This is a genomic window from Sphingomonas nostoxanthinifaciens (assembly GCF_019930585.1).
Taxonomy (GTDB): Bacteria; Pseudomonadota; Alphaproteobacteria; order Sphingomonadales; family Sphingomonadaceae; genus Sphingomonas_I; species Sphingomonas_I nostoxanthinifaciens.
In genome coordinates this window covers 796,267-852,026 of the sequence record NZ_CP082839.1, presented here as the reverse complement: position 1 = coordinate 852,026, position 55,760 = coordinate 796,267, and the positions used below count along the sequence as shown (strand labels likewise).

The following is a 55,760-nucleotide window of genomic DNA, read 5'->3' as shown; positions in this document are numbered from 1 at the left end:
GCGAAGGCGCGGCTGGCGATGATGAGTTGCCCCCACAGCTTCCGCCCTTCCCACCAGCGATCGTAGCAGGCGGTATTGCGGAAGCTCATGAAGATCGACAGCGACAGGCCGACGAGGGTGAACGGCATCGCCGACAGCCCGGTCATGAGGCCCGGGCGAACCCCCGCGACGACCACCGCCACGATCGAGGCGGCGACGATGAACAGCAAGGGTCGCAGGATGCGCGGCAGGATCGAGCCGCGCGTCGCGAACAGGACGTCGCGGAAGCTCGGGCGGTTGCGAACGATCACGCTGCCGGCACGCTCACGGCGATCAGAACGCCCCGATCATCTCGTGCAGCGCGCCGAGGCAGTCGGCACCCAGCAGCTTCGAGCGCTCGGCCGACCAGCCGAACTCCGGATCGGGCAGGTCGTCATTGTCCTTGAACGGCATCTCCAGCGTCATCGCCACCGCGCCGAAGCGCTCGGCGAGCTGGTTGGTCGACATGGTAAGGTTCGCCGCGCCGGGCCCGGCCACGCCATAGCCATGCTTCACCTGGAAATCGGGCGAGCGCCGCGCGAGCGTCTCGCGGAAGCGCGCGAACAATTGGCCCTGCCGGTCCGTCCAGCTCGGAATCCCCTCGAACCCGGCGATGAACACATAGGGGATCGCCTCGTCGCCGTGCACGTCCATCGCGAAATCGACGCCAGTCGCGTCCATCGCCGCGCGCACGCCCAGCACTTCGGGGCTGCGCTCGGGCGTCGGCGCATGCCATTCGCGGTTGAGGTTCACGCCCGCCGCATTGGTGCGCAGGTGCCCCCGGCGCGACCCGTCGGGATTCATGTTGGGCACGACGTGGAAGGTCGCCTCGCGCCGCAGCACGCGCGTGACCGGATCGGACAGGTCGGCCAGCCGCTCGAGCGCGCCCTCCATCCACCATTCGGCCATGCTCTCGCCGGGATGCTGGCGGGCATAGAGCCACACCTGCAGCTTGCCCTCGCCGAGCGTGAGGCAATCGATCTCCTGGCCGTCGAGCGACTGGCCGAGCGAGCGATAGGACACGCCCGGTTGCGCCGCCATGGTCGCGATCAGATCGTGATGGCGCTCCATCGAATAAGGCGCGAAATAAGCGAACCAGATGCTGTCGCTCTCCGGCCGGTGGCGGATGACGAGCACCTTGTCCTCATAGGCCGTGTCGGCCAGCCGCCAATCGTCGCGATCGGTCGACCAGCGTGTACGATAGCCGGGCCAGCCCAGCGGATAGGCCGAGGTGGCGGCGTTGGTGATGCGCAGTTCGACGTCGCGGTCGCGCGCACCCGTCAGGCGAAAATGAAACCATTGGTAGAAGTCGGACTGGTGATCCCTGACGATCTCAAGATCGAAGCGATCACCGTCCTGTGCAACCAGCCGGATATTGCCGCTGTCGAACGCGGCGGAGATATGGGACGTCATTTGACCGTGATAGTGTCCCCCGACACGCCCGGAAAGCCCTTGAACAGCGCCGCGGCGAGCCGCGTGACCGCCGCCGTCGGCTGGGCATCGGCCGAGGCGACCGGCGCCGCGGTTTCGGCGCGGCCTTCCCAGATCACCGTCGCGTCGGAGCGGCGCTTGATCTGCACGACCATCTTCGTGACGACGATCTCGTTGGTGCTGTGGCCCACCGGTACGGTGACGCCACCCCCGACCCCACCGCCGCGCCCATAGCTGCCGCCGCCGAGGCCGATCGACAGACCCGACCGACGCATCGCTTCACGCGTCCCGCGCTCGACCGAGATCACCGCCACCTGCTCCGACGCGCGCAGGCCCGGCGCCTCGGTGAAGCCAAGCTTCGCGAGTTCGCGCCCGACGATGTCGGCATAGGATTGGAATTCGACGCTGCCCTTGTCGGACGGCACCAGCGGCTCGACCGCGATCTGGCCGGTGGCGATCGGCGCGTTCAGGTGGAAGCGCGTGACGCGCGTTTCCGGCGAGCTCGCGCAACCCGCCAAAAGGGCCAGCCCCGCAATGCCGAGCGCAATCCTGATCCGACCCATCTTATTCTCCATCCTGTTGGTCGCGCTTAGCGGTTCGCAACGCTTCGACAAACGATCCGCGCGGTTTCGGTTTCCGTCAGGTGTCGTCGACGGCTTCGCGCGGCGCGGCATCGGGCGCGCAGGCGGTGCGTGGCCGCGTCTTGCGGGCGATCTTCGTGGCGGCGAATTCGGCGGCGACGAGCTTGCCGTCATGATCGGCATCCGCATCGGCGAAGCGCTTTGTGGTCTTGATCGCATATTCGTCGAAATCGAGCCGGCCATCACTGTTGGTGTCCAGCTTGGCGAACGCCTTGTGGCGCGCGGCGAGGAATTCGTCGCGGCTGACATTCCCGTCCTTGTCGTGATCGTAGCGCGAGAATCGTTTCTCCTCGCGCGTCTTCTCGCTGGCGGCGGGCGGCTCGGGCACGTCTTCGATATTTGCAGCGGCCGCCATATTGCCCAGCGCGGCCAGCCGCGCACGATGCGGGCCGGTGCCACCACCCCACAGCAGCACGCCGCCACCGACCAGCAGCACGCCCGCGAGCATCCCAACCAGATAGCGCCACATCCGCTTTCCCCGACCGAATCGGGCCGACGCTATCGCCCGGTGAGGCGCATGGCCAGCATCCGCGCGAGCCGCGCCGGCGAGCCCTGGCGGCGCGGTGCGTCGGTCGCCACGTCGCCCTGGGCGAGCACCGCCAGCGCGGCGAGCGGACGCAGCGCCTTGGGCCAGCGACCGGCGGGCAGCAGATCGAGCAGTGCGCGCGCCTGCCGCCGCGCCTCGTCACGCACCGCCGGCTCGGAATGGCGATGCGCCAGATCGGCAAGCGCCCAGCCCTGCCCGGCCGGCGCCACGCGCGGATCGTCCGATTCGAGCAGGCGGGCGGCACAGGCGAACAGCTTGGCGCCGCGCTCGCAACCGTGGCGGGCGATCGCTGCGGCGTCGGCTGGTCCGTCGAGCAACGCCGTCCAGCCATCCTCGATTTCGGCCAGGGTCGCGCCGCTCAAGCCGGCCGGAAGCAGAAGCGCCGCGATCGCCTGAAGCTGGGGTTCGGCGGGCGCCGGCGCGCGATCGAGCCGCTCCAGCGCCTCGCGCCACCAGGCGAGGCGCATCAGCCCGATCATCGCCTCGCTGGTGGTGCCGACGATCGTGCCCAGCCGCTCGTCGAGCTGGAACAAGGTCGCGAGCGCGGGGCGAGTGCGGGTGGGCGCATAGGCCACCGACAGCGCCCGTTCCGGATCGGCGAGGATGTCAGTCACTTTACGTCATCCCAGCGAACGCCGGGATCTCCCAAGGAGAAGCGCCTCGCGTACCGCACGAGATCCCAGCCTGCGCCGGGACGACGAGCGTGTGGGGCGGAGATCCGCCCCACATGGCTCAGCGATAGCAGACCTTCTTCGCGGCAGCGACGACATGCTCGGCCTTGATCAGCGCCATGCCTTCGAGGTTGGCGGCATAAGGCAGCGGCACGTCGACATTGGTGACGCGCAGCACCGGCGCGTCGAGATCGTCGAAGCCGTCTTCCATCGCGATCGCCGCAATCTCGGACGAGATCGAGCAGGTCGGCCAGCCTTCCTCGACCACCACCATGCGGTTGGTCTTGTTGAGGCTCGCGAGCACGGTCGCCTTGTCGAGCGGGCGCAAGGTGCGCAGGTCGATCACCTCGGCGTCGATGCCCTCTTCGGCCAGCTGCTTGGCGGCTTCCAGCGAGACGCCGACGCCGATCGAATAGCTGACCAGGGTCACGTCCCTGCCCGGCTTCACGACGCGCGCCTTGCCGATCGGCAGGACGTAATCGTCGAGCTTCGGCACGTCGAAGCTCTGGCCGTAGAGCAGCTCGTTCTCGAGGAACACGACCGGATCGTTCGAGCGGATCGCCGCCTTGAGCAGGCCCTTGGCATCCGCCGCCGAATAAGGCGCGATCACGATCAGGCCAGGCACGGCCGCATACCATGGCCCATAATTCTGGCTGTGCTGCGCGCCGACGCGGGCCGCGGCGCCGTTCGGCCCGCGGAACACGATCGGGCAGCGCATCTGGCCACCCGACATATAATTGGTCTTGGCGGCCGAGTTGATGATGTGGTCGATCGCCTGCATGGCGAAGTTGAACGTCATGAACTCGACGATCGGGCGCAGGCCGGCCATCGCCGCGCCGGTGCCGATGCCGGCAAAGCCATATTCGGTGATCGGCGTGTCGATGACGCGCTTCGGGCCGAACTCCTGCAGCAGGCCCTGCGTCACCTTATAGGCGCCCTGATATTCGGCGACCTCTTCACCCATCACGAAGATGCGGTCGTTGGTGCGCATCTCTTCCGCCATGGCGTCGCGCAGCGCGTCGCGCACGGTGGTGCGGACCAGCTCGGTGCCCTCGGGCACCTCGGGATCGTCGCGCGTGTCGGCGACGTCCGCGACGAGCGCGCGCGCGGCGGTCTCCATCCGCTTGGGCGCCGTTTCGGAGCGGCTCTCGCCCTCCGGCTCGGTCTTCTGGTCGGACGGCTGCTGGACCGGCTCCGCCTTGGGCGCGGGCGCGGCCGAGGCATCCTCGTCCTCGCCGAGGATCAGCGCGATCACCGCGCCGACCTTCACATTGTCGGTGCCCTCGGCGACGACGATCTTCGACACGGTGCCTTCGTCGACCGCCTCGAACTCCATCGTCGCCTTGTCGGTCTCGATCTCGGCCAGCACGTCGCCGGACTTGACCGTGTCGCCTTCCTTGACGAGCCATTTGGACAGGGTGCCTTCCTCCATCGTCGGGGAAAGCGCGGGCATTTTGAGTTCAATCGGCATCGTGTCTCGCGCTCAATAGGTGTCGACGAGGACGTCGGTGTAAAGCTCGGCGGCGTCAGGCTCGGGGCTCTCCTCCGCGAACGCGGCCGAGTCGGCCACGATCTTGCGGATATCCTTGTCGAGCGCCTTCAGCTGCTCCTCGCCGATGCCGCGCTCGGCGAGCACGCGGGCGAGATGATCGATCGGGTCCGACTTGTCGCGAACCGACTGCACTTCCTCGCGCGAGCGATACTTGGCCGGATCGGACATCGAGTGACCGCGATAGCGATAGGTCTTCAGCTCGAGCAACACCGGGCCCTTGCCGGCCTGCACCCATGCGAGCGCGGTCTCGGCCGCGCCGCGCACCGCCTGCACGTCCATGCCGTCGACCTGGATGCCGGGGATGCGGAAGCTTTCGCCGCGCTTGTAGAGCTGATCCTCGGACGAGGCGCGATTGACGCTGGTGCCCATCGCATATTGGTTGTTCTCGATCACGAAGATCACCGGCAGCTTCCACAGCTCCGCCATGTTGAAGCTTTCGTAGACCTGGCCCTGATTGGCCGCACCGTCGCCGAAATAGACGAGCGCGACGCCGCCATCCTCGGCATACTTATGCTTGAAGCCGAGGCCCGCGCCGATCGACACCTGCGCACCGACGATGCCATGGCCGCCGTAGAAGCCATGCTCGACCGAGAACATGTGCATCGAGCCACCCTTGCCGCGCGAAATGCCGGCGGCGCGGCCAGTAAGCTCGGCCATGATGACCTTGGGATCGATGCCGTAGGCCAGCATGTGGCCATGGTCGCGATAGCCGGTGACGACCGAATCACGCCCGACCGTGAGCGCCGACTGAAGGCCGACCGCGACCGCTTCCTGGCCAATGTAGAGGTGGCAGAAGCCGCCGATCAGGCCGAGTCCGTAAAGCTGCCCGGCCTTTTCCTCGAAGCGGCGGATGAGCAGCATCTGCCGGTAGAATTCGAGCAGTTCCTCGTTCGTGCCCTCGTAGTGGGCCGGTTCGGGCGGACGCTCGCGGTTGGGGGCGGCAAGGGGTGCCACCTCCGACTGCGGTTTCGCGGTTCGGGCTGCTCGGGCCAAGGCGTTCGCTCTCCTGCAGAAACGTGTTGCGCCCCTATAGGACCGAGTTCCGGCCGACCACAATGCATCTAACGCATACGCCATTGCATTGGACGCAACTCAGTTGCCGGGAAGGATTACCTCATCGGGCCGGATCTGCCCGGTCTGGCGGCGGATCAATTCGTCGGCATAATCGGGATCGACATGATGCGGATCGAGCAATCCGGCATGATGCGCGAGGCGATCACGCGTCGCCTGCAGCGACTGGAGCTGCGCCAGCCGCACGGCGCGCTGATGGCGATATCCGGCGAGCGACGTCAGCCCGTTCGGGCCGACGATGGCCGCGCCGGCGAAATAAGCGATCACGAACAGCGCGATCGCCGGCCCGATGGCGGACCGGATGAGTGAACGGGCCGGACGTTTCGACATGGTAAAAAGCGAATCACGAATCATCCCGTGATTCAAGCATTTTCCGGCCCATACAGGCTGGCGGGATCAGCACGGAGGTGCAATGATCGCACCAAATAGCGAAAGTCCTGCCGGTGAAAAAGCTCCTACTCGCCTGCGCCGCGTCGGTCCTACTGGGCGCAGCGCCGGTTCCGAAGGCGCCCTTCCCCGCCTTTCTCGATCGATTTCTCGAGGAGGACTTCAAGGTCGAGCCGACCTATGCCGTCTATCAGGGGCGGCACGACCATGACGGCGAACTGCCCGACTGGAGCGACGCGGGGCTGAAGAGCAAGGCCGCTTTCTATCGTGCGGCGATCGCGCAGGCGCAGGGCTTTACCGACAACCGACTGACGCGCGACCAGCGCTTCGAGCGCGATTACCTGATCGCGGTCGCGCGCGGGCGGCTGTTCTGGCTGGAGGATGCCGACCAGCCGCATCGCAACCCGTCTTATTATATCTCGATGCTCGATCCGAACGTCTATGTCGCGCGGCCCTACGCCGACGCGGCGACGCGGATGCGCGCGGTGACGGCGTTCGCACGGCATATTCCGGCCGCGGCGGCGCAGGTCCGCGCCAATCTGCGCATGCCGATGCCGCTGACCTTCATCAATTTCGGCAAAGCGGGCTTTCAGGGCCTCGCCGATTATTACGCCAAGGATGTTCCGGCAGCATTTGCCGGGGTTAAGGACGCCAAGCTGCAGGCCGATCTCGCCGCGGCGACCACCGCCGCGGCGACAGCGCTGCACGGGCTCGCCGAATGGCTGGAGCAGAATCGTGGCGCCGCGACGCAGGATTTCGCGCTCGGGCCCGAGCGGTTCCAGCGCATGCTCTACGCCACCGAGATGGTGGATACGCCGGTCGCCGAACTGGAAGCAGTTGGCCGCGCCGACCTCAAGCGCAACCAGGATGCCTTGAACGAAGCCTGCGCTGCTTATGCCCCCGGCGCCTCGATCACCGACTGCACCGCGAAGGCGAATGCGCACAAGGGCGAGGGCGGCCCGGTCGCGACCGCGCGCCGCCAGATCCCCGAGCTGCGCGCCTTCGTTCTGGCGAAGCAGCTCGTCACCATTCCCGGCACGGAGCAGGCGCTCGCCAACGAGGCGCCGCCGTTCATGCGGCAGAACACCGCCTATATCGATCCGCCCGGACCGTATGAGCATGGCCTGCCCTCGGTCTATTATATCTCGCCGCCGGATCCGGCATGGACGCCCGAGGTGCAGCGCGCCTCGACGCCGGGCGAAACCAACCTGCTGTTCGTCACGGTGCACGAGGTGATGCCGGGCCATTTCCTCCAGTTCCTGCACGCCAACCGCTCGCCGTCCTTCTTCAGCCGGGTGTTCGTCGGCAATGCCTTCGCCGAGGGCTGGGCGCATTATGCCGAGGAGATGATGTGGGAGGCCGGCCTGCGGAAGGGCGATCCCGAGGCGCATATCGGCCAGCTCGCCAACGCACTGCAGCGCGACTGCCGCTACCTCTCGGCGATCGGCCTGCACACGCAGGGCATGACGGTCGAGCAGTCACGCAAGATGTTCGTCGAGCAATGCTACCAGGCCGAGGGTACCGCGCGGCAGCAGGCGGCGCGCGGCACCTACGACCCGGCCTATCTCGTCTACACGATGGGCAAGTTGATGATCCGCCGGCTGCGCACCGACTGGACGGCGACGCATGGCGGCCGCGCAGGCTGGAAGGCGTTCCATGACGAATTGCTCGATCATGGCGGTCCGCCCATCCCGCTGGTGCGCGGATTGATGATGGACACCAAAAGCACCGCCGCCTTTTGACGGCCGAGCGGTCGGCGGCGCAGCGCGCGCCGCCGACCCTTGCGTCACGCGGCGGTGTGGATCGCCAGCTCGTTGCCCGACGGATCGCGGAAGTGGAAGCGCCGCCCACCGGGGAAGGCGAAGATCGGGTGCGTGATCGCACCACCGGCGGCGCTGACCGCCGCCAGCGCCGCTTCGAGATCGGCCACGCGGATCGCCGGCAGCGGTGCCGCCGTGCGCTCCGCGACATCGGCCTGCAGGCCGATGTCGACGTCGCCCGTCATCGTGCAGGCGTAAGTCGGCCCGAAGGCCGTGAGGCTCCAGCCGAATACGCTTTCATAGAATGCCGTCGTCGCGGCGATGTCGGTCGCCGGAAGCTCGATGAAATCGGTGCGCGCGGTCTGCATGGTCACACCTCAATAACGGCGGAGCAGCCCCGCCAGCTTGCCCTGGATGCGCACCTGCCCCGGCCGATAACGCTGCGGATCGTAGGCGCGGTTGGCCGGATCGAGCCGGATCATCTTGCCCTCGTGACGGAAATATTTGAGCGTCGCCTCGCTATCGTCGATCAGCGCCACCACGATCTCGCCGTCGCGCGCGGTTTCGCCGCGGCGGACCAAGGCATAATCACCGTCGAGGATGCCGGCCTCGACCATCGAATCGCCTGCCACCTCCAGCGCATAATGCTCGCCGGGTCCGAGCAGGGCCGCCGGCACGGAGAGCGTGCTGCGTCCCTCCAGCGCCTCGATCGGCATGCCGGCGGCGATCCGCCCGTGCAGCGGCAGTTCGAGCACGTCGTTCGCCGCAGGAAGCACCAGCTTGGGCGCAGACGCCGGGGGACGCGAGGGCTTCGGCGCGGCGGTCTTCACCGCGTCGGGCAGGCGTAGCACCTCCAGCGCGCGGGCGCGGTTGGGCAGGCGGCGGATGAAGCTGCGCTCCTCCAGCGCCGAGATCAGACGGTGGACGCCCGACTTCGACTTGAGATCCAATGCGTCCTTCATCTCCTCGAACGAGGGCGAGACGCCGGTCTCGCTCAACCGCTCATTGATGAAGCAAAGCAGCTCATGTTGCTTGCGCGTCAGCATGTGATCCGTCCCTACAGAACCTTTAAGGAACGTGTAGGGAACAACCACGCGCCTGTCAAGCGATGCGGAGGATATCCACAGGATCCCCCACAGCCGCCGGCCCGATACGACCCGGTCGCACGATCAGCGCATCGGCCTGCGCCAGCATCGCCAGCGCGGCACTGTCCTGACCGACCAGCGGATGCACCATGTCCCCGTCGATCCGCCCGCGCAGGAAATCGGTGCGTTCGCCAACCGCCGGCAGCCCGGCGGCGAGGCGCGCCCTTCCGAAGGCCGGCAACGGATCGGGACAGCCGGCGAGGTGCGCGACAAGCGGCAGCAGGAAGAGCTGCGCCGTGACGAACGCCGACACGGGATTGCCCGGCAGGCCGAGCACCACTGCGTCGCCGAGCCGCCCGGCGAGCACGGGCTTGCCTGGCCGCATCGCGACCCGCCAGAAATCAATCGTCGCGCCCGCCTCGATCAACGCCGGGCGCACGAGGTCATGGTCGCCGACCGAGGCGCCGCCGGTCGTCACAACGATGTCTGCGCAATCCGCCGCGGCGCGAAACGCTCCCACCAGCGAGCCCAGACGATCGGGCACGATGTCCCCGCTCGCGACGATGGTCACCGTGCCGGCCAGCATCGCCATGAGCATCGGGCCATTGGATGCAGGCAAACCATCCACGGCGCTGCCCGGTGCGACCAGTTCGTCGCCGGTCGAGAGGATGCATATGCGCGGGCGGCGGCGGACCGGCAGAGCGCCGTGCCCGCCGATCGCCGCGAGCGCGATCCGCGCCGGGCTCAGCCGCTCACCCTGCGTGATGAGCCGGTCGCCGCCGGCGAAATCCATTCCGCGTCGCCGCACATGCGCGCCCGGCCGGGCAGGCCCGTCGCCCGCGAGACGCAGCAAATCGCCGTCCCGCGCCGCTTCCTCCTGAACCAGCACGGTGTCCGCACCGGCCGGCATCGCCGCGCCGGTGAAGATGCGTGCGGCCTCGCCCGGCGCCAGCGCTCGATCGAGCGCACCGCCGGCCTTGCTCTCGCCGACAACCGTCAGCGTGCCCTGCAGGTCGGCGAAGCGCAGCGCATAGCCATCCATCGCCGACAGGTCCGCCGCGGGCTGCGTGCGCTGCGCGACCACGTCCGCCGCTGCCCAGCGGCCGGCCGCCTCGGCTAGCGACGCCTGTTCGATCGACAGCGGCGGTGCGAGCGCCAGCAGCCGCGCCTGCGCGTCGGCCGCCTGCAGCATCGTCACGGGCGCACCCAATCGCCCGATCGGCCACCCGCCTTGGCGGCCAAACCGATCGCGCCGATGGTCATCGCCCGATCGATCGCCTTGGCCATGTCGTAGAGCGTGAGCAGCGCGACCGAGACGGCCGTCAGTGCCTCCATCTCGACCCCGGTCTTGCCGTCGGTGACGACGGTGGCGGTGCAGTCGATCCCGCCCTCGACGAACGCAAGGTCGACACTGGCGGAACTGATCGGCAACGGATGGCACAGAGGCACCAATTCGGCGGTGCGCTTCGCCGCCATGATCCCCGCGATCCGTGCGACCGCAAGCGCATCGCCCTTGGCGAGCGTGCCGGCGCGGATCGCGTCGAGCGCCGCTCCGGTCATGGCGATATGGCCGGTGGCCACGGCGGTGCGCTTGGTGACGGCCTTGTCCGACACATCGACCATGTGCGCCGCGCCGGCATCGTCGAGATGGGTCAGCCGGGTCATGCGCCGGTCAGCAGCCGCCGCGTGGCCGCCTCCACGTCCGCCTGCCGCATCAGGCTCTCGCCGACGAGGAAGGCGCGCACGCCATGTGCCGCCATCGCATCGAGATCGGCCTTGTCCCCCAGCCCGCTCTCGGCGACGAACAGGCAGTCGGCCGGCGCATCCGCGACCAGTTCGTAGGTGCGCGCAAAATCGACGGTGAAGTCGCGCAGATCGCGATTGTTGGCGCCGATCAGCCGCGAGCGCAGGCGTAGCGCGCGCGCCAGCTCGGCACGATCATGAACCTCGACCAGCACGTCCATGCCGCGCTCGATCGCCGCCGCCTCGATCTCCGCCATCATTCCATCGTCCAGCGCGGCGACGATGATGAGGATGGCATCGGCGCCGAGCGCGCGCGCTTCCGCCACCTGCCACGGATCGACCATGAAATCCTTGCGCAAGCACGGCAGCCCGCAGGCCGCCCGCGCCGCGACCAGATACGCGTCGGCGCCCTGGAAATAGGGTTCGTCGGTAAGCACCGACAGGCAGGCCGCGCCGCCCGCTTCATAAGCGCGGGCATGCGCCGGGGGATCGAAATCGGCGCGGATCAAGCCCTTGGACGGCGAGGCCTTCTTGATCTCGGCGATCAGCGCATGGCCGGCGACCGCCTTGCGCTCCAGCGCGGCGCGAAAACCACGCGGCGCCGACACCTGCCCCGCCGCCGCGTCGAGGTCGCCGATCGAGCGGGCCGCCTTGGCGGCCGCGACATGCGCGCGCTTGGTTTCGAGGATCGCAGTCAACCGGTTGGACATGTCAGAAGGATATCCAGCAATCGAGCAGCGCGTTCGCAAGGCCCTTGTCGATCGCCTCGGCGGCCTCCTCGACGCCCTCCTCCAGCGTCGCCGCCGTACCAGCCACGATCAAAGCCGCGCCCGCATTCAGCAGCACCGCATCGCGATAGGCGCCCGGCGCACCCCGCAACAGCGCGCGCAGCGCCGCGGCATTGTAGCTCGCATCGCCGCCGCGGATCGCATCGAGCCCGTGGCGCGGCAGGCCGGCATCCTCGGGCGTGATCGCGCCGCCGATGCCGCACAGGCCGACAGGCACCGCGCGGCTGGGCCCCGCGATCGACAATTCGTCGAGGCTCTCCTCGCCCGACACGACCAACGCCGCCTCGCTGCCGAGCAGGTCGAGCGCCTCGGCCACGGTCGACAGATAATCGACACGCGCCACGCCGACGAGCTGCCGCGTCACCCGTGCCGGATTGGCGAGCGGACCGACGATGTTGAAGATGGTGCGCCGCCCGATCGCGCGGCGGATCGGCGCCAGCCGGCCAAGCGCCGGGTGATGCGTCTGCGCGAACAGGAAGGCGATGCCGAGATCGGCGAGGCTCGCCTCGGCCCGCGCCGCCGCGCGATCCAGATCGAGCCCGAGCGCCTCCAGCGTATCGGCCGCGCCCGCCTTGGACGAAGCGGCGCGATTGCCATGCTTGGCGACCGGCACGCCGCACGCCGCCACCACGATCGCGACCGCGGTCGAGATGTTGAGGCTGTGCGCGCCGTCGCCGCCGGTGCCGCATACGTCGATCGCGCCGACCGGAGCCTCGACCTCGATCATGCGCGCCCGCAGCGCACGCGCCGCGGCGGCGATCTCGACGCTGGTCTCGTCGCGCAGCGTCATCGCCGTCAGGAAGGCGGCGACATCATCGTCCGCGACCTTGCCGTCGAGGATGTCGGCGAACGCCTGCTCGGCGGTCGCATGCTCGAGCGGTTCGGCCGGATCGGGCAGCAGGGCGAGCGTGGTCATGCGCGCTGCGCCACCCGCACGCCGGCCGCCGTCAAGAAGTTGGCGAGCATCGCATGGCCATGCTCGGTCGCGATGCTCTCGGGATGGAACTGCACGCCGTGGATCGGGAGGTGCGCATGGCGGAAGCCCATGACGATATTGTCCTCGGTCCACGCATTGACCACCAAATCGGCCGGCGCACCCTCCACCACCAGCGAATGGTAGCGTGTCGCGGTGAAGGGGCTCGGCAGGCCCGCGAACAGTCCGGTGGCGTCGTGCAAAACGGGCGAGGTTTTGCCGTGCATCAGTGTCGCCGCTCGCACCACGCGCCCGCCGAAATGCTGGCCGATCGCCTGATGGCCGAGGCACACGCCGAGCAAAGGCCGCGCCTGATCGGCGCAGGCGGCGACAAGATCGAGGCTGATCCCCGCTTCGTTCGGCGTGCACGGGCCGGGCGAGATCAGGAACGCCTCCGCACCCGACGACAAAGCCTGCCCCACCCCGATCGCATCGTTGCGCGCGACCTCGACCTCCACCCCCAGATCCTGGAGATAGTGGACGAGGTTCCAGGTGAAGCTGTCATAATTGTCGATGACGAGGATCATGGCGCCGCCTTCCGGTTGGCCGCACCCGCCGCCAGCACGCCGAGGATCGTGCCCTTGATGTACGGCAGCGCGGCCAGCGTCACCGCCGCGACCAGCGGCAACAGGATCAGCAGCGCCAGCCAAAGCGGCAGCGCCATCAGCGCCGGGAATGCGATCAGCGGCCCGACGATCAGGTGGCCGACCAGCAGCACGGTGAAATAGGAGGCCGCATCGTCGACGCGATACTGGCCATTGTCGGCGCCGCAGACCGGGCAGATCGGGCGGACCTTGAGATAGCCGGCGAACAACGTCGGCGAATCGCAGGTGGGGCAGTGGCGGCGCAGCCCGCGCAGCATCGCAATCTTATATTCGCCGCTCATCCGATCGCCTTCCTACTGGCCGAAGCGCGGCTCGGCGGCGCGCGCGACAGCCTCGCGGGCAGCGGCGAAGAGAGCGCCGGCCTTGGCTTCGCATTCGCGCTGCTCGGCCGCGGGATCGCTGTCGGCGACGATGCCCGCGCCTGCCTGGACATGTAGGGTGTCGTCCTTGACCACGCCAGTTCGGAGCACGATGCAGCTGTCCATCGACCCGTCGGGCGAGAAATAGCCGACGCCGCCGGCATAGGCGCCGCGCGTCTCCCGCTCGAGCTCGGCGATCACCTGGCAGGCACGCACCTTCGGCGCGCCCGAGACGGTGCCGGCGGGAAAGCCCGCGAACAGCGCGTCGAGCGCATCCTTGCCCTGTCCCAGCCGCCCGACGACGTTCGAGACGATGTGCATGACGTGGCTATATTTCTCGATCGTATAGCTGTCGGTCACGCGCACGCTGCCCGGCGCCGCCACGCGGCCGACATCGTTGCGGCCGAGATCGAGCAGCATCAGATGCTCGGCACGTTCTTTAGGATCGGCAAGCAACGCATCGCGGTTGGCGGCATCCTCCTCGCCCGTGCGCCCACGCGGACGGGTGCCGGCGATGGGACGGATCGTCACCTCGCCGTCGCGCACGCGCACGAGGATTTCGGGGCTCGAACCGATCAGCGCGAAGCCCGGCAGATCGAGATGATAGAGGAAAGGCGACGGGTTGATCCGGCGCAGCGCGCGGTAGAGATCGAACGGCGGCAGCGGGAATGGCGCGGTGAAGCGCTGCGCCAGCACGACCTGAAAGATGTCGCCGGCGGCGATATAGTCCTTCGCGCGCGCAACCATTTCGCCGTAGCGGCCGGGGGCGAGCTGCGGCTCGGGCTGCGGCACGATCAGTCCGTCGGGTGTGGCCTGCATCGCCGGCGACGGTCCGGTCAGCCGGGCGGCGGCGGCCTCGATCCGCTCGATCGCGCGTGCCACCGCCGTCGCCGGTTCGGCGCCGTCCGGCCAGCATGGCGCGACCAGGAACAGGGCATCGGCCAGCCGGTCGAACACGAGGATCAAGGTCGGCCGCACGAACAGCATGTCGGGCAGACCCAGCGGATCGGCGGCGGGGCGATCCAGCCGCTCGACCAGCCCGATCGTCTCGTAGGAGAAATAGCCGACGAGGCAGGCGAGCGCCGGTGGTAGTCCGGCGGGCACCTCGGCGCGGCATTCCGCCACCAGCGCACGCATCGCCGCCAGCGTGTCCGCCTCAATCGCGATGAAGGCATCGCGATCGTCGAGCCAGCGGCGGTTGACCTCCGCCTGCTGCCCATGCGCGCGAAAGACGAGATCGGGGGCGAGGCCGAGCAGGCTGTAGCGCCCGCGCGTCGCGCCATCCTCGACCGATTCGAGCAGGAAGTCGCCGCGCCCCGGCTCGATCAGCTTCAGCGCGGCGGCGACCGGCGTCTCGGTATCGGCGAGCTGGCGGCGCCACACGAGCGCGGGCCGTCCGGCCGCCAGCGCCGCGCGCGCGGCGACGTCGTCCTGCGCGCCGTCGCTCACGCTCGGATCACTGCCCTTGCGGCGCGCGCCCGCGCAGCTGCGCGTCGAGCTGGCCGATCGCGGCGGGGTTGCGCGTGACCTTCACCTGCTGCCGCGCGGCGGCGGCGAACTGCTGGGCATATTCCTCGGACAGATTGCGCCCGAGCTCGCCGCGTGTCGCCGAGACGATCGGGGCCAGCATCGCCGGATCGCCCGGCACGATCCGGTCGAGATGCACGACATACCAGCTGCCGGCCGGCCCCGGCGCCAAATCGCTCTTGCCGGCGGTGAGGCGGAACAGCGTGCGCACCGGCGCGGGTACGTTCGGCCCGGCGCGCGACAGCTCGACCTGCGTCGTCGCGATCGTCTGCGGCGCGTGCAGCCCGGCCGCCGCCATTGCCGCCGCGAGCGGCTGGCCGCCCTGCACCTTGGCGAGGATCGCCTGTGCCTGGGCATACGCGCGATCGACCGCGCGCTTGGTGACGATGTCCTGCGCAACCCGCGCCTTCACCTCCGCCAGCGGCAGCGGTGCCGCCGGAACGACGCTCGCGACGCTCAGCAGCGCGAAGTGGGTGGGATCGATCGTCTCGAGCGTCGGCGCATCCTCGGCGGTTGCCTGCGCGGCCGGCTTCATCAGCGCGGTCAGCGTCGCATCGGGCTTGAACGCCGGATCGGTCGGCACGGTGCCGTTCGCCAGCACCGGCGGCGTGGTGATGACCGACAGCTTCTGCTTGGCGACGATATCGTTGAAATTGGCGCCGTCGGTCAGCTGATCCTGGATCGCCTGCATCCGCGTGCCGAGCGCATCCTCGCCCTTCTTCTTGGCGAGCGCCGCGACGATTTCGGGCTTGGCCTGGTCGAGCGTCTTGGCGGCGGTGCGCTTGATCGCGTCGACATGCGCGATGGTGAAGCCCAGCGCGGTCTTGATCGGCGCGGTCGTGCCATTGGCTGGCAACGCGAAGGCGGCATCCGCCACCGCCGGCGACGCGCTCTTGGCGAGCGCATCCTTGGCGAGGTCGCCGAGCGAAATGTCGGCGGCGGCAAAGCCCGCATCGGCCGCGGCCTTGGCGAAAGGCGTTCCACCCGAAACCTTGGCAGCGAACGCCTTGGCCTGCGCCTCGCCCGGCAGCACGACCTGCGACAAAGTGCGCGTCTCGCTCGCGGCATATTTGGCGGCGTCGGCCTTGTAAGCGGCGGCGATCTCGGCGTCGGTCGGGGCGGCCGCCGTCATCTGCTCGGGCCCGAGCAAGGCGTAGCGGACGACGCGCCGCTCGGGCAGCGAGTAGCGCGCGACATAGGATTTGTACCAGTTCGCCACTTCGGCGTCGGTCGGGGCGGCGATCCCGGCGGTGCTCGCCTCCACCGCGCCGACCGCGCCCTCGCGCCGGTCGATCAGCAGCATGGCATAGGGATTGAGCAGACCGGTCGGCGTCTGCACGCCGGTGGTGATCGGCACGACCAGCTGGCGGCGGATCAGATCGTCGCGAATGCCGTCGTGCAACGTCGCGAAGCTCATGCGGCGCTGGCCGAGCATCGCGTTCATCGCCTTCTGGTCGAACTGGCCGGTCGGCCCCTGGAAGGCCGGGATGGCGGCGATCTCGGCGCCGATCAGCCGCTCGTTCGCGGTGATGCCATGCTTCTGCGCCCACACACCGAGCACGGTCGCGCCGATATATTGCTCGACGATCGGCCCGATGCCGCCGATCGCGTCGAGGAACGCCGGCACGGTGAGGCCCGGCTGCTGCTGGCTGGCCTCGCGCCACGCGCCCTGCACGCGATCACCGACCTGCTGGACCGTCACCTGCGTTCCGCCGACCGTCGCCACCGCATTCGGGGCCGGGCCGCCGGTAAGGCTGCCGCCGGGCGTGCCGATGCCGGTCGCCAGGAAGGCGATGAGGATCAGGCCCAATATGGCCACCGCCACCCAGGAAGACAGGACACGGCGGAAGAAGGCGAGCATCGGCAACCTTGAGGCGAGAAATGAAGGCGTCGCCATAGAGCCGGTGCCCGCGCCGGGCAAGCAAGCGCGGGCGACGCTTGGCGCGGCCCGCGCCGCTTGCTACCGGCGACGCGATCCGGTGCGGCAGAAGGAAAGCAAATGAGCTTGAGGAAGCTGGTCGCAGGAAACTGGAAGATGAACGGCCTCCGCATCTCGCTGGGCGAACTCGCGCCGATCGGCCGCGCCGCCACTGCCGCCAAGCGGATCGACGTCGCGATCTGCCCACCCTTCACCCTCGTCGCGCAGGCCGCAGCCAATGCCGACGGCATCGCCATCGGCGGCCAGGACTGCCACTTCGCGACGACGGGTGCCTATACCGGCTACATTTCCGCCGACATGCTGACCGACGCCGGCGCAAGCCACGTCATCGTCGGCCATTCCGAGCGCCGCTCCGCGAATCACGAGACCGACGCCGACGTGCGTGCGAAGGCCGAGGCGGCGATGGAGGCGGGTCTGGTCGCGATCCTGTGCATCGGCGAGACCGACAAGCAGCGCGACGCGGGTCGCGCCGGGCTGGCGGTCGCGTCGCAGCTCGACGGCTCGCTGCCGCGCACCGCCACCGGTGACACGCTGATCATCGCCTACGAACCGCGCTGGGCGATCGGCACGGGCCGCACGCCGTCGTCGGGAGAGATTGGCGAGATGCACAAATTGATCCGCGCCAAGCTGATCGACATCCTCGGCACCGAGGGCGTGCGCGTGCGCATCCTCTATGGCGGCTCGGTGACGTCGCATAACGCCGCCGAATTCCTGTCGGTGCCCGACGTCGACGGCGCGCTGGTCGGCGGCGCGAGCCTGACCGCAGCGCAATTCGTGCCGATCATCGAGGCGGCTGAGAACGTATCGCAATAGTCGATTTCGCGTGACGCTTCTCCGGCTCGGGCGTTAGGCCCGCGCCCGAGTTCAGCCCACGCAGGAGATCAACATGGCGTTCGAACTTCCTCCCCTCCCCTTCGACAAGACCGCTCTCGATCCGCACATGTCGGCCGAGACGTTCGACTATCACTGGGGCAAGCATCACAAGGCCTATGTCGACAAGACCAACGGCTGGATCGACGAGAAGGGCCTCGCCGGCCTGTCGCTCCTGCAGGTGATCGACAAGGCGAAGACCGGTGGCGACAAGGGCCTGTTCAACAACAGCGCCCAGATCTGGAACCACAGCTTCTTCTGGCAGTGCCTGGCTCCGGCCGGCTCGACCAAGCCGTCGGGCAAGCTCGCCGCGCTGATCGAGAGCGGCTTCGGCAGCCAGGAAGCTTTGCTGAAGAAGTTCGCCGACGAAGCCGTCGGTCATTTCGCCAGCGGCTGGGCATGGCTGGTGCTGGAAGGCGACGCGCTCAAGGTGACGTCGTATCACGATGCCGACACGCCGGTGGCGCACGGCGCGGTGCCGCTCTTCACGCTCGACGTGTGGGAGCATGCTTATTACGTCGATTATCGCAACGCGCGGCCGAAGTTCGCTGAGACGGTCCTCGCCAACATCGTGAACTGGGATTTCATCGCCCAGAACCTCGATGGCGCGGGCGCATCGCGCGCCGACCAGCAGCAGTAAAAGGTGTCGGCCGCTCCGCTTTCGGGCGGAGTGGCCACCCCGATCAGCGCGCGGGCCGCTCCTCCCGAGGGGCCGCCGCATCGTCCTCCGCTACAGTATCGTCCCGTACCGTCTCGCTTTCCTGCGCGCGCGACTGCGCCTTGCGGCGGCGCAGATTGGTCCGCAAAGCCTCGGCCAGCCGGGCGGCGCGATCGGGATCTTCCTTGCTCATATGCTTCCTTGACCTCGGCGCCGGGCTTCTGCATAGGCGGCGCCTCCCCGCAAGGGGCCATGCTGGACATGCTGCCGTAGCTCAGTGGTAGAGCGCATCCTTGGTAAGGCTGAGGTCAAGGGTTCGATCCCCTTCGGCAGCACCATTCTCCCGCATGAACATAATGGCTTAGATCACCCCCCCGGGGGGAAACCTCTTATTACGTCGCGTAAGAGCGGCCAAACGTAATAACGGCGTCGACGTATCAACTCGTAGTGATTTTGGCGTAATTTGCGCTGTTGGAGGGGAATGCCTTCCCCTGCTGCCGCGCCAAAGTCGCGGCAGACCCCATCTGCGGATGGCTTCGCCCCCGCAACGCCCCCGAAGAGTGAGAGGAAAGCAGGGAATCCCGTGACGGGTAAAGGGCTGAGAGAGAGGCTCTCGGCGCCCGTCGTGGAGTATTCCCCATGGCCACGATCCTCACCCAATCCGACACATCCCGGCCGGTCTCGGCAGGCTACAAGGTCGATATCTCGCGCGGTCACCGCATCGGCCGCGTTTCCTCGGAATGGTTTTCCCGCCCGGACGACGAGCGGTTCCTGTCGCTGTCCTCGCTCCACGCCGCGGTCAAATCCCGCGCCGAGCGCGCCACGACACGGACCGTCGAGACGCGCGAGGTAAAGGTCGAGGCCAGCCGCGACGATGCCGAGCACCTGGCGCTGCTTGTGCGCGGCCGCGACGAGTCGGTCATGCCGACCCACTGGTCTTTCGGCCAGCTCAGCAGCCTCGTCGGTGCGCCGGCGGGCTATCTTCGCCAGCTCCCCGCGCCGCTTGCGGCCATCAACATGCAGCACGGGCTGCTCTCGCACCGCGCCGAATTGATGAAGACGCTTGAGACCGACGATGGCCGGATCGAGTTGCGCGCCGTCACCGGTCCCGATTACGGCCGGATCTGGGATCACGAACTGGTCGCTGCGGTCATGAAGATCGCGGGCGACGGCACCGGCGATACGCGCTGGAAAGTGCCTGGTCTGCTCGATTGGTCGACGATGACCCACAACCCGTTCGTTGAGGTGACCAAGGATACCACGACGCTCTACGCGAGCGATCGCGACGTTTTCCTGTTCCTGGTCGACGACGCGCATCCGATCGAGGCCGGCCGGCTGCCCAACGGCGATCCCGACCTGTTTTTCCGCGGCTTCTATGCGTGGAACAGCGAAGTGGGTTCGAAGACGCTCGGCATTGCCTCTTTCTATCTCCGAGCGGTCTGCATGAACCGCAACATCTGGGGCGCCGAAGGCTTCGAGGAGATCAGCATCCGCCACAGCAAATTCGCCGCCAATCGCTTCGCGCACGAGGCGGCGCCTGCGCTGGAGAATTTCGCGACCTCGTCTCCGGCGCCGTTCATGGCCGGCATCAAGGCCGCGCGCGAACGGTTGGTCGCGCGCACCGACGAGGATCGGCAGTCCTTCCTGCGCAAGCGCGGATTTTCGAAAGGCGACACCGACCGGATCATCACCACCGTGCTCGACGAGGAAGGCCATCCCCCGGCGTCGATCTTCGACTTCGTCCAGGGCATCACCGCGGTGGCGCGCGACAAGCCGCATCAGGACACGCGGCTCGAGCTTGAGGGCAAGGCCGCCAAGCTGCTCGCCGCCGTCTGATCGGGGAACCTCCACTTTCTATCGAAAGGAGCGGTCTCATGATCGTTCTGCCACCGATCGCCCGCTATGCGCTGCGGGCCAATCATATAAACCGCCGGGCGGCGGTCGAGCGCGAGATATCCGAGCCCGACCCGGCGCCGCTGATCAAGTTCTTCAATCCCCTTGGAGCCCAAACCTGGCTCGCCACTGAACTTGGCGATGATGGCGACGTGCTCTGGGGCTTGGCTGACCTTGGCTTTGGATGTCCGGAGATCGGCCCGTGGTCGCTGAGTGAACTATCCGCGATCCATCTGCCGTTCGGCATGGGCATCGAGATCGATGCCGCCTTCACGTCGGACGTGCCTCTCTCGGTCTGGGCAGCATGGTCCCACCGAACAGGCTCGATCCTCTGGACCGAAACCCTGTTCCGGCGATCACCACCCGGCGTGCCCTCGCAGGACTGACAGCCCATCTCTCGGGCGTCGGCGCGGCTCTCACCCTTTTAGAGGAGAGGGCCGCGCCGGCTTCATGACGGGTTGAGGGTCGAGAGAGAGTCTCCCGGCCGCCCGTCATGGAGAAGACCCATGACCAAGCATGTGAAGATCGTCCTCAGCGGTTCGCGGGACATTCCGTTCAACCAGCTGGTGCTGAGCCAGGCCAATGTCCGCCGCGTGAAGGCCGGCGTCTCGATCGACGCGCTCGCCGCCGACATCGCGCGCCGTGGCCTCCTGCAGAGCCTGACCGTCCGCGCCCAGCACGACGCGGAAGGCGCGGAGACCGGCCTGTTCGAGGTTCCGGCCGGCGGCCGGCGCTTTCGCGCGCTCGAAAAGCTCGTGAAGCAGCGCCGGATGGCGAAGACGCAAGGCGTTCCCTGCATCGTGCGCGACGATGACCAGATCTCGGCCGAAGAGGATTCGCTCGCCGAGAACGTCCATCGCGAAGCGCTGCATCCGCTCGACCAGTTCCGCGCGATGCGGCAGCTCGTGACGCAGGGCACCGACGTCGAGACCGTCGCCGCGACCTTCATGACGACGCCCGCCGTGGTGAAGCAGCGGCTGCGCCTCGCTTCCGTCTCTCCCAGGCTGCACGAGGTCTACGCCGAGGACGGCATGACGCTCGAGCAATTGATGGCCTTTTCGGTCTCCGAAGACCACGAGCGGCAGGAGCAGGTCTGGGAGTTGCTCCAGTCGAGCCACAACCGGCAGCCGTACATGATCCGCGCCAAGCTGACCGAGCAGTCCGTGCGCGCGACGGACAAAAGGGTCCGCTTCGTCGGCCTCGACACCTACGTCGCCGCCGGTGGCTACGTGCTGCGCGACCTGTTCGAAGATGATCAGGGCGGCTGGCTGCAGGATGTGGCGCTCCTCGACGCACAAGTCGACGAGAAGCTGAAGGCTGAGGGTGCCCGCATCGGCGAGGAAGGCTGGAAGTGGGTCGCGGTCGCGGTCGACTTTGCGTACGACTATGATGACGGCATGCGGGTCATCGACGGCGATCAGCCCGAAATGACCGAAGCCGACGAGGCGCAGCTCACGGCGCTTCGCGAGGAAGCCGAGGCGCTCGAAGCGGAATGGTCGAGTGTCGCCGACGTGCCCGACGAGATCGATGCCCGCGTCACCGCGATCGACGAGGAGATCAGCGCTATCGTCTCGCGTCCGCTGGTCTATCAGCCGGCTGAAATGGCCCGCGCCGGCGTGTTCGTCAGCGTCGACATCGACGGGTCGCTCTACATCGAGCGCGGCTATGTCCGGCCCGAAGACGAGCCCGTGGAGGAAGCGTCCGAGATCGGGGACGAGCAAGGTGCCGTTGCCGTCGATCGAGAGCAACAGGATGACGATGCCGATGCCGACACTGGCACGGCCATCGTCTCGGTCGGCGGCGCGCCAGGTGCCGATAACGGTGGCGACGAGGACGAGCAGGACGATCTGCTCCGTCCGCTGCCCGATCGCCTGGTCACCGAACTGACCACGCATCGTACGCTCGCACTGCGCAATGCGGTCGCCTGTCACCCGCAAGTCGCCTTCGCCGCCGTCTTGCACGCGCTCACGCTCGACACCTTCTACCACTATTCGAGCGCCGCAAGCTGCGTGGAGATTTTGGTCAGGGGCGGCAGCCTTGGCACCCATGCGCCGGGCATGAACGACAGCGCCTCGGCACGCGCGATCGATGCGCGACATGCAAGCTGGGCGGAGCGTTTGCCCGACCAGCCGCAGGAGCTGTGGGAGGTGCTGATCGCGCTCAGTGCCGAGGATCAGGCGGCGCTTTTCGCCCATTGCGCGTCGTTCGGCATCAACGCGGTCTGGGAACCGGCCAACCGCTACAACGAGGGCCGCGTCTCGGCGCGGACCGTCTCGGGCCGGATCGAGCATAGCAACGTGCTCGCCCGTGCCGCCGATCTCGACATGGTCGCGGCCGGCTGGACCGCCACGGTCGACAATTATCTCGGTCGGGTGACCAAGGCGCGCATCCTGAGCGCGGTCGACGAAGCGAAGGGCGCCGAGGTCGCCGCGCGCCTGACGGGCCTGAAGAAGCCCGACATGGCGAAGGAGGCCGAACGTGTGCTCGCCGACAGCGGCTGGCTTGCCGAGCCGCTGCGCACGCCTTCCGCCGAACCGGTCGAAGACCCGGCGGCGATCGACGGCGAACCGGCCGTGGAAGCCGAGGCGGCATCGGAGCATGATGGCGGTGAGAGCGAAGAGCCCTTCGCCATCGCGGCCGAATAGCGCCTCGCACTTTGGGGCCTGTCGCATCGGCAGGCCCCATTTTTTGTCTTGGGAAGACGCTCATGCCTGGCACCGCGTCCGATATTTCCCGGCAGCTCGCGCGCAATGCGGAAGCGGTTTGCCGTCACTATCTCGCTGCAGGCCGGCGTGAAGGCCGCTATTGGATCGCAGGCGATGTCCACGGATCCAAAGGTCGCAGCCTCTATGTTCGGTTGAAGGGTGGCGAAGATGGCAAGGGCGCCGCGGGCAAATGGACGGATGCCGCCACCGGCGATCACGGTGACTTGCTCGATCTGATCGGCTTCAATTGTGGGCACCGCCTGCTGACAGACACGCTCGACGAAGCCCGCCGCTTCCTGGCACTTCCGCGCGAAACGCCCGACTTCGATCCCAGCCAGCCCGCCGCCCCAGCAGGTTCGCGCAAGGCCGCGCAGCGTCTCTTCGCTGCATCACGCCCGATCGCCGGCACGCTTGCCGAGCGCTATCTCCGCACGCGCGCATATTGGATGTTCGAACCGAATGCTGGCTGCGTTTTCATCCACGCTGCTGGTATCGTCCATCCGAGGACGACGCTCCGGGCACGCCGGACGTCTTCCCGGCGCTGATCGCCGCCGTCACCGACGAGGATGGCTCCATCACCGGCTGCCACCGCACCTGGCTTGCACCCGACGGATCGGGCAAGGCGCCGATCGCAACGCCGCGCCGGGCCATGGGCGACCTTCTCGGCATGGGTGTGCGCTTCGGAAACGCGTCTCCGGTCATGCTCGCCGGTGAAGGACTCGAGACCATGCTGTCGCTGCGTAATGTCATTTCCGCACCGGCGATCGCGGGGTTGTCGGCACCGCATCTCGCCGCCGTCTTGTTTCCGGCCGATCTTCATCGCCTCTACGTCGCGCGCGATGACGATCCCGCGGGCACCGCCGCACTCGCAACGTTGACCGAACGGGCGACGCAAGCAGGGATCGACATCGTGCCGCTCGAACCACAGCTCGATGATTTCAACAGCGATCTTCGCGCCTTTGGCCGGGAACAACTGGCAGCGAGGTTGCACGCCCAGCTTCGGGCGGAGGATGCCGAGTGCCTGATGCGAGTCCGCTGATCCCAGCGCCGCCGACCGCGCCAAGGCAGCGATCGCCAAGCCTCCCTCGTATCGAGACGCCGCGCCAGGCCTTCCTTCAGAGGGCGACTGCGGCAGCCGGCCCGGGCCGGCAATGGCTACGCTGCGGCTATTTTCCGCCGGGGCTGACGCCCCTTTGCATCGCGAAACAAAATAGCCGCGCTCCGCCATCCTCCGCTGCGCTTCGGCCGCGCCCGAAGGCGCGGTGCAGGCCCGGTCCGCCCGCCGCCGGTCGTCGCCAGGAAGGCCGCGAGAGGCGCGGCTCGCAACGACGGAGGCTCACATGGCGACCGACAATTCCGACGCGGACGAACCGCAGCCCGGTTCCACCGCATATCTCCTTCAGGAGATGCAGCTCTATGGCCATCGGCCCTTCGAGGACGAACCCGACCATCGCCCGTTGCCCGATGCCCGCGTTGCCGGCGGCGCGATCGCCGACATCTTCGATGCCATTGTGTCCTCACTGACCGACACGCGGATCGAGCCCGACCTTGAGAACCTGACCTGGGGCATCGTCAACGTCTTCCACCGTGCGGGCGAGCGGATCGAACGCGAGCTCGACGACAACGAACAGGCGCAGAAGCGCCTCCAGCGCGAGCAAGACGGCAGCGAGGTGAAATCGGTCGAGCTGGAACGCCGGATCGCCGAAGGCATCACGATGCTGGAACGCCGTGACACCATGGAATTCCTGCGGGATGCCGCCGCCGACCAGTTCCGCACCCACATCCGCAAAGCGTGGCTCCCGCGCTCAGGGGCGATGGTCAACCGCAAGATGCTGACCTCGGCAGTGCTCGACAGCCGCAAGCAAATCGACAAGCGAGCTTATCAGGACGCCCGCGTTCTCAATCCCGACGGCGTGCGGATCGCCTTTACCGGCGGAGCCGACTTCAACGATCACCGGCTGATCTACGCGACGCTCGACAAGGTTCATGCGCAATTGCCTGACATGGTCCTCCTGCACGGCGCGACTCCAACCGGTGCCGAACGCATTGCCGCCTGCTGGGCACGTGATCGCAACGTTCCGCAGAAGCCCTACAAGCCCGATTGGGAGCGCCACAAGAAAGCCGCTCCCTTCAAGCGCAACGATGCGATGCTGGACGAGATGCCAAGAGGCGTCATCATCTTCCCCGGCACCGGCATTCAGGACAACCTCGCCGACAAGGCACGCAAGATGGGCATTCGCCTCTGGGATTTCCGCGAGCGATCCGGCTGATCGCCACGACCGGTGGTACCGTCGAGCGCTCTTAAACCATCGGCCGCGCTTAGGCTTCGCCGAGATAGGTGATCCCGCTGCTGCCGCTGCTCGTAGCTTCGATCTCTGTCATCCCGGCCGATTTCAGCATCTCCAGCCAGATTGCATTTGTGTCTTCGTAGCAATCGACGACGTTCGCAACCGTAAGCGATTTAACCCATTCTGATTCAAGAGGCTCGGGCCGGTCGGCGAAGCCGAAAGGCTTCACCACGATTTCTTCCGACGCGAGCGTTTCGGGTTTCCCATGCGCAAGGGTGTCGCGAAAGTCCTTCAGCCGCCCGATCACCGACCAAGGGCGGCTGCTTAAATCGGGAGCCAGACCGAGTTCGGCGAGAAGCCGCTTGAGCTTCTCCTTGGCCGGCGCGCGCTCGGCCCAGCCGTTCACCTTCGCAACGCCGAGATAGTTGACTCCGGCCTCTATCCAGAAGGCTGTCATGGTCAGCCCTGCCATCATCTCCAAGGCGATGCCGCCGCGATCGCCGGCGGCATCGCGTTCGGTGATTCGCTTCTTGAAGTAATGCGAAGCATTGGCCAGGTCGTTGTGAATGTTCTCGACCGCTTGCCGGTCGATTTTGAAGCGGATCATCCGCTCCGTTGCCTCTTCAGTCATGTCGGCATGTCCAAAGGGTCCGACAGCATGTAACTACCCCGCTCTATCTCGCGCTGGCTGAGGACCGGGTAGAAAAGAGGGGTTTGCAGACGGTCCCAGCTGCGCTGGGTCGCCGCTCCCACGACCACGTGATAGGATGGCATGCGATCGGCCGACCCGTCTGCGAACCAGTTGCAAAATAGACCGATATGAACGACGCAAACGTCACCATGTGTCTTCGTCGAATAGATTCGTAGCAGCATCTGGTGGACGTTACTGCGGTCGGGCCGCGCCCCTTCGAGCGGCGCGACCGCGTCGCTACCAATCAGCGCGTCGGCATCACCCTCACCGCGCAGGATGAGCGGCACTAGCCAAGGCGAAAAACCATCGAGCCCAAGATTGAGCACCGTGAAGCAGTGCGCGATCTTGGCTAGAAATCTTCGAAGCTCGGCCACGCAGGGCTTCACATCGACGTGGATCGCGTCGCCGCCAAGATCGCTAGGGGCGACTCCCTCGTTGGCAAGTAAACGCACGAGGACCGGCCTCTCGGGACCGACCAAGCCGCTGAGGATGCCGCAGGGCTCGAAAAATACGATCGGCGTGACGGCGGGATGCCGACCTACCGGTATCTCGATGTCCTCGACAACGCCCGCCTTTTCGACTTTGAGCGGCAGCGTATCTCGACGCTGCTTTTTCCGCCGGGTTGGGAAACCGTGTCGCATGCGGATGTTGCCGAACACCGTTCGAGCCATCACGCCTTCGAATTTAGCCGTTTCGGTTGCACACGCCAGGCAGCTCGCATCCACGAGTTGAATATTGCCATCGAGCGACAGCGGAATGATGTGCTCGTCCGTAAGGCCGTCGACCGCGCCGCAGTAATGCAGGCTCCCACGGGACCCATCTTGGAGTACATGAAATCACGGCCAACGATCATCCGCTGATGATAACGACCACAGCGACACGATCATAGCAACATGGTCATGGCGTTGCGTTTCTTCGGGCAATAACTGACCGCCCGCTGAGGCCTGTCGCAGCTTATCACTGTCAGGCCACTGGACCATTCCCCGCTCTTGGAGGCGCTAGTCCTTTCCGGACCCGCGACCTTGTTCGATCAACCCTCAAGGGGTCCGCTATGCTTTGCATGCGGCCGCTTGGGCCTTCGTCCCGGCGCGGTGATCGCGGTCGAGCGCCCGGATGTGTCGGCGCCTGTCGAGCGGGGAGTGGCCCCGCTTCCCAAACGACGGGAGCCGATCATGAGCCTCGAAACCGCGCAACGCTACGCCTGGAACCTCGCCTGCACGCTCAAGGTCATCATCATTCTGATCGAGACCGACGACGGATACGCCGCGATGGCCTCCGACGATTACGACGGCGATGCCGATCACGTGGTCCGGGAATATGATGTTTTCGCTCAGTAATCGACGGGCCGTCCGTCCGATCGAACCCCGCAGCGCTTTCGTTGCCGGGCAATCTCCGCTATATTCACGACGCGCTGTGGTGGCAGGTGGAAGCGCGTCGACCCCTTGTGAAAGGATCTGACGCCATGCCGATTTTGCTTCCTCTTTCCCTGGTCGGGTTCGGTTATCTGATCTACCAGCTCTTCGCGGGTGCTACATTGGCGCTCCCGATCGCGCTAGGCGTCGCCGCCGGCTTTGCCGCTCATCAGCTCGGTTGCTCAACCTTTGCTTCGTTTGTCATCGGTGTGATCGCCTTCATGGGCGTCATCGCGGCGAGCCGCGTGGTGGCGCTGAAGCTCACCAAGACCTATGCCCGCATCACGCTCGCTCTTCTGTTCGCGGTACCGGCGGCGCTCACCGGCTATTCCCTTGCACACGCCTTGGGCGTCGTGCTTGGCACCACCGGCATCGTCGCCGGCTTGGTGGCCGCCATGGCATGTGCCGCGATCGCCGCCGAGCGAATGCTGCGCCCGGCTATCTGAGCGCTAGCCAACAGGCTCCAAAATAAGCCCCGCCCGGTCGATCCGGGCGGGGCTTTTTCGTGCATCTCTAGTCATGGCCGGGAGGAGGCAAGCCGATCGGCTATGTCTCCGTCCCCGCCGTCGAGATTGGCGCCTGAGGCGGTTGTTCTGACCGCGGGCATTGCCCAGCCGCTCTACCTTCGTCGCGCTTGATGGACGGTTGATTCGCCGGACGTCGGCCTCTCTGGGAACGGCGTCGTCATTAGTGGGGATACGGGACAGGGCGACCGTCCTGTCTGTCAGCGTCTGTATCCGAAACCACGATCGCGACGTCGGAGGTCTGGAAGGGCTCCGTGAATAGCGCCACGTCTCCATTCGGCGGATCCAGGCCAGTGCCCAAACGGCCTCTCTTCAGGCTTTGATGACCGGGACCGGCTTCGCCTCTGCCGCTCATGGCCGCAACGGCTCTGGGTCACTTTTTTCCCCTGCCGGCTGTGCCGGCTTTCCTCGCGGGACAAAAAAGCGCCCCGCCGCCGTCTTCCGCTAACGCTTCAGGTCTGACGACTGCAGCCGCGGCAGTCCCGGTCATGTCCCAAGCCATCGAGACCGTGATGGGCACGGGCTCGTGCATCAAGACTGGAGACTTAACATGGCTACTATCGGCACCTTCAAGAAGACCGCCAACAACGAGTTCGTCGGCGACATCGTTACCCTCGGCGTTCAGGCCAAGGGCGTCCGCATCGTTCCCGACACCAACCGCGCAAACGACAACGCCCCTTCGCACCGGGTGATGGTCGGCCGGGCCGAGATCGGCGCCGCCTGGACCAAGCAGTCCAACGAAGGCCGCGATTATCTGGGCCTCAAGCTCGACGATCCGAGCTTCACCGCCCCGATCTACGCCAACCTCTTCGACGACGAGGACGGCGAGACCTTCAACCTGATCTGGTCGCGCCCCAGCCGCCGCAATGGCGACTGAGCTTAACGATCAAGCCCCGCCCGGATCGACCGGGCGGGGCTTTCGTTTGATCCATTTTGGCGTTAGTTATTAACCACTTGCGATAAGCGGCGGCTTATTCGGCGATAAGGGGCGGCCTCGTTGCGGACTGCGGCATTTCCCACATAGGTTATGGTCGCAGGGGGCATCGAGGAGTTTTACGATGCCAGGTTATCATCGCTTACGCTTACCCGCCGCCTATCAGGCCCTGACCGCATTGGATGCGCGCGGCTTCGCCTGGGAGTGGCTCCGGCGCAATCCCGAATTTCGAGGCATCTGGCACACGGCGAACGTGCCGGCACGACGCGCCAGCGCATCCGCCGAAGCGATCGTTCGCCGATCGGCGCGGGCACTAATCACGATCGCGCAGCATCCGCTGGCAAGGAGGTGGTCCCATTGGGGCGTTACCTTTCGCGCCCGATCCCGATACCGCAGCGATCGAGGTGCCCGCGGTCGCCTGGAGTCCGGAGCTTGATACCTCCGTCCTGACGATCGTCCGCCCGGCGCCTTGGGCGCGGCCGATTGGCGATCTGCGCTTCCTATTCGAGCGCTGGGGCGATCGCGTTCTTCGCATTGGATCTCCGGGCGGGACCTATCTTTTGATCCGCCGACATGGCGCGCCTGAGCTCTCGCTCTGGCTACCATCCGGACTCGCGCCGGCGAGGGGTGCCGGCTTCGGCATCTATCTTCATCCCGACACCAGCCACACGGCGCGGGTCCAGGCCGCCGCGACCTTCCGGCGCGCGATCGGCTACGGCCCGCCGCTTCGCGCTGCGCCGTTCGCCCATGCGCACCGACACGCCGCGATGCTCTGCGTCCACGATCTGTCGCAGGACGGCGCGTCGCTGCGCGACATCGCCGAGCAGCTGCTCGATCCCATGCCCCCGGATTGGCGAGCAAGCTCCGAACGATCGGATCTTCGCCGGCTGCTGGAGGCCGGAACGGAGATGATTGGACAAGGATATAGACGACTGTTGGGACCACGACCGTCATCATAGCCGGTCGCCCACCGGCAATGTGGTCGGATCTCACGCCCCCTCGTTCCGGCCACCACGGGCCTTCTTTCGTCGCCGATGATGACCGGGTTCGCGAGGCGCTTGGCAGCCGCCTCGCTCACCTCAGCAAGGAGCCCGGTCATGCCCGACATTATCAAGGATACACGCTATCTGCGCACGAAGGAGGCCGCCCATTATGTCGGCCTCTCGGCGCGCACCCTCGAAAAGCATCGCACCTATGGCACCGGTCCCGGCTACCGAAAGATCGGCGGTCGCGTCGTCTATACCCTCGAAGACCTGCGCGCCTGGGCCGACCGCGGCGCATGCGCCTCGACGTCCGATCCCAACAACGGTTCGGTGCTGCCCGCCGCTCGGCAGCCAAGCGATCCAGCGCCGGAGACGCACTGATGAAGCGCGCCCTCTCAGCTAACACCGGTGCCGCGCGGCAGGCTCGCTCGCATCGCCATCCGCTCCGCGTCGGCTTGCTCGCATGCGGCGGCGCCGCGCTCAGCCTGCTGCTCGCTCCGGCCATCCACCGCCCACAACTGCGGCTAATCTGGAACGCGTCGGCGAGCGTCCCGCTCGGCCTCTACCGCGTCGAGCCCGGTGCATCTCCGCGCGTCGGCGACCTGGTCGCGGTGCGACCGTCGCCGCAGCTCGGTCGGTTCATGGCCGCGCGGCGCTATGTCGAGGCCAATGCACTGCTGATCAAGCCCGTCGCGGCCGCAAGCGGCGCGACGATCTGCCGGACAGGTGACCGCGTCACGATCGATGCGCGGACCGTCGCCACCGCGCTGGCGCGCGATCGCTTCAGTCGTACGCTGCCGATCTGGTCGGGATGCGGGCGGCTGCGCGCAGATCAGCTGTTCCTGATCGCGCCGGCGCACGCGGACTCATTCGACAGCCGCTACTTTGGCCCGGTCGCCGAGCGCCGGGTTGTCGGCCGCGCCATTCCGGTCTGGACGTGGTCATGAGGGTGCCGTCGCCGATCTGGCTCGGCGCGTTCGCGCTGCTCACTCCCTCTATCCGGGCGAGCGCCCAACCAGCGCCGCCTGCAATGGGCAACGCCTGCGTCGCGCATGTACCCGAAGCCGCTAGTCGATCCGGACTTTCCGCCGACATCCTCCTGCGAGTGATGAGGGCCGAGTCGGGCGGAAACGCCCGTATCGTCTCCGTGAAGGGAGCAATGGGCTGCATGCAGATTATGCCGGCGACCTGGACCTACCTGACCGCGCGCTACAACCTCGGCACCGATCCGTTCGACGCACGCCGCAATATGATCGGTGGCGCCATGTATCTCGCCGAACTCGCGGCCCGCTATGGCATGGCCGGCGCGCTTGCCGCCTATAATGCGGGGCCAGGCCGATATGAGCGTTATGCCGCAGGCGCGGCGACGCTCCCGGCCGAAACGGTGGCTTACACTGCGCGCATCGGCGGCGGTACGCCGGCACGCGCGGCCCAGCCGGTCCAAGCCCGCTGGCAGGAGGCGAGCCTCTTCCTCGACCTCGCCGCACAGGGCGGCCCGGTCGATCCGAAGCCGCCCGCCGCGCGCCGCGTCAGCGCGCTTTTCCCGCTTTCAGGATCGCAACGCGACGGTGCCGCGAACCCTCCCGGCCCGTGATCGTTTTACGGGTGGGAGCGCGAGTGTGGATCGCCAAACCAATGTTTGGCGGCCCGCTCGAAATCGTCGTTAGGCGTTCCATCGCAAGCCCACGCCACGATCCCATCGGGCCGAACCAGCAGGGCGCCCACTTCCATATGCTCGTCGCTGCTCGCTTGAATATAGTCGATGCGCCCGTACCAGCGCGCCGCCAGCGCGCCCAGCGAAACACTCGCGCCAAAGTCGAGAAGCAACCCGCGCCCGCTTCGCAAACGCTCCGCGAGCCGGGTTCCTTCGCCCAGCTGAAAGTCCGGCGCGCTGCGACCGACAAGGGGGTGTCCGGCACCAAGATCATAGCGGAGCCCGACACCCAGCACGCGTTCGGCGAAGTAAGTTGCGCCGTCGCGTGTCCCGATCAGATCGCGGACGACCGCCGCCAGCGCACGCGAAGCGGAACTCGGACGCATGATCGCGACTTGCGCGCGGGACCAATCGAGGACTCGCGCGCCAATCGGATGCCGCTCGCTTGTGTAGCTGTCGAGCAGACCCTCCGGCGCAACGCCGCGGATCGTGGCGGCGAGTTTCCAGCCGAGGTTCATCGCATCGCCGAGCCCGAGGTTGAGCCCTCGGCCGCCGAGCGGCGAATGGATGTGCGCCGCGTCGCCCGCGAGAAGAACGCGGCCGCGCCGGTACTCGGTTGCCTGATAGGCGCGATCGGTCCAGGTCGCCGCGACGTGGAGGGATTTGACCGTCACGCTGGTGCCCGAGACCTTCCGCAGCACGGTTTCGATATGCTCGCGCGTCGGCTCGCTGCGATGCCGAGCGCCGCCATCGAAATCGACCATTGCGATCGTGCCGGGTGCCGTGAACGTATACATGCCGGTCGCGGTGTAATGGCGGCCGAGCTTGAGGTCGGACGTATCGATCAATTCTGCCTCGACCGAATATCCGGTGAACTCGGGATCGGTGCCGACGAAGCTGAACCCCGCCGCTTTGCGGACAATGCTCCGCCCGCCATCGCACCCCACCAGCCAGCGCGCGTCGCACGTTCCCTCGCTGGTGTAGACGCGCACGCCTTCGTTGCAGGCGTCGAGGGTTTCGACGCCGCAGCCGCGCCGGATCTCCGCGCCGAGCTTTTCCGCACGTTGTGCGAGCACGGCCTCGATACTGGCCATGTCCACCGCGAGACTCCCCACCGCACCCGGCAAGCGATAAGACCAGCGCGCGGTGTCGATCTGATCGTGGAAGAACTGGATGCCGGCAAAATGGCCGGCGGGGCGTCGCTGCTGCTGCATCCAGTGAGAAGCGGCGCGCGTGTCTTTGCTCGCTGCGTAGGCTTCGAGTTCGGTCAGGAGATCGCGACGGTCGAGGCTTTCTATGGTCGGCACCGTAAGCCCGCGCAGGCCAAACGGCAGTCCTTTCAGCGGAGAATAAGGATCGCGTTTCCGCTCAAGCACCAGCACCGAAGCACCGCCAAGCCTGAGCTCGCGAGCGTGGAACAATCCGACCGGACCGGCGCCGGCGATGATGACGTCATAGAAGGTGTTGAGAGGCTGCATATCTGGCTCCATTGTCGATGTTCGACCGGAGCGTTTCCCGAACCCGAGGACCGCACGGACGAACATCGTGGCGGTCCAAAAGGACGTCCGATGTTCGTCGTGGGGATCTCAAGCACGAAGCCAAAGACCAGAGCTTCCGTTACCAGAAGGACTTGGGCTCACCAGACCAAGTCTGCCTTTTCCGACACAGTTTATGTAACGTCACGGAGTTGGTTTCGCAACGGACGGCGGCTTAGCCTTGCCCACCTGCGATCGAGCTGCAGCGGCCTGCTCGGCTTCGGTCGCGAACGTGCGGACGCCCCGTCGCCGGTACAGCAGTTTGAGTTGCGAACCGTTCTCGCCCCCGAGCCGCTGAGCAAGGTCAAGAAAAGCGCCGTAGAGCAACGCGCGATCATCGTCAGTGATGTCGACGAGGCCAGCTTTCTGGACGAGGCCGCCGAGCTCGATCAGATGCCGCGTGCGTTCGCGTCTTGCGACCACCCAGGCCCTCGTATCCGCTCTCGCCTTTGCTGCCTCAAGCCGGTTCCGCGCCTGCCGATCCCGCTTTGCCGCCCGTGCCAGCGCCAGCAGCGCCGCGCGACGATCGCCGGCTTGTTTCCCGAAAGAACTGCGCGCCGCGCGCGCTCCACCTCGTAATGATCGCTTTGTCCGTCTCCGCCACCACTGCCAGCAGCGCACCGGCAAGCAAATCGGGATCGAGTGCATCGGCACCTGTCGCCTCGATCAACTCGCCGAATTGCTGGACCTTGCGCTGTTTCAGCAGCTTGGCCCGGTCGTTGAGCGCCTTCAGTTCGGCGTCGAAATCTCGTACCTTTCGCATCGTGCATCTCCATTTGGCTGGCCGATGCAGGCGAATTGGGCCGTCCGATCCCCGGTTCAACGGCTGAAATCTCTCAGGCGTGCTCTAGCGCATGAGAGCGCGCTTATACGTCGTACCGACGTCGCGAGATCAGGCGTAGATGGGTTGCCGTCATGGCGATCTATCACTTCTCGGCAAAGGTCATGGGACGCGGCACCGGCCGCAGCGCAATAGCGTCCGCCGCCTATCGCTCGGCATCTCGCCTCCATGACGAGCGGCTTGGCCGGCATCACGACTTCACCAACAAGGCAGGTGTCGTCCATTCCGAGGTCTTGCTACCGGAAGGGGCGCCCGAACGGCTGCGGGACCGCGAAACCCTGTGGAATGAGGTCGAGGCGACCGAGAAGCGGAAAGACGCCCAGTTCGCCCGCGAGGTGGAGTTCGCGATCCCGCGCGAGATGACGCCGGCCCAAGGCGTGGCGCTGGCGCGCGACTTTGTTTCGCGTGAGTTCGTCGAGCGCGGCATGGTGGCGGATCTTAATGTGCATTGGGACATCGGCCCTGATGGCGAGGCTAAGCCGCACGCGCACGTCATGCTGACCATGCGCGAGGTCGGCCCGGACGGGTTCGGGCCGAAGGTGCGCGAATGGAACGCCACGGTGTTGCTGCAGAGCTGGCGCGAGAATTGGGCGAGCCACGTCAACGATCGCCTGGCGCAACTCGGCATCGAAGTGCGGATCGATCACCGCAGCTATGACGCGCAGGGCATCGAGCTGGAGCCGCAGCACAAGATCGGTGCCGCGGGCGCGCGCCGCGAAGCGAAAGGTGAGGAGGCCGAACGCGCCCAAGATCATCGCGCGATCGCGCGCGACAATGGTGCGGCGATCATTGCCAATCCAAGCGTCGGGCTGGAGACACTGACCCGCAGCCAAGCGACTTTCACGGTGCGCGACCTGGCCATGTTCGCACATCGCCATTCGGACGGACAGGAGCAGTTCGATCGCGTGCTCGCCAGCATGCGCCATCATGAATCTGTGCTCGCGCTTGGGCGCGACGGTCACGGCGCGGAGCGCTTCACGACGACCAGCATGTTAAGCGCCGAACGGGCGCTAGAGCGCGATGCCGAGCGTCTCGCGCAAATGCGCGATCATGCTGTGTCGCGGACGGATGTCGGCCGCGCCGTTGAATCTGCCGAGGCGCGCGGAATGCGGCTCGGAGCCGAACAGCGCGCAGCGTTCGATCATGTGCTGCGCAAGCCCGGTCTCGCGCTTGTCGTGGGCTATGCCGGCGCCGGCAAATCGGCGATGCTGGGCGTCGCGCGCGAGGCCTGGGAAGCGGCAGGCTACACCGTACGCGGCGGCGCGCTGTCCGGCATCGCGGCTGAGAATCTCGAAGGCGGATCCGGTATCACATCCCGCACCATCGCCAGCCTTGAACATAGCTGGGCGCGCGACCGTGATCGGCTGACCTCGCGCGATGTGCTGGTGGTGGACGAGGCAGGGATGATCGGAACGCGCCAGCTTCAGCGCGTGCTCGCCGAGGCCGCCGGCGGTGGGGCCAAAGTCGTCATGGTCGGCGATGCGCAGCAACTGCAAGCGATCGAGGCCGGTGCCGCATTTCGTCTGCTCGCCGAGCGCCACGGTGCCGCTGAAATCGGCGAGGTGCGCCGGCAGGCTGCCGCATGGATGCGCGAGGCGACCCGGGATTTCGCGACCGGTCGAACCGGCGAGGCGCTGGCGGCATACGGTCACGCTGGCATGGTCCATGCGGCCGACACGCGCGATGCCGCCCGCGCGGCCCTCATCGATCGCTGGGACATGGAGCGCCGCGATGCGCCCGCCGCCGCTCGCATCATTCTTACCCATACCAACCAGGAGGTTCAAATGCTCAATCGTGCCGCACGCGAGCGGCTCCATGCGCAGGGCGAACTCGGAGCGGACGAGGCGGTTCGTACCGAGCGCGGCTTGCGCGAGTTCGCCGACAACGACCGGATTCTCTTCCTCAAGAACGAGCGCGAGTTCGGCGTGAAGAACGGCACGCTCGGCATCATCGAGAAAGCGGCGCCGGACAATCTCGCCGTGCGGCTCGACGACGGGCGCCGGATCGATGTCGATCTCAAGAGCTACGCCCATGTCGATCATGGCTATGCTGCTACCGTCCACAAGACGCAGGGCATGACGGTCGATCGCACCTATGTGCTGGCAACGCCCGGCCTGGACGCGCACTCATCCTATGTCGCGCTCAGCCGCCATCGCGACGGCACAGCGCTCCATTATGGACGGGACGATTTTGCCGACGAGACGGCGCTTCGGCAAACGCTTGGGCGCGAGCGCCCTAAGGATATGGCGCTCGATTATGATCGACCGACTGCGCCGGCTGCGGGACGGCAGCAGCCCGCGGCCACAGCGCGTGCGCCGGGTAATGCTGAATCGAGCACACCTCCCGAAAATTCGCGCGGTCTGGCCGCGTTGGTTTCTCGCACGTTCGGCCGAACGGGTGACGAGCGCACGTCCGCGCCAGTGCCGGCGCGCGACGCCGATAGAGCGGTGAATACGCAGGCAGCGAGCGTAGCGGCTCAAGACACCGGGAAGGATCAGGAGCGTGCCAACGCCCGGGCCGTATCCTCAGCCAAGGCGGCGGACGTTGGCCGTAGCGCCGATCCGGCGAACAGCGATCAGGCGAAGGCCCTCCGCGCGATGATGGCGGCACGCAATGCCGCGCCTCGCCAGACATCGGAATCGATGCGCGAGGCGATGGCCGCCGCGAAAACGGCGCCCGCCGCCACACGCGATAAAGATTATGGGGCTGAGCGGTGAGCGCGCCCGGTAACGGCGGCGGCGGCGATGTTCGGGGCTCCGAACCCATCGTCCAGCAGATTGCCTTTCTCTTATCTTTTGCTGCGATCGCTGCGTGCTGGCCGCTCGTGCGCTATGTAATTCCGATCGACGCGCGGTTCGCTTTCGTGGATCTTGTTCGCGAGCATTGGGCGCATCGCCACGCGCTCGAGCCGTGGCTCGAGCAACGCTGGGCATGGCTGGCGCTTAACGGCTATCACCTCTGGTTCGCACTCGCCGCGCTTCCCGGTACAATCGCAGCGGCGATCGTACAGGGCGTCGATCGCAGGACGTTCTGGCCGCTGCTTTACGCGCCGGTCGGTTGGCTCGGCGGAAGCGCGATTGGCTATTGGCTCTACACCAGCTTTCGAGCCGATAGCTGGCCGCTTGCGGTGATGATGCCTGCCTCCTTCGGTTTCCTGGGCGGTGCCATCGCGGCCCGTCTCGCGGCGGGTCCGCGAAGAGTGATTCACCTGCGCGGCACGCGCTTGGGCGTCTTTACGGGCCAACGCGGCGCGTGGCTTCGAGCGCGGCTTACTGCAGGCGTAACGCTCGCGGGTGTGACGCTATCCCGGGAGGACGAGACCATGCATGTCGCGGCGATCGGCGCGACCGGTTCGGGCAAATCCACGGCCTTGCGCGCGCTGATGGCGGACGCCATCCGGCGTGGTGACCGGCAGGTCGTTGCCGATCCGGACGGTGCCGCCATGAGCGCCTTCTTCGAACGGGGCGACGTCATCTTGAATCCATTCGATCGACGGTGCGCGCGGTGGGATCTGCTGGCCGAGATTGAACGCCCCGGGGACCATGCCTTCCTCGCCCAGTCGGTGCTGCCGCACCTCGGCATCGGCGAACATGACCAGTGGATCACCTACGCCCAGCAGCTGCTCGCCGCTGCCCTCGAGAATTTCGGCAGACTGGGTCTGGGCACGACCAACGATCTCATCGCAATTCTCGCGTCGGGTTCGGTCGCGGAGCTCAAACTGCTCTGCCAGGGCACAGCAGCCGCGCGTTATTTCGAGCCAGGCGGCGAGAAGATGCTCGCTAGTATTCTTGGGACGCTGGCACCGGCGATCGGAAATCTGCGGTTCATCACCGCGCTGGACGGCGAGCCGTTTTCGATACGGCGATGGATCCGCTCGGGCACGGGATCGCTCTGGCTGCCTTATACGGCCAACCAGGTCGCGGCGCTCCGCGGGCTCATCTCCTGCTGGTTGAACATCGCCATTCTCGAAACGCTGTCGCTATCGCCCGATCGCGACCGCCGGATCTGGTTTCACGTCGATGAACTGGACGCACTCGGGCGTATCGAGGGGCTCAAGGACGCGCAGGCCCGTCTTAGGAAGTTCGGCGGGTGCGTCGCGATTGGCTTCCAGTCCTCTGCGCAGGTCAAGGCCATCTATGGCGAGAGCGCCCATACGATCATCGAGAACTGCGGTAATCTACTGATCCTTCGGTCTGGACTCAGTGAGGGCGGCGGGACGGCGGAGCTTGCCTCGGATCTGATCGGCAGCCGTGAGGTGGAGCGTGACGATGTCAGCCGCTCTCGCACCCGCGGTCGATACACCTCTAGCTCGATGTCGATGCAGAGCAAGCGGACGGTGGAGGAGGTAACACTTGCGAGCGAGATCATGCAGCTTCCGAACCGTGAGGGCTTCGTGAAACGTGCAACCGACGCGACGTGGCGCCGCGTTCGGTTTTCTTATAAGAGTTATACGTCTCGGACGGCCGCCTTTACACCGTTGAAGCCGTCGCTTTGACCATTTGATACGGCGCGGTACGGCGCCAAGTATCCGAGTGCGCGCGGCATTTCGAGTATGAGTCACGCTCCGATAGAAAACTCGACACAGGGTCAAAGTTTTACCTATCTAGCGGGGAGAAAGAGAACCGCGGAACTAAGGCTCTCGATAGCCGAACAACAGCCAGCGCATATTGTTCGCAAGATGGCTCAGGACCGCCTTACGCTTCATGTAATCCACAGTATCAGGCAGACCTAGAGATTAGAAATCAGGCACTACACGGCATATGAAAAATATGCAGGGTCTGAAAGATCTTCAAGCAGCGTTTTACCCGCCGGTTGCCAATTCAGTGCTTTCCGTGTTTGCATGCTCGAGGTGGGCGCGTCGTTCTCGGCGAAAGCTGCAAACCAGCCAAAATGCTCACGCGGCCGGGATTCGACCGGGAGGCCCAAATTGCGTCCGATGACCTCGGCAATATCCTTGAACATTACGCCTTCCTCGGCGCTCGCGTGATACGCGCGCATAGGAAGATTCGCTTCCAACGCACGGCAGTATACTGCCCCAACATCCGACACGTGTATCGCACACCAACGATTTGTCCCGTCGCCGACATAGGCCGAGACACCTGTTTCACGAGCGGTTTGCGCCAAGATCGCCATAAACATTCGATCACCTACACCGTGGACGGTGGGCGCGAGACGCACGACGCCAATGTTAACCCCCGCGTCTGTCAAGACTTTCACCGCAGCTTCGGTCTTTCTGGGATATTTGGGATCGCTCAACGGCGGCATATCGGCCTCGGTCGCGACGCGCCCCGGCGCGAGCATCAGCAAGCCGGTGGTGACAAGCATCGGCTTTGCGGTGCCAACCAAGCTCTTCCCCATTGCCTCAATGACGCGACGATCCTGCTCGCTGTGTTCCGGAAACTTCGAAAAGTCATGACCGAACGCCGTGTGCACCACGGCATCGGCGTCTGAGGCTGCTTGCGCGAGTACATCGATGTCAGCAAGAGAACCCATTATGGGCTCGACGCCTTTCGCCTTCAGCGATGCGACGTTGGCATCGGAACGGCACAAACCGGCTACAGAGTGTCCGTCTTCGAGAAGCTCGGCGACGACGGAACTCCCCACCCAGCCGGTTGCACCCGTGACGAATACCCGCATCTTCTATCTCTCCGCGTTGCATTTAGGTACGGATGTACTAATACGATTGCGAAGCGCGTAAATTTAAAAACTTATCCCGGTATAGCGACTAACAGGATAACTATCAGGCTATGGTCACGGCTGAGGCGCTCGGACACTATCTGCGTGACCGGCGCAGCAAAATCGACGCAAAAGCCTTGGGTTATGGCGGCCGTCGGCGCACGCCTGGTCTACGGCGAGAGGAGGTGGCTCAACGCGCCGGCATCAGCGCGACTTGGTATAGCTGGCTTGAGCAGGGACGTGGCGGTGCCCCGTCGGCTCATACGCTGGAGCAAGTCGCCAGCGCATTGATGCTATCGCGAGCGGAACGCGAGCATCTCTTCCTGATCGCGCTTGGGCACCTTCCGGAACGCCACCCTCAAGCTTCCGCTGCTGTGCCGCCGCGCCTGCAGATGGTAATCGACGCGCTTGAAAGCTGCCCGGCCTTGATCCGCGACGCAAGCTGGAATGTCGTCGCCTGGAACGCCGCTCAATCCCTCGTCATGACTGATTGGGCCGCGCTGCCGTCCGTACAACGGAATCTGCTGCGCGCTGCCTTCCTGGATCGGCGAGTGCAAGAAAGGGACCCTCATTGGAATGCCACGGCCAGGTTTCTGGTCAGTGCGTTCCGCAGCGATATAGCCAGAAATCACGCTCTCGAACTTGCCAAGCCGCTGATAGAGGAACTGTGCCAGCTTAGTCCGGAATTTGCTAAGATATGGGCCGCTGGTGAGGTAAACGACTCATGTGAAGGTATCAGGTGTATCCATCACGACCTTTTTGGCTTGATCTCGTTTCAGTTCTCAGGATTTATGGTCGATGGACGAGCGGATCTCGTCGTGTTAGTTTATAGCCCGGCTCTTGAGCGGGATTTGCAGCGCATCAAGTCACTTGTCCGGTCCGCGCGTTGAGTCGAAGTAGCCGAATTATCACTGTGCTACCTCCACATGCGATTCCTGGATGTGTTGCCCACCCCCGGGTTTAACACGTTCGCGGGGTCGAGACTGCGGTAAAACTCGGCTAGCTCCGGCTTGGCTCGATAAAGCTGGCCCACGTTGTGCTCCGCCGGATATTCGGCTCCTTGAGCATCTAGCGACGAAAGCAGGCTTTCTTTGAGGACCATTATGTCGCAGCCCTTGCGCACGATGTAATCCCGATGAAATACGTGGCAAAAAAAGTGTCCGTAGCTCAGTCGGTATAGCATCTGGATATTCTGCGAAGGTTCTAGGCGGTCCATCCAGGCGAGCGCGTTGCGCGGGAGTGCGACGTCGAGCGAAATGATGTCGGCGACACAACGCGAGTGGATCGCTCGAAATCTTATTGCTGCGCCGGCGACCGTGAAGCGATGGATGAAAGCCCGATGGGCCTCTTGCTGATCGCACTCGAAAAAGCTTGATTGGCCCGCATCGAAGCTGTGCTCAAGGTACTTACGAGCCTCAGTGATCCCCGCTCCGGACATCGTGAGAATGAGATGATGTTCGAACCGTTCTTGGAACTCCCGTATTCGCTTCGGGATCTGCGCGGGGAATAGGCGAGCTATCGCTTGAAGCAGGCGGTCGCTGAGATGATAGGAACCTAACCCCACGCGCGCCGTCATCGCGTCAACTCTGTTCCGCAGGGAGAACAGTGCGGGAAGCCGGCGAGTGCCGAGCCAATTTATCGCCAGGAACACGTCCTTGCCGTATCGCGCCGCGATATCGAAGGCGGCGCGGTCGAGATATTCGCCTGTGACCGGCAGACTCTCGAATGTGCTGAGCATGTCACGCCTTAGCCGTGTCAGCGCGGCTGGGTTGTTAGTTCCGATGTAGAAAGTGGCCCGTTCCCCATCCGCCGGAAAGGTATCGACACGCACCGCGAAGACAATGAGACGCCCGGCGCATCCCGATGCTTCGAATAAGCGCCGCGGGTCGGCGTTGAACCGCGCGGGGCTTGGGTGGTCCACGTCGCGGACCTCGTTCGCATAGTTGCGATCCGATCCAAGGCGCGAGTCATCGATGGCAATATCTTCCGAAGTATATTCGCCCGCCTCAAGCCGCCGAATGGCGACCTCCGGATCATCGCCCAGCGCGATTCCGAGGTGGTTAACCAGCACGAGGCATCCACCTGCGTCGACCCGCCCAAAGAGCGCACGTTCCGTGTAGGCGGGACCACGTTGAACGAGCGCCCCGCCGGAGTTGTTGCAGATGCCGCCCACAACGGATGCGCCGATGCAGGATGAACCAATGACCGAATGCGGTTGTCTTCCGCTGCGGGCAAGGACGGTTTCCAGTTCATAAAGCGTGGAGCCGGCCAGGCAAATCGCCTCGCGGCATCCATTCACGAGTTGAATACCTTTTATCCGTCCTGTGCTAATTATGACGACCGACCGATCATATCCGTCTCCAGACGGAGTCGATCCGCCGGTCAGACCGGTATTTGCCGCCTGGACAATTACAATGACGTCCGCTGATAGGCATTGTTGCGCAACCTGCCAAAATTCGACAAGACTGCCGGGTTGCACAACGGCCAAGGCCTCGCCACCGCCATAACGGTAGCCAATTCGGAATCGTCGGGTAGCGCGCACATCGAACAGGACATGGCGCCTGCCGACGATGCTCATCAAATTCGAGATGAAGTCTCGCTCAGCCAGCGCCTCACGTCCGCCCAAGCCGCCTGCTGTCGAACCTTCCGACGCCGCCGCGCCCGCCAAGTCCCTTGCGTGTTCGCGTGCGAACAGGCGTGATCCGAAAAGCCTCACGGATCCCTTTTCCCTAGCCGTACTCTTTGTCGCGCGCGCCGATCGATGGGTCCTTAGATCATTCTTCCATGATTCGTTCGATGCCGCCGACGATGAAGCTCAGCATGAGCGGATAAGCGTCGTTTGGGTCGGCGCTCTGATATTTCCCTTCAGATATGGCTTCGACACGGCGAGGTGCTGCAAAGATGCTGAGCATGACAGACACGCAGAAGACGATCGCCCGGACAGCACGCTCTGGACTCTGATGTCCGTACAATTCCTTCAGCGTGTCCGCGAACATTCTCGCGGTTTGGTCATAGTGCTGTGTCAGGGCCGTGGAGTATTTGGTTGCATAGGCCGTCTGCGCGATAATCTCGCCATAATTGCGCCAGTGCTCGTCGCCGGATCCAATATGTAGTAGAAACGGTTTCGTAAAAGCCTCGACGAACTTAGTTAGATTTCGACTATCGTCCAGAATGAACTTTCGAAGCTGCTCTCGCCTGGCCGAGTTGAGGATGTCGCTCCGCCTCGTGATGACGGCTTCGATAAGCTGCTCTTTGGACGGGAAGTGATAGGTGACGAGGCTGAGAGCTACGTTGGCCCTTTTTGCGACCTCCCTTACGGGCACGCCATCGAAGCCTAACTGAGCGAATAATTCCTCGGCTGCGTCGAGGATGGTGACACGTGCACCGCCGGCGTTCCTTCCCGATACCCTTGCCATCTTCAACCCTTGCCGATCTACTTTGCTGCAGTCCTCCAGGCGCGAGGACATGCGCAAGGGGACGGTCGAGATCACGACGCCCTGACCCTACCTCCGAAGTTCTCCGCCACCCAATCGTAAATGTATTGCGAGTGAGAGGCGACGAGGTCAATCCCACAGTGCTCGGTGCTGCCCTCAGCGATCGAGAAGACCTTGAGCTCGGCCCGCGGGCTGTTGATGGCTTCGGCAACACAGCGCTCGGCAAAGGCGAGCGGGACCAGCCGGTCGTTCTCGCCGTGCACAACAAGATAAGGCACCTTCAAACCGGCCAGATGTCCTTCTAGCGAGCGCTTCTGGAAATCATGCCAAGCCTCGCGAAGATCAGCCTTACCCATGACAGACGTCATCTGATCGGCAAAATCAAGTCCGCGGCGGGGAGAGTCAGGGTGATCGATGAGATCCTCGAATTTCGCGCGAAGGCACTCGCTATCATAAAAGGCGCCGAACGATACACAGAGCTTCAGCCGCGGCTCATAGATTGCGGCCCGTGGCGCGTCATATCCGCCGTTGCTGCAGCCAATCACGCCAATCCGATCACTATCTACCGCGGGATGTTGCTCGAGCCGGTCAACGAAAGCGCTCGCGCACTTTTCCGATGCGACCGGCTTCGTTGTGTGATGCAGGCGCGCGGATTCGCCCGTGCCCTCTTGATCAATGAAAAGTACTGCAATGCCGCGTCTGACAGCCTCATCCCCGGCGAAACCGTATTGAAGCTCCTTGATGCCGTCGAAGCCGTTGTAGTGGATCACGGTCGGAAACGGGCCCGGACCGTCGGGCAGCCGAAGATAACCTGTAAGGGTTGCGCCTTCGAAGGGTATCTCAATTCGCTCCGTCCGGTGTCCGAGCAGCTGAACGCCCTTTTCGAACAGCGCGCTTGCTTTACGATACGCCATCAGTTTGCGCGGATCCTTCCAACCGGCATGCCGCTCCGCAATGAAGCCGTACTGAGCAGCCCGATAATAACGGGCTCCGGCCGAGAATTCCCATCCCTTCGCGAACATCTCGTTACCTTGCGCTGCTACGCGCTCGGCCACCGACATCCAGCTCTGAAACCAAGCCTCGTTGGCCACGGGAAGAGGCGCTTCCGCTAATGGGACTAAAGGCTTGCAGGCTTCGTGGACCTCCGAGATCTCGCCGCCCATGGAGAGGCAGCAAGCAACACTCAAGGTCCATCCTGCATTTGAAGGGAAATATTCAAACATACATTGCCTCGGATATCTGGGTTGATCCCGCCCGCTTATTGAGAACTTCAGAGACTCGAGCGACGATATGGCCGTCGCTTGAGGTTAAGCTCAGAAGCGCTTCCCGACTTTGATGCCATACATCCGCGGAGGAAGGTATTGTGCTGCGACATAACCGCCCACGGCCCCGCTCGATACGATAGTGCCTGAGACTACCAGCTTGTCCGTCAGATTGTTGACGAACAGGCTGCCATACCATCCGCCAGGCCCGTCATATCGAAGGCTGGCATTGAAGAGAGTGTAAGGTGCCTGGCTGTTGGTTAGATTATTGAACGGCGAGAAATAGACCCGCGACGAGGTGAAGACCTCTCCGCGCAAGGTCAGCGTCCCTGCGGCGGCCTCGGTCGCATACTCCGCCCCGAGCTTTCCGGTCCACTTCGGTGCATTCGACAGGAGGTGGCCCGACTGATCGGGGCTTTGGGCCGCATAAGCCGGATTCGGAGCGGTGTACGACACCAAGCGGGCATGATTGTAGGATCCGAAACCGTCGAAGCTGACATGGGAGCCAGCCTCCAGACGGAATTCGGCCTCGACACCGTCGACCTTCGCCGACGCCGCATTGCGGATTTCCGTGGCGGTGCCCACGATCTGCCCCACCTGCAGATCCTTGTAGTCGTAGTGGTAGACAGCGATGTTGGTGGTAAGAGCGCGGTCAAACCAATCGGCTTTCAGGCCGGCTTCATAGCTCCAGATTGTCTCCGGTTGAAAGGGCTGCGTGACCGCGCCGACGGCGAAGCCGCCGCTCTTGAAGCCCTTTTGCACGTTTACATAGATCATTTGATGCGGGCTAAACTTGTATTGCGCCCCGAACTTGGGGGTGAACGCGTTAAAGCTCGCTGTATTCGGTATGGAAACACAAACGACGCAAGGGAAAGCCTCTCCGGGACGCGCCCTAGTGTTCGTGGGTCCGTTTGTGTAAATTTCCTCACCTTCGACTTTTTTGTGCTCGTCCGAGTATCGGCCGCCGACGGTCATCGTAAATTTAGGCGTAACGTGGTAGCTCAGTTCGCCGAACACAGCGTAAGCGTCGGTGAAGAGCGTACCCCCTTGAAAGACTCGCGATAAGGCTGGTGCAAGGAAAGGTGGGAAGGCCGCATTCGTGCGAGCAAAGTTCCGCTCATGGAAATAGAAGCCGCCGAGAATCCAGTCGAGCTTGTCACTGTGGTGGCCAAGCTGCAGTTCTTGCGAGAAAGTATGGTAGTTCTCCTCCCGCGTTGCGAAGGACCCGAGCTGTGCGGTGCCGTCGAAGTCGCTAAGGAAGTAGGACTTGCCATTCTTGTAGCCCGTCAGAGCCGTGAGATCTGCGAACGGTAGCTCCACCTTGGAAATAAGCGTCACCCCATATTGTTCCGGCCTGTAGCCGGCTTGGATGTCCTGATTGACGTCACGCGGATTGGACGGCAGCGAGAAGCCCCGGTTGATCGCCGCATTGGCGTTGCAAACCGGCGAAACACAGCCGATGAAGTGCAGGGCATTCGCACTGTCATCGCGCTTGAAGTAGTCGCCAATCAGCAGGAAGTTGACGACCTCGCTGGGTCTGAACTCGACCATGCCACGGATAGCGCGGCTTTTCACGTCGTCGACGTCCTTGCCGTTGTAAAGATTGGTCCCCCAGCCGTCGCGGTCCTCCAGCTTGACGGCGACGCGCGCGAGCAACTTGTCGTTCACGATGGGACCGCTGATCGCGCCCTCGACTGAGAGCGCATTATAGTTGCCATATGACAGGTCGATATAGCCCTCGAGCGAATCGGTCGGTCGCCGAGATATAATGTTGATCGCGCCTCCGGTGGAGTTGCGTCCATACAGTGTACCCTGGGGACCGCGCGCGACCTCGACGCGCTCGACGTCGTAGAGCGAGGAAAGAGCGGCGGCAGGCCGGGACTGGTAGATGCCGTCGCTGTTGATGGACACGCTTCCGTCCGCGCCCGCCGTCACGATGTCATAGCCGATGCCGCGTATCGCAACGACACCGGAACCGTTCCGCAGCGAGATATTGACGTTCGGAATCGAGGTTTGAATGTCGGAGATGTTGGTCACGGCCGTGCGCTGGAGCGACGCTCCACCGATGGCCGTGATGGCGAGAGGCGCATCTTGGAGACGCTCCGACCGGCGCTGCGCGGTCACGACAATGTCACCGATCTGCGTGCTTGACGCGTCTTGGGCAGCAGGCGGGGTAGCGGGAATGTTGGTGGCCTGCTGCGCATAGGCTGCCGCCGGAAGACTCAGGCTCAGGATGCTTGTGGTAAGCCGCAGCATTTTGCTGATTGGACGCATTTCAGTTCTCCCCTCCTTAGTGCGAGAGTTGGACCAGCGTCCAATCTCACCGTTCTTTTCGTTCCGTGTCAGGGCGAGAGGGGTGGCGCCGAACGCGGTCAGACAGAATGGTCCGGACCGCCGAAGCAGTAAACCCTTGCACGCTCCTTTATCGGCCGCTTAGCAGTAGCCAAAACAACCGTACGTACGTTCCTAATTGTTGGTGCGGAGTCGGTTGTCAAGCGGATTCGATCGAGCCCCCTCCTCTGGCATAACCGCGTGGGCTATCCCCGCCCAAGTCTTCAGTATGGGCGCTGCCTGGACGCAGCCGCGCGCAAATTCCTGTTTACAATATATAGGAACGTACGTACAGTTATCAGATAAGCGAGTCAGGAGGGGGATTAGTGCGGGGTTTGATGCAGGAGCGACCGCTCATGATCAGCGGCATCCTTTCCTATGCCGCCTCCGCTCACGGAAGCCGCGAGATAGTATCGCGGCTTATCGAGGAGCCGCTGTGGCGCTACGACTATGACTCCTGCGCTGCTCGCGTCGCCAAAACGGCTAATATGCTATTGCATTTGGGAGTTGCCCCCGGCGATCGGGTCACGTCCCTGGCGTGGAATACTCACCGCCATTTCGAATTGTTTTATGCCGTCCCAGGCATCCAGGCCGTTCTTCACACGGCCAATCCACGACTGCACGATGACCAGATAGCGTACACGATCAATCATGCCGGAAGTGTCGTACTGTTCTTTGAACGAAGCTTCCTAGATGTAGTTCAGCGCTTGGCTGAGCGGCTGCCTAACATCCGCCACTACATCATGTTAGTCGACGCGGCGCGGCTCGACCCGGGCAACATCGCAGCGCAGAGCTACGAGGACTTGATCGAGACTTTTCCGATAGAGCATTGCTGGCGGGCGTTTGACGAAAACAGCGCCGCTATTCTTTGCTATACCTCGGGAACCACTGGCGACCCGAAAGGCGTGCTCTATTCGCACCGGTCGGTCACGCTCCATGCGATGGCTGGGGGCTTGAGCGGCGCACTGGCTTTGTCAGCTTTCGATTGTGTTATGCCCTGCAGTTCCATGTATCACGGTACGGCCTGGGGCTTGCCGTATATGGCGCCGATCAACGGCTGCAAGTTAGTCCTCCCATGCGATCGTATGGACGGAACCAGCCTTGACGAATTGATCACGCAAGAAGGCGTCACCTTCAGCGGAGGCGTCCCGACCATCTGGACGATGTACCTCGCGCATCTCGAACAGACCGGCAAATCGACGGGCTCGCTCGAACGACTGGTGATTGGCGGTTCGGCCGTCCCGCGCGCGATGGCGGAGACTTTCCAGCAGCGCTACGGGGTAAAAGTCCGCCAGCTTTGGGGCATGACGGAGACCAGCCCGCTTGGCGTCGTGGCGACGCCGACACCGCAATTGACGGAACTGGGCGAGGAGCAACGGGACGAAATCCTTTTGACTCGCCAAGGCAGGTTACAGTTCGGCATCGAGCTCAAGATCGTCGATGACGCCGGGGCCGAGGTGGCTCGAGACGGTCAGAGCGCCGGCAGGCTTCTGGTGCGCGGTCCTTGGGTCATGGAACGATACTTCAAAAGCGATGCACCGGGAGCGGATGCCGATGGCTGGCTCGATACGGGCGATATCGCCACGCTCGACTGCTTCGGTTTCCTGCGCATCACCGATCGCGCCAAGGATGTCATCAAATCCGGCGGCGAGTGGATCAGCTCGATCGACATCGAAAATGCAGCAACCGCTTGCCCGGGCGTGCGCTTCGCGGGCGTCATCGGAATTTTCCATCCGAAGTGGGAGGAGCGGCCGCTGCTCGTCATCGAGCCGCATGCCGGCGCCGCCGTGACCCCCGATGAGATCAGGGCGTTCCTGTCGGAGCGCATCATCCGGTGGTGGATGCCCGATAACATCCTTCTTGGAGACATGCCGCTGACTGCGACCGGCAAGGTCGACAAGAAACGCCTGCGTGAAATTTACGCGACCTCCCTCGCGGCCAATCAAGGAGCAATACATGCGGGCTAATCCTATCGACGGGTTCGAAGTCGATCCGGCGAGTCTCAAGTCGATCGGCCACGATCTTCAGCGTCCGGAATGCATCTTGGCGGAGCCCGATGGTACGCTTTGGTCGGCCGATGCGCGGGGTGGGGTGGTAAGGATTTCTGCTGATGGCCAGCAAACGCTGATCGCGCAGGGCGATTCAGTCCCGGCGACTGCTGCTGAACAATTCGCCCGGATCGTCAACGAGACGTTGCCCAACGGCATGGCGTTCGCTCGCAACGGAGACATCCTGATCGCCAATTTCGGTACGGACCGGCTCGAACTGATGAAGCGGAGTGGCGAGAGCGAAGTTCTCTACGACAATATCGATGGTCGGCCGCTCGGTCGCGTTAACTTCGTCCTTCGCGACAGCCGCGACCGATTGTGGCTCACCGTTTCGACGCGGCTCCCTGACCTGCCCAGATCGATGACCCCTTCGGTACGAGATGGTTACATCGCGCTTGCGGACGAAAGGGGCATCCGCATTGTTGCGGACGGCCTCCATTTCACAAATGAGATCCGCTTCGATGCGACAGAGGAGTGGCTCTACGTCGTGGAAACGTGCGGGATGCGGGTGGTCCGATTCCGCGTCGGAGCCGATGGCACGCTCCACGGCCGAGAGACCTACGGTCCGGAAAATCACGGTCGCATGATCGACGGCATCGCCTTCGACAGTTTCGGCAATCTTTGGGGCACGCACATCTTCACCGATCGGATCTTCGCTATCACGCCGGCGGGCGATCTCCGGATCATTCTCGACGACGACCGCGATTCCGAGGCCGGACGGCAGTTGCTTCAGGCCTATGCCGAGGAACGGATCACGCCCGAGCTGATGCTTGCCTGCGGGGGCACGGTGGCGCCTTGGATGGCAAGCGTCACCTTTGGGGGGCCAGATCTGCGCGACGTCTATATCGGCAGCCTTAGGGGCACAACAATTCCGTTTTTCCGCTCGCCCGTAGCAGGGGCGGCGCCGGTTCACTGGAATGAGCGGGCGCTGGAGGGCAGCCGATGACGAACAGCCTGGGATTGGCCGGCAAGCGTGTTCTCGTAACCGGGGCGGCGAGTGGTATCGGGCTGGAGACAGCCAGGGTGCTGGCGGAGGAGCAGGCGGTCCTCATCCTGATGGATCGCGACGAGGCGATGCTGGCCGGGATCGCTCGCGAGCTTGGCGCTGTCGCGAGCGCGGGGGGCGACGTGACACGGGAGGAGGATTGCGACGCGATGGTCGCCAAAGCGGCGGTCGCAGCGGGCGGCCTGGACGGGCTGGTCCACTGCGCAGGCATCAGCGACCGCGTCGCCAAAGCGTTCGACATCGATATCGACGAATGGCAGCACATCGTTGATGTTACTCTGCGCGGGACTTTCCTTGCTTGCCGCGCCGCCGCCCGGATCATGGTGCCCCAGCAGCGCGGTTCAATCGTGGCGATGTCGTCCATCCGCGGATTGATCGGCAGCCCCCGGCGTCACGCCTACGGCCCTGCCAAGACTGCGGTCGCGATGATGGCGAAGAACCTCGCTTGCGAATGGTCGCTGAGCGGGGTGCGCATCAATGCAGTGGCACCGGGCTTTATCAGAACGCCGATGACGGACCGCTTGATCGCGGAAGGGAAGCTTGACGAGGGCCTCCTCATCGATCGCACGCCGATGGGCCGGCTGGGTTCCCCGCTCGAGATCGCGCGCGCCACGGCGTTCCTTCTGTCCGACTGGTCAAGTTACATCACGGGCGTGACGTTGCCTGTCGATGGCGGTTGGGTCGCATATGGCGGCGCCGGTCCGGTCGAGGCCCATTGACCACGTTTATCACCATGCATTGCAAGACCGGAGAGCCGCTTTGAAACTGGCAACATTTGTAAAGGATGGCCAGGCAACACCCGGCGTCGTCACCGACGATGGCTGTGCGCTGATCGATATCGTCGCGGGTGCCGTCACTCAGCTAGGCTGGGCGCCCGATCATCTTGCTAGCATCCAGGCTATCGTGGAGGCAGGCGACACGGCGCTCGCCGATATTCGCGAAATCGTTAGGCAGGCGGATGTAGGCCACCTGATCGCGCTCGACGATGTCCGGCTGCTCGCACCGATACCGCGCCCTGTACAAATCCGCGACTTTCTCGCGTTCGAGAAGCACATGATCCAGGCCTATGACGGCATAAGAAAGCTACGGGCCAGCCTGGCGGATGATCCGCTCGCTTATATGGCGATGATGGAGCGCAAGGGCATCCTTCGCGTGCCCGACGCCTGGTATGAGAATCCGCTTTATTACCGCGTTAACCCCGCCAACGTGTGCGCGACAGACACCGACGTTCACTGGCCGGCCTACAGCGACAAAATGGATTTCGAATTCGAATTTGCCTGCGTCGTCGGCAAAGGCGGCAAGGATATCAGCGTCGCTGACGCGCGGAGCCACATTTTCGGCTACATGATCTTCAACGACCTGTCCGCGCGGGACGAGCAAGCGCGTGCAATGCCGGGGCAGATGGGGCCGGGCAAAGGCAAGGATTTCGACAATTCCAAGCCGATGGGTCCGTTCCTCGTCACGGCGGACGAAATCGGAGACCCTTATCGCCTCGCCATGACGGCCCGTCTAAACGGCGAAGTGTTCGTTACCGCATCTTCATCGGAGATGAATTGGCGGTTCGAGGAACTCATCGCCTACATCTCTCAATCGGAAACGCTTGAGCCAGGCGACATCTTCGGATCGGGCACGGTTGGCGACGGATGCACCATCGAGACCGGGCACGTCATCGCCGATGGCGATGTGGTGGAACTGGAGATGGAGAAGATCGGCGTTCTCCGAACGCGCTTCCTGGCCACCGCGCGCGAAGGTGTGCGGCGCATTGCCGTCATGCCGCACAATGTCACCGGCGGACCCGCGGTGACCGCATGACCCGGAGCAAGGTTGGGGGCGGCACCGGCGGCGCGAAGATGCAGGGCGCCTGTTGAGCAAGGAGACTTCTGCGCATGCCCGGTAATCGTCAGATCATAGTAAGGGGCCGTCCGACCTGCATCCCGCAGGCCGAACATTTCGAGCTCGTCGACGGCAATATGCCCTTCGCCGGGGCAGGCGAAATACTAATTCGTAACCTCTTCCTCTCTGTCGATCCCGCCATGCGGGGCTGGCTGGCCGATACCAGCAACTATTCTCAACCAATCGCGATCGGATCGGTGATGCGATCGCTCGCGGTTGGAGAGGTCGTCGAGAGCAACGCGCCCGCCTTTGCGGCGGGTGAGCGCGTGATGGGATGGTTCGGATGGCAGCAGTTCGCCGCTACGACGCCAGATGCGGTGATCCGCAAGGTCGAGGACCGGGACCTGTCCCCATCGCTCGCCTTGGGCGTACTCGGCCTCAACGGCGTCACCGCGCTCCTCGGCCTGGAAAAGGTCGCGCGGCCCACTGCAGGAGACACGGTCGTGGTCTCGACCGCCGCAGGTGCCGTTGGATCGGCCGTAGGCCAAATTGCCAAGCTGCTCGGTTGCCGAACGGTGGGCATAACCGGCGGGGCGGAGAAACTCGCCATCTGTCGTGACGAGTTTGGTTATGACGTGGCGATCGACTATCAGGCGCCTGGACTCGATCAAGCTCTGGCGAACGTCTGTCCGCAGGGCGCGAACGTCTATTTCGACAATACGGCGGGTCCGATCAGCGATACCGTCTATCGGAATCTCGCGCTTCACGCTCGCGTCGTCACCTGCGGTACAGCCTCCGTGTCATCCTGGAACCCAGTCCCCACGGGTCCGCGCATCGAGCGCATCGTCATGACGCGACGCGCGCAAATCGGAGGCTTCGTGGTGCTGGACTATATGGACGAGTTCCAACCAGCCGGCGCTCGGCTCGCGCAATGGGTACGCGAAGGGAAGTTGAAGTACCGTGAGGAGATCGTGGATGGGATCGAAAACTGCCCGGGCGCGATCGCCGACCTGTACGAAGGGCGCAACCTTGGCAAGCGACTGATCCGGTTAGTCTGATGTCGGATCTGGCCCCCTCCGCATCCGGTCCGCTGGCTGGACTTCGTGTAATTGAGTTTGCCGGCATTGGGCCTGGGCCGCATTGCGCGATGCTCCTGTCAGACATGGGGGCTGATGTCCTCCGTATCGATCGCGAAGGTGGAAATGGTTGGCCCAATCCGGTCGTGGACCGGGGGCGTGCCGCCGCGGTTGTTGATATTCGTAGTGCTGAAGGGCGGACATTCTGCCTCGACGCGAGCGACCAGGCTGACGTGGTGATCGAAGGCTTTCGTCCGGGTGTCATGGAGCGCTTGGGACTCGGCCCTGAAGTGATGCGCGCGCGCAATCCGCGTCTGATCTATGGCCGGATGACAGGCTGGGGGCAGGACGGTCCCTTGGCATTCACGGCCGGGCACGACATCAACTATATCGCGCTGTCTGGTGCGCTGGCGGCGATCGGCAGACCGGGGGCGCCGGCGACCGTGCCGTTGAACCTTGTCGGCGACTTTGGCGGCGGCTCCATGTTCCTCGCGGTCGGGATCTTGAGCGCGTTGTGGGAGCGAGGGCGATCGGGCGAGGGTCAGGTCGTCGATTGTCAATCGGCTCGGGAAGTTGACCCCGTATCGGCGTGCAACTTTGACCCCCTTTTCTGATGGGCAGCCGGGTTGTCCCGGTAGTCCACAGGAGGGCCCCACGGCCGGCGCCGCGCGCCGCCACGAGCGCAGGCGGTGACGGCCGTGGGAGGTGCCTGTGGACCCACCGGGTCAACCCGGGGGATGGGGGTCCGGGGGAAGGGTTTCAGGCGGCTTCGCGGTTCTTGAAGCGCCAGCTCTCGTTGCCGGTCTCGACGATGTCACAGTGGTGGGTGAGCCGGTCGAGGAGCGCGGTCGTCATCTTGGCGTCGCCGAAGACCGTGGGCCACTCGCCGAAGGCAAGGTTGGTCGTCACCACCACTGAGGTCCGTTCGTAGAGCTTGCTGACGAGGTGGAAGAGCAGCTGGCCGCCCGAGAGCGCGAAGGGCAGGTAGCCAAGCTCGTCGAGGATGACGAGGTCGAGCCGCGACAGGTGGTCGGCGATGCGCCCAGGGCGCCCGGCACGGGCCTCGGCCTCGAGCTGGTTCACGAGGTCGACGGTGTTGTAGAAGCGGACCCTCGCTCCGGCCCGGACGCAGGCACGCCCCATGGCGATGGCGAGATGCGTCTTGCCCGTCCCGGTGCCGCCGACCAGCACGACGTTGCGCTGCGCCTCGAGGAAGGCACCCGTGCCGAGATCGCGGACCAGGCCTTCGTTGATGCCGGTGCCGGCGAAGTCGAAGTCGGCGAGCTCCTTGGCGAGCGGCAGCTTGGCGGTCGTCATCTGGTAGCGGATGGAGCGGGCCTGCTTCTCGTCTATCTCGGCCTTGAGCAGGTCGCCGACGACGCGCTGAGCGGAGTGCTGCCGCTTCACGGCATCGGCGACGACCTCGTCATAGGCATGGCGCATGCCGACGAGCTTCAGCGTTCCCATCATCTCCAGGATGGCGTGACGTTCCATAGGACCTCCTCAGGCTGTCGTAGCGGGCGCAGTCGGCGACGGGCTCGCGGCCGAGCCGCAGAGCCTCGGGCGTGGCGATGGTGGCGGGAGCGGCGGTCTGGCGCTGGCGGGTGAGCACGTTGAGCACGACGTCGCGGCTGACGGTGCCGCCGGCGAGCGCCTCGGCACAGGCCGCCTCAACGGCATCCAGCCCGTCCGTCGTCACCGCCGCCAGGATGCCCACCATCTGGCGGTCGCCGTCGGCATGGCCCGCCAGCCTCCGCCTGACGCGTTCCAGCGCCACCGGCAGCGGCCAGTCCTTGAAGGGGGCGCCGTTCCTCAACGCGCCGGGCTTGCGTGCCAGGACGGGCACATAGTGCCACGGGTCGTAGACCGTCTGGTCGCGGCCGAAGCGCCGGGCATGCTCGCCGACGACCTCGCCCTCCTGCCGGATGACGATGCGCTCGGCATAGGCGTGCACCTCGACCGGGCGCCCCGCCGCCTTCGCGTGCACCGAGTATTTATTGTAGTCGAAGCGGACCAGCAGCGTCTTCGACACCGCCGCTGGCAGGGCGTGGAAGCCGTCAAAGGGTCCGCGGTAGGCGATGAGCGCAGGCCGGTCGGCCGCCTCGAACACCTGCTGGACCGTGCAGTCCCTGAGCTCGGGATGCGCGGCACGCTGGGCATGGACGGTGCAGCGGTCGAGCAGCCAGGCGTTGAGCTCGTCGTAGCTCCTGAAGCGCAGCCGCGGCGTGAAGAAGCGCTCGCGCACCAGCCCGACCTGGTTCTCGACCTGCCCCTTCTCCCAGCCCGATGCCGGCGTGCATGCCACCGGCTCGACCAGGTAGTGGCCGCACATCTGCTGGAAGCGCCGGTTGTAGCGCCGCTCACGACCGACGAAGATGGCGTCCACCGCGGTCTTCATGTTGTCGTAGATGCCGCGCTGACAGGCGCCGCCGAAGAAGGCGAACGCCCGGTCGTGGGCGTCGAACACCATCTCCTGGCTCTCGCGCGGGTAGGCCCGCACGAAGAACATCCGACTGTGGCAGAGCCGCATGTGCGCGACCTTCACCGTCGTCGTCACGCCCGCCATGACGACGACCTCATGGCTCCAGTCGAACTGGTAGGCCTCGCCCGGCGCAAAGCTCAGCGGCACGTAGGCCGCCGCCGTGACCGCCGACCGCTCACGCTGCCATGCCGTGGCATAGCGGCGAACGGCATCGTAGCCGCCACGGTAGCCTAGCCCCTGAAGCTCCTCGTACACCCGGACCAGCGTCAGGCGCTCGCGCCGCTGCTTGCGCTCGTTGGCCTCCAGCAGCCGCTCGAGATCCGCCGACCATGGCCCAAGCTTCGGCAGCGGCTGCACCGTCCGCTCGTAGGAGAAGTCCGTCTCGCCGGACCGCAGCACCTTGCGCACCGTGTTCCGCGACACCCGCAGGTCGCGCACGATCTCCTTGATGCTCTTACCCTTGACGTAGAACTCGCGCCGGATGCGCGCCACCGTCTCCACGACCAGCATTCTCCCCGACCGCTCCT

Annotated in this window: 57 protein-coding genes, 1 tRNA gene and 1 pseudogene (1 of these 59 running past the window's edge); 28 read left to right on the top strand and 31 right to left on the bottom strand. The window is 65.0% G+C overall.

Going from position 1 to position 55,760, the window contains the following annotated elements; genetic code table 11:
• From K8P63_RS03900 to K8P63_RS03865, 8 genes are all read right to left on the bottom strand, one after another.
• Positions 1–290, bottom strand: partial view of a bestrophin family protein gene (locus tag K8P63_RS03900; protein WP_223798561.1) — the 5' portion only. 607 nt of this gene lie to the left of the window's left edge; the window shows 290 of its 897 coding nt (coding positions 1–290); its start codon is at positions 288–290; its stop codon lies off the left edge, out of view.
• Positions 291–312: 22 nt separating this feature from the next.
• Positions 313–1,431, bottom strand: a complete 1,119-nt coding sequence (locus K8P63_RS03895) for a M14 family metallopeptidase (RefSeq protein ID WP_223798560.1) — start codon at positions 1,429–1,431, stop codon at positions 313–315.
• Entirely contained in the window at positions 1,428–2,012 is a 585-nt protein-coding gene (locus K8P63_RS03890) for a DUF4136 domain-containing protein (RefSeq protein WP_223798559.1), read from the bottom strand. Before K8P63_RS03890 ends, K8P63_RS03895 begins: the two co-directional genes overlap by 4 nt.
• Before the next feature lie 76 nt (positions 2,013–2,088).
• A complete protein-coding gene (locus K8P63_RS03885; RefSeq protein ID WP_223798558.1) occupies positions 2,089–2,559 on the bottom strand; it encodes an EF-hand domain-containing protein in 471 nt (156 codons plus the stop codon).
• Positions 2,560–2,588: 29 nt separating this feature from the next.
• Positions 2,589–3,251: a squalene/phytoene synthase family protein gene (locus K8P63_RS03880; RefSeq protein WP_223798557.1), complete on the bottom strand. Its 663-nt coding sequence runs from the start codon at positions 3,249–3,251 to the stop codon at positions 2,589–2,591.
• 118 nt (positions 3,252–3,369) lie between these two features.
• Positions 3,370–4,779 carry a pyruvate dehydrogenase complex E1 component subunit beta gene (locus K8P63_RS03875; protein ID WP_223798556.1) on the bottom strand — a complete coding sequence of 470 codons (1,410 nt, stop codon included), beginning with the start codon at positions 4,777–4,779 and terminating at the stop codon, positions 3,370–3,372.
• A 12-nt stretch (positions 4,780–4,791) separates the two neighbouring features.
• A complete protein-coding gene (pdhA, locus tag K8P63_RS03870) occupies positions 4,792–5,814 on the bottom strand; it encodes a pyruvate dehydrogenase (acetyl-transferring) E1 component subunit alpha (RefSeq protein ID WP_223798555.1) in 1,023 nt (340 codons plus the stop codon).
• A 138-nt stretch (positions 5,815–5,952) separates the two neighbouring features.
• Positions 5,953–6,261 (bottom strand): FtsB family cell division protein, encoded by a 309-nt coding sequence (locus K8P63_RS03865; protein WP_223798554.1) that lies wholly within the window; start codon positions 6,259–6,261, stop codon positions 5,953–5,955.
• Between the two features lie 113 nt (positions 6,262–6,374).
• Between K8P63_RS03865 and K8P63_RS03860 the strand changes: the two genes are divergently transcribed.
• Complete coding sequence (locus K8P63_RS03860) at positions 6,375–8,060, top strand: DUF885 domain-containing protein (RefSeq protein ID WP_223798553.1); 1,686 nt, start codon at positions 6,375–6,377, stop codon at positions 8,058–8,060.
• 44 nt (positions 8,061–8,104) lie between these two features.
• Here the strand turns inward: K8P63_RS03860 and K8P63_RS03855 are convergent, their stop codons facing one another.
• The 10 genes from K8P63_RS03855 to K8P63_RS03810 are packed head-to-tail and all read right to left on the bottom strand — an operon-like array spanning position 8,105 to position 16,977.
• Positions 8,105–8,446, bottom strand: a complete 342-nt coding sequence (locus tag K8P63_RS03855; protein WP_223798552.1) for a VOC family protein — start codon at positions 8,444–8,446, stop codon at positions 8,105–8,107.
• Positions 8,447–8,455: 9 nt separating this feature from the next.
• On the bottom strand, positions 8,456–9,124 hold the full coding sequence (gene lexA, locus K8P63_RS03850; protein ID WP_223798551.1) for a transcriptional repressor LexA: 669 nt from the start codon (positions 9,122–9,124) through the stop codon (positions 8,456–8,458).
• 55 nt (positions 9,125–9,179) lie between these two features.
• Positions 9,180–10,361, bottom strand: coding sequence for a molybdopterin molybdotransferase MoeA (locus K8P63_RS03845; protein ID WP_223798550.1), 1,182 nt, complete (start codon positions 10,359–10,361; stop codon positions 9,180–9,182).
• Entirely contained in the window at positions 10,358–10,828 is a 471-nt protein-coding gene (moaC, locus tag K8P63_RS03840; protein WP_223798549.1) for a cyclic pyranopterin monophosphate synthase MoaC, read from the bottom strand. The genes K8P63_RS03845 and moaC overlap by 4 nt, the downstream gene beginning before the upstream one ends.
• The gene (gene trpC / locus K8P63_RS03835) at positions 10,825–11,616 is read right to left on the bottom strand and encodes an indole-3-glycerol phosphate synthase TrpC (RefSeq protein ID WP_223798548.1); all 792 of its coding nucleotides are present in this window, start codon (positions 11,614–11,616) and stop codon (positions 10,825–10,827) included. The genes moaC and trpC overlap by 4 nt, the downstream gene beginning before the upstream one ends.
• 1 nt (position 11,617) lies before the next feature.
• Entirely contained in the window at positions 11,618–12,610 is a 993-nt protein-coding gene (trpD, locus tag K8P63_RS03830) for an anthranilate phosphoribosyltransferase (protein ID WP_223798547.1), read from the bottom strand.
• Entirely contained in the window at positions 12,607–13,194 is a 588-nt protein-coding gene (locus K8P63_RS03825; protein WP_223798546.1) for an anthranilate synthase component II, read from the bottom strand. The genes trpD and K8P63_RS03825 overlap by 4 nt, the downstream gene beginning before the upstream one ends.
• Positions 13,191–13,553, bottom strand: coding sequence for a DUF983 domain-containing protein (locus tag K8P63_RS03820; protein WP_223798545.1), 363 nt, complete (start codon positions 13,551–13,553; stop codon positions 13,191–13,193). The genes K8P63_RS03825 and K8P63_RS03820 overlap by 4 nt, the downstream gene beginning before the upstream one ends.
• Before the next feature lie 12 nt (positions 13,554–13,565).
• Complete coding sequence (trpE, locus tag K8P63_RS03815; RefSeq protein ID WP_223798544.1) at positions 13,566–15,080, bottom strand: anthranilate synthase component I; 1,515 nt, start codon at positions 15,078–15,080, stop codon at positions 13,566–13,568.
• A gap of 7 nt (positions 15,081–15,087) precedes the next feature.
• Positions 15,088–16,977: a peptidylprolyl isomerase gene (locus K8P63_RS03810; RefSeq protein ID WP_263282682.1), complete on the bottom strand. Its 1,890-nt coding sequence runs from the start codon at positions 16,975–16,977 to the stop codon at positions 15,088–15,090.
• Here K8P63_RS03810 and K8P63_RS03805 point away from each other — a divergent pair.
• The 3 genes from K8P63_RS03805 to K8P63_RS03795 all read left to right on the top strand — a co-directional run bounded on the left by K8P63_RS03805 (position 16,970) and on the right by K8P63_RS03795 (position 18,607).
• Positions 16,970–17,161, top strand: a complete 192-nt coding sequence (locus tag K8P63_RS03805) for a hypothetical protein (RefSeq protein WP_223799933.1) — start codon at positions 16,970–16,972, stop codon at positions 17,159–17,161. The genes K8P63_RS03810 and K8P63_RS03805 overlap by 8 nt on opposite strands.
• A complete protein-coding gene (gene tpiA, locus K8P63_RS03800) occupies positions 17,158–17,910 on the top strand; it encodes a triose-phosphate isomerase (RefSeq protein WP_223798542.1) in 753 nt (250 codons plus the stop codon). The genes K8P63_RS03805 and tpiA overlap by 4 nt, the downstream gene beginning before the upstream one ends.
• Before the next feature lie 73 nt (positions 17,911–17,983).
• A complete protein-coding gene (locus K8P63_RS03795; RefSeq protein WP_223798541.1) occupies positions 17,984–18,607 on the top strand; it encodes a superoxide dismutase in 624 nt (207 codons plus the stop codon).
• A gap of 43 nt (positions 18,608–18,650) precedes the next feature.
• Here the strand turns inward: K8P63_RS03795 and K8P63_RS03790 are convergent, their stop codons facing one another.
• The gene (locus tag K8P63_RS03790; RefSeq protein ID WP_223798540.1) at positions 18,651–18,818 is read right to left on the bottom strand and encodes a hypothetical protein; all 168 of its coding nucleotides are present in this window, start codon (positions 18,816–18,818) and stop codon (positions 18,651–18,653) included.
• Between the two features lie 70 nt (positions 18,819–18,888).
• Here K8P63_RS03790 and K8P63_RS03785 point away from each other — a divergent pair.
• The 7 genes from K8P63_RS03785 (at position 18,889) to K8P63_RS03760 (ending at position 25,493) form a co-directional block, all read left to right on the top strand.
• Positions 18,889–18,963: transfer RNA gene (locus K8P63_RS03785), tRNA-Thr, on the top strand.
• Positions 18,964–19,264: 301 nt separating this feature from the next.
• Positions 19,265–20,461, top strand: coding sequence for a DUF932 domain-containing protein (locus K8P63_RS03780; RefSeq protein WP_223798539.1), 1,197 nt, complete (start codon positions 19,265–19,267; stop codon positions 20,459–20,461).
• A 38-nt stretch (positions 20,462–20,499) separates the two neighbouring features.
• The gene (locus K8P63_RS03775; protein ID WP_223798538.1) at positions 20,500–20,904 is read left to right on the top strand and encodes a DUF2958 domain-containing protein; all 405 of its coding nucleotides are present in this window, start codon (positions 20,500–20,502) and stop codon (positions 20,902–20,904) included.
• Positions 20,905–21,024: 120 nt separating this feature from the next.
• Positions 21,025–23,163, top strand: a complete 2,139-nt coding sequence (locus tag K8P63_RS03770; protein WP_223798537.1) for a ParB/RepB/Spo0J family partition protein — start codon at positions 21,025–21,027, stop codon at positions 23,161–23,163.
• 62 nt (positions 23,164–23,225) lie between these two features.
• Positions 23,226–23,768 carry a DUF7146 domain-containing protein gene (locus tag K8P63_RS20845; RefSeq protein ID WP_317629347.1) on the top strand — a complete coding sequence of 181 codons (543 nt, stop codon included), beginning with the start codon at positions 23,226–23,228 and terminating at the stop codon, positions 23,766–23,768.
• The gene (locus K8P63_RS20840; protein WP_317629346.1) at positions 23,666–24,262 is read left to right on the top strand and encodes a DUF7146 domain-containing protein; all 597 of its coding nucleotides are present in this window, start codon (positions 23,666–23,668) and stop codon (positions 24,260–24,262) included. The genes K8P63_RS20845 and K8P63_RS20840 overlap by 103 nt, the downstream gene beginning before the upstream one ends.
• Before the next feature lie 301 nt (positions 24,263–24,563).
• On the top strand, positions 24,564–25,493 hold the full coding sequence (locus K8P63_RS03760) for a DUF2493 domain-containing protein (RefSeq protein WP_223798536.1): 930 nt from the start codon (positions 24,564–24,566) through the stop codon (positions 25,491–25,493).
• A 49-nt stretch (positions 25,494–25,542) separates the two neighbouring features.
• Here the strand turns inward: K8P63_RS03760 and K8P63_RS03755 are convergent, their stop codons facing one another.
• Both K8P63_RS03755 and K8P63_RS03750 read right to left on the bottom strand, forming a co-directional pair.
• Positions 25,543–26,142: a hypothetical protein gene (locus tag K8P63_RS03755; protein ID WP_223798535.1), complete on the bottom strand. Its 600-nt coding sequence runs from the start codon at positions 26,140–26,142 to the stop codon at positions 25,543–25,545.
• Positions 26,139–26,861 carry a hypothetical protein gene (locus K8P63_RS03750; protein WP_223798534.1) on the bottom strand — a complete coding sequence of 241 codons (723 nt, stop codon included), beginning with the start codon at positions 26,859–26,861 and terminating at the stop codon, positions 26,139–26,141. The genes K8P63_RS03755 and K8P63_RS03750 overlap by 4 nt, the downstream gene beginning before the upstream one ends.
• A gap of 411 nt (positions 26,862–27,272) precedes the next feature.
• Between K8P63_RS03750 and K8P63_RS03745 the strand changes: the two genes are divergently transcribed.
• From K8P63_RS03745 to K8P63_RS03710, 8 genes are all read left to right on the top strand, one after another.
• A complete protein-coding gene (locus K8P63_RS03745; protein WP_223798533.1) occupies positions 27,273–27,539 on the top strand; it encodes a hypothetical protein in 267 nt (88 codons plus the stop codon).
• Between the two features lie 125 nt (positions 27,540–27,664).
• Positions 27,665–28,060, top strand: coding sequence for a hypothetical protein (locus tag K8P63_RS03740; protein ID WP_223798532.1), 396 nt, complete (start codon positions 27,665–27,667; stop codon positions 28,058–28,060).
• A 628-nt stretch (positions 28,061–28,688) separates the two neighbouring features.
• Positions 28,689–29,015, top strand: coding sequence for a DUF736 domain-containing protein (locus K8P63_RS03735; RefSeq protein ID WP_223798531.1), 327 nt, complete (start codon positions 28,689–28,691; stop codon positions 29,013–29,015).
• A gap of 181 nt (positions 29,016–29,196) precedes the next feature.
• Complete coding sequence (locus K8P63_RS20930) at positions 29,197–29,508, top strand: transcriptional regulator domain-containing protein (protein WP_223798530.1); 312 nt, start codon at positions 29,197–29,199, stop codon at positions 29,506–29,508.
• The gene (locus K8P63_RS03725) at positions 29,477–30,031 is read left to right on the top strand and encodes a DUF2285 domain-containing protein (protein WP_223798529.1); all 555 of its coding nucleotides are present in this window, start codon (positions 29,477–29,479) and stop codon (positions 30,029–30,031) included. The genes K8P63_RS20930 and K8P63_RS03725 overlap by 32 nt, the downstream gene beginning before the upstream one ends.
• A 138-nt stretch (positions 30,032–30,169) precedes the next feature.
• Complete coding sequence (locus K8P63_RS03720; RefSeq protein WP_223798528.1) at positions 30,170–30,436, top strand: helix-turn-helix transcriptional regulator; 267 nt, start codon at positions 30,170–30,172, stop codon at positions 30,434–30,436.
• Entirely contained in the window at positions 30,436–31,002 is a 567-nt protein-coding gene (locus K8P63_RS03715; RefSeq protein WP_223798527.1) for a S26 family signal peptidase, read from the top strand. Before K8P63_RS03720 ends, K8P63_RS03715 begins: the two co-directional genes overlap by 1 nt.
• The gene (locus K8P63_RS03710) at positions 30,999–31,649 is read left to right on the top strand and encodes a lytic transglycosylase domain-containing protein (protein WP_317629345.1); all 651 of its coding nucleotides are present in this window, start codon (positions 30,999–31,001) and stop codon (positions 31,647–31,649) included. The genes K8P63_RS03715 and K8P63_RS03710 overlap by 4 nt, the downstream gene beginning before the upstream one ends.
• 5 nt (positions 31,650–31,654) lie before the next feature.
• On the opposite strand, the gene K8P63_RS03705 is transcribed toward K8P63_RS03710, so the two are convergent.
• The 3 genes from K8P63_RS03705 to K8P63_RS03695 form a co-directional block, all read right to left on the bottom strand.
• Positions 31,655–33,187 (bottom strand): FAD-dependent monooxygenase, encoded by a 1,533-nt coding sequence (locus K8P63_RS03705; protein ID WP_223798526.1) that lies wholly within the window; start codon positions 33,185–33,187, stop codon positions 31,655–31,657.
• A 201-nt stretch (positions 33,188–33,388) separates the two neighbouring features.
• Positions 33,389–33,667: a conjugal transfer protein TraD gene (locus K8P63_RS03700; RefSeq protein WP_223798525.1), complete on the bottom strand. Its 279-nt coding sequence runs from the start codon at positions 33,665–33,667 to the stop codon at positions 33,389–33,391.
• Between the two features lie 34 nt (positions 33,668–33,701).
• Positions 33,702–34,007, bottom strand: a complete 306-nt coding sequence (locus tag K8P63_RS03695; RefSeq protein WP_223799712.1) for a conjugal transfer protein TraD — start codon at positions 34,005–34,007, stop codon at positions 33,702–33,704.
• 152 nt (positions 34,008–34,159) lie between these two features.
• Between K8P63_RS03695 and traA the strand changes: the two genes are divergently transcribed.
• Both traA and K8P63_RS03685 read left to right on the top strand, forming a co-directional pair.
• Complete coding sequence (gene traA, locus K8P63_RS03690) at positions 34,160–36,802, top strand: Ti-type conjugative transfer relaxase TraA (protein WP_223798524.1); 2,643 nt, start codon at positions 34,160–34,162, stop codon at positions 36,800–36,802.
• On the top strand, positions 36,799–38,580 hold the full coding sequence (locus K8P63_RS03685; RefSeq protein WP_223798523.1) for a type IV secretion system DNA-binding domain-containing protein: 1,782 nt from the start codon (positions 36,799–36,801) through the stop codon (positions 38,578–38,580). The genes traA and K8P63_RS03685 overlap by 4 nt, the downstream gene beginning before the upstream one ends.
• Positions 38,581–38,834: 254 nt before the next feature.
• On the opposite strand, the gene K8P63_RS03680 is transcribed toward K8P63_RS03685, so the two are convergent.
• Entirely contained in the window at positions 38,835–39,722 is an 888-nt protein-coding gene (locus K8P63_RS03680; protein WP_223798522.1) for an SDR family oxidoreductase, read from the bottom strand.
• 110 nt (positions 39,723–39,832) lie between these two features.
• Here K8P63_RS03680 and K8P63_RS03675 point away from each other — a divergent pair, with 110 nt between their 5' ends.
• Positions 39,833–40,651, top strand: a complete 819-nt coding sequence (locus K8P63_RS03675; RefSeq protein WP_223798521.1) for a helix-turn-helix transcriptional regulator — start codon at positions 39,833–39,835, stop codon at positions 40,649–40,651.
• A 26-nt stretch (positions 40,652–40,677) separates the two neighbouring features.
• Here K8P63_RS03675 and dld read toward each other — a convergent pair whose 3' ends face one another.
• From dld to K8P63_RS03655, 4 genes are all read right to left on the bottom strand, one after another.
• The gene (gene dld / locus K8P63_RS03670) at positions 40,678–42,339 is read right to left on the bottom strand and encodes a D-lactate dehydrogenase (protein WP_263282708.1); all 1,662 of its coding nucleotides are present in this window, start codon (positions 42,337–42,339) and stop codon (positions 40,678–40,680) included.
• Between the two features lie 196 nt (positions 42,340–42,535).
• Positions 42,536–43,252: a TetR/AcrR family transcriptional regulator gene (locus tag K8P63_RS03665; RefSeq protein WP_223798519.1), complete on the bottom strand. Its 717-nt coding sequence runs from the start codon at positions 43,250–43,252 to the stop codon at positions 42,536–42,538.
• The gene (locus tag K8P63_RS03660; RefSeq protein WP_223798518.1) at positions 43,249–44,418 is read right to left on the bottom strand and encodes an alpha/beta hydrolase family protein; all 1,170 of its coding nucleotides are present in this window, start codon (positions 44,416–44,418) and stop codon (positions 43,249–43,251) included. Before K8P63_RS03660 ends, K8P63_RS03665 begins: the two co-directional genes overlap by 4 nt.
• A 90-nt stretch (positions 44,419–44,508) precedes the next feature.
• Entirely contained in the window at positions 44,509–46,731 is a 2,223-nt protein-coding gene (locus K8P63_RS03655) for a TonB-dependent receptor (protein WP_223798517.1), read from the bottom strand.
• Positions 46,732–47,144: 413 nt separating this feature from the next.
• On the opposite strand from K8P63_RS03655, the gene K8P63_RS03650 reads away from it, so the two are divergent.
• The 6 genes and pseudogenes from K8P63_RS03650 to K8P63_RS03625 form a co-directional block, all read left to right on the top strand.
• On the top strand, positions 47,145–48,755 hold the full coding sequence (locus tag K8P63_RS03650; RefSeq protein ID WP_263282679.1) for a long-chain fatty acid--CoA ligase: 1,611 nt from the start codon (positions 47,145–47,147) through the stop codon (positions 48,753–48,755).
• On the top strand, positions 48,745–49,782 hold the full coding sequence (locus K8P63_RS03645) for an SMP-30/gluconolactonase/LRE family protein (protein ID WP_223798516.1): 1,038 nt from the start codon (positions 48,745–48,747) through the stop codon (positions 49,780–49,782). Before K8P63_RS03650 ends, K8P63_RS03645 begins: the two co-directional genes overlap by 11 nt.
• On the top strand, positions 49,779–50,561 hold the full coding sequence (locus K8P63_RS03640; protein ID WP_223798515.1) for an SDR family NAD(P)-dependent oxidoreductase: 783 nt from the start codon (positions 49,779–49,781) through the stop codon (positions 50,559–50,561). The genes K8P63_RS03645 and K8P63_RS03640 overlap by 4 nt, the downstream gene beginning before the upstream one ends.
• A 40-nt stretch (positions 50,562–50,601) precedes the next feature.
• A complete protein-coding gene (locus K8P63_RS03635) occupies positions 50,602–51,654 on the top strand; it encodes a fumarylacetoacetate hydrolase family protein (RefSeq protein ID WP_223798514.1) in 1,053 nt (350 codons plus the stop codon).
• 74 nt (positions 51,655–51,728) lie between these two features.
• Positions 51,729–52,733, top strand: coding sequence for an NADP-dependent oxidoreductase (locus K8P63_RS03630; RefSeq protein ID WP_223798513.1), 1,005 nt, complete (start codon positions 51,729–51,731; stop codon positions 52,731–52,733).
• Positions 52,733–53,305: pseudogene (locus K8P63_RS03625) on the top strand (CoA transferase); the annotation flags it as partial. The gene K8P63_RS03630 and the pseudogene K8P63_RS03625, both read left to right, overlap by 1 nt.
• A gap of 205 nt (positions 53,306–53,510) precedes the next feature.
• On the opposite strand, the gene istB reads toward K8P63_RS03625, so the two are convergent.
• A complete protein-coding gene (gene istB, locus K8P63_RS03620) occupies positions 53,511–54,245 on the bottom strand; it encodes an IS21-like element helper ATPase IstB (protein WP_223796966.1) in 735 nt (244 codons plus the stop codon).
• On the bottom strand, positions 54,178–55,743 hold the full coding sequence (istA, locus tag K8P63_RS03615) for an IS21 family transposase (protein WP_223796967.1): 1,566 nt from the start codon (positions 55,741–55,743) through the stop codon (positions 54,178–54,180). The genes istB and istA overlap by 68 nt, the downstream gene beginning before the upstream one ends.
• Positions 55,744–55,760: the final 17 nt, after the last annotated feature.

What these genes read in the sequence shown, in the direction of transcription:
- K8P63_RS20930 (WP_223798530.1), top strand. Translation starts at nt 29,197, where the DNA reads ATGCCAGGTTATCATCGCTTACGCTTACCCGCCGCCTATCAGGCCCTG.
- K8P63_RS20845 (WP_317629347.1), top strand. Translation starts at nt 23,226, where the DNA reads ATGCCTGGCACCGCGTCCGATATTTCCCGGCAGCTCGCGCGCAATGCG.
- istA (WP_223796967.1), bottom strand. Translation starts at nt 55,743, where the DNA reads ATGCTGGTCGTGGAGACGGTGGCGCGCATCCGGCGCGAGTTCTACGTC.
- K8P63_RS03865 (WP_223798554.1), bottom strand. Translation starts at nt 6,261, where the DNA reads ATGTCGAAACGTCCGGCCCGTTCACTCATCCGGTCCGCCATCGGGCCG.
- K8P63_RS03645 (WP_223798516.1), top strand. Translation starts at nt 48,745, where the DNA reads ATGCGGGCTAATCCTATCGACGGGTTCGAAGTCGATCCGGCGAGTCTC.
- K8P63_RS03885 (WP_223798558.1), bottom strand. Translation starts at nt 2,559, where the DNA reads ATGTGGCGCTATCTGGTTGGGATGCTCGCGGGCGTGCTGCTGGTCGGT.
- K8P63_RS03715 (WP_223798527.1), top strand. Translation starts at nt 30,436, where the DNA reads ATGAAGCGCGCCCTCTCAGCTAACACCGGTGCCGCGCGGCAGGCTCGC.
- istB (WP_223796966.1), bottom strand. Translation starts at nt 54,245, where the DNA reads ATGGAACGTCACGCCATCCTGGAGATGATGGGAACGCTGAAGCTCGTC.
- K8P63_RS03735 (WP_223798531.1), top strand. Translation starts at nt 28,689, where the DNA reads ATGGCTACTATCGGCACCTTCAAGAAGACCGCCAACAACGAGTTCGTC.
- K8P63_RS03890 (WP_223798559.1), bottom strand. Translation starts at nt 2,012, where the DNA reads ATGGGTCGGATCAGGATTGCGCTCGGCATTGCGGGGCTGGCCCTTTTG.
- trpD (WP_223798547.1), bottom strand. Translation starts at nt 12,610, where the DNA reads ATGACCACGCTCGCCCTGCTGCCCGATCCGGCCGAACCGCTCGAGCAT.
- K8P63_RS03695 (WP_223799712.1), bottom strand. Translation starts at nt 34,007, where the DNA reads ATGCGAAAGGTACGAGATTTCGACGCCGAACTGAAGGCGCTCAACGAC.
- K8P63_RS03770 (WP_223798537.1), top strand. Translation starts at nt 21,025, where the DNA reads ATGACCAAGCATGTGAAGATCGTCCTCAGCGGTTCGCGGGACATTCCG.
- dld (WP_263282708.1), bottom strand. Translation starts at nt 42,339, where the DNA reads ATGAGCATCGTCGGCAGGCGCCATGTCCTGTTCGATGTGCGCGCTACC.
- K8P63_RS03795 (WP_223798541.1), top strand. Translation starts at nt 17,984, where the DNA reads ATGGCGTTCGAACTTCCTCCCCTCCCCTTCGACAAGACCGCTCTCGAT.
- K8P63_RS03705 (WP_223798526.1), bottom strand. Translation starts at nt 33,187, where the DNA reads ATGCAGCCTCTCAACACCTTCTATGACGTCATCATCGCCGGCGCCGGT.
- K8P63_RS03760 (WP_223798536.1), top strand. Translation starts at nt 24,564, where the DNA reads ATGGCGACCGACAATTCCGACGCGGACGAACCGCAGCCCGGTTCCACC.
- K8P63_RS03660 (WP_223798518.1), bottom strand. Translation starts at nt 44,418, where the DNA reads ATGTTTGAATATTTCCCTTCAAATGCAGGATGGACCTTGAGTGTTGCT.
- K8P63_RS03710 (WP_317629345.1), top strand. Translation starts at nt 30,999, where the DNA reads ATGAGGGTGCCGTCGCCGATCTGGCTCGGCGCGTTCGCGCTGCTCACT.
- K8P63_RS03775 (WP_223798538.1), top strand. Translation starts at nt 20,500, where the DNA reads ATGATCGTTCTGCCACCGATCGCCCGCTATGCGCTGCGGGCCAATCAT.
- K8P63_RS03675 (WP_223798521.1), top strand. Translation starts at nt 39,833, where the DNA reads ATGGTCACGGCTGAGGCGCTCGGACACTATCTGCGTGACCGGCGCAGC.
- K8P63_RS03630 (WP_223798513.1), top strand. Translation starts at nt 51,729, where the DNA reads ATGCCCGGTAATCGTCAGATCATAGTAAGGGGCCGTCCGACCTGCATC.
- K8P63_RS03740 (WP_223798532.1), top strand. Translation starts at nt 27,665, where the DNA reads ATGCCGATTTTGCTTCCTCTTTCCCTGGTCGGGTTCGGTTATCTGATC.
- K8P63_RS03655 (WP_223798517.1), bottom strand. Translation starts at nt 46,731, where the DNA reads ATGCGTCCAATCAGCAAAATGCTGCGGCTTACCACAAGCATCCTGAGC.
- K8P63_RS03650 (WP_263282679.1), top strand. Translation starts at nt 47,145, where the DNA reads ATGATCAGCGGCATCCTTTCCTATGCCGCCTCCGCTCACGGAAGCCGC.
- traA (WP_223798524.1), top strand. Translation starts at nt 34,160, where the DNA reads ATGGCGATCTATCACTTCTCGGCAAAGGTCATGGGACGCGGCACCGGC.
- K8P63_RS03755 (WP_223798535.1), bottom strand. Translation starts at nt 26,142, where the DNA reads ATGACTGAAGAGGCAACGGAGCGGATGATCCGCTTCAAAATCGACCGG.
- K8P63_RS03875 (WP_223798556.1), bottom strand. Translation starts at nt 4,779, where the DNA reads ATGCCGATTGAACTCAAAATGCCCGCGCTTTCCCCGACGATGGAGGAA.
- K8P63_RS03680 (WP_223798522.1), bottom strand. Translation starts at nt 39,722, where the DNA reads ATGCGGGTATTCGTCACGGGTGCAACCGGCTGGGTGGGGAGTTCCGTC.
- K8P63_RS03820 (WP_223798545.1), bottom strand. Translation starts at nt 13,553, where the DNA reads ATGAGCGGCGAATATAAGATTGCGATGCTGCGCGGGCTGCGCCGCCAC.
- K8P63_RS03825 (WP_223798546.1), bottom strand. Translation starts at nt 13,194, where the DNA reads ATGATCCTCGTCATCGACAATTATGACAGCTTCACCTGGAACCTCGTC.
- lexA (WP_223798551.1), bottom strand. Translation starts at nt 9,124, where the DNA reads ATGCTGACGCGCAAGCAACATGAGCTGCTTTGCTTCATCAATGAGCGG.
- moaC (WP_223798549.1), bottom strand. Translation starts at nt 10,828, where the DNA reads ATGACCCGGCTGACCCATCTCGACGATGCCGGCGCGGCGCACATGGTC.
- K8P63_RS03790 (WP_223798540.1), bottom strand. Translation starts at nt 18,818, where the DNA reads ATGAGCAAGGAAGATCCCGATCGCGCCGCCCGGCTGGCCGAGGCTTTG.
- K8P63_RS03855 (WP_223798552.1), bottom strand. Translation starts at nt 8,446, where the DNA reads ATGCAGACCGCGCGCACCGATTTCATCGAGCTTCCGGCGACCGACATC.
- K8P63_RS03720 (WP_223798528.1), top strand. Translation starts at nt 30,170, where the DNA reads ATGCCCGACATTATCAAGGATACACGCTATCTGCGCACGAAGGAGGCC.
- K8P63_RS03780 (WP_223798539.1), top strand. Translation starts at nt 19,265, where the DNA reads ATGGCCACGATCCTCACCCAATCCGACACATCCCGGCCGGTCTCGGCA.
- K8P63_RS03640 (WP_223798515.1), top strand. Translation starts at nt 49,779, where the DNA reads ATGACGAACAGCCTGGGATTGGCCGGCAAGCGTGTTCTCGTAACCGGG.
- K8P63_RS03805 (WP_223799933.1), top strand. Translation starts at nt 16,970, where the DNA reads ATGGCCACCGCCACCCAGGAAGACAGGACACGGCGGAAGAAGGCGAGC.
- tpiA (WP_223798542.1), top strand. Translation starts at nt 17,158, where the DNA reads ATGAGCTTGAGGAAGCTGGTCGCAGGAAACTGGAAGATGAACGGCCTC.
- trpC (WP_223798548.1), bottom strand. Translation starts at nt 11,616, where the DNA reads ATGTCCAACCGGTTGACTGCGATCCTCGAAACCAAGCGCGCGCATGTC.
- K8P63_RS03895 (WP_223798560.1), bottom strand. Translation starts at nt 1,431, where the DNA reads ATGACGTCCCATATCTCCGCCGCGTTCGACAGCGGCAATATCCGGCTG.